This window comes from Marinifilum fragile JCM 15579 (assembly GCF_001310955.1).
GTDB classification, from domain to species: domain Bacteria; phylum Bacteroidota; class Bacteroidia; order Bacteroidales; family Marinifilaceae; genus Marinifilum; species Marinifilum fragile.
Window position 1 is genome coordinate 230,174 of record NZ_BAZX01000001.1, and the last position, 57,671, is coordinate 287,844.

Genomic DNA, 57,671 nt, shown 5'->3' on the forward strand with positions numbered 1-57,671 from the left:
CTGTAATTGAAGTTGGATTGGGAGGAAGATTGGACTCCACCAACATTATTTCACCTTTGGTTTCGGTAATTACAAACATTAGTAAAGATCATACCAACCTATTAGGGAATGATATATGTGATATTGCAAAAGAAAAGGCTGGTATTATTAAGCAAGGAGTTCCTGTAGTGATAGGAGAGAGACAAGAATTTGTTGAAGATGTTTTTAGAAATATTGCACGCGAGAGAGAATCAAATATTCTTTTTGCGGAGGATATGTATGAGTTTAGAAATGCTAATATAAATATTGGTAAGCAAGAATTAAGCTACTTTTCGACTCAACAGTTAGAGAATGTTTTAATTGAATGTGACTTGCTGGGGAAATATCAGCAGAAAAATATTAGAACTGCAATTTGTGCATTAGAACAACTAAAATCTCAAGGTCTCAACATTTCAGATGAGAACATCCACTCTGGACTTTCCCAAATTGTAAAGGAAACAGGACTATTAGGACGTTGGCAAGTTTTGCAGGAAAATCCAAAGATTATTTGTGATACAGGTCATAATTCAGCTGGAATTAGAGAAATAATTGAGCAAATAAGAATGACTGATTACAGAAAATTGAATATTGTTTTTGGCTTGGTTGATGATAAAAATACCGATGAAGTATTGAGCCTAATGCCCAAAGAAGCAAACTATTATTTTACCCGTGCTAGTATTCCTAGAGCACTAAATGAAATAAAACTACTGGAACTTGCAAGTGCCTATGATTTAATAGGAAAAGCCTACTCAACAGTGGAGGAAGCGTTGAATGCTGCAAAATCAGATGCGGAAAAAGAAGATATGATTTTTGTGGGAGGCAGTACATTTGTTGTTGCAGAAGTAGTATAAACAAAAGCAAAAAAATATTGCATCGTAAAAATTTCTGTTTATATTTGCACCTTCAGAGGGCGATTAGCTCAGTTGGTTCAGAGCACTTGGTTTACACCCAAGGGGTCATAGGTTCGAATCCTATATCGCCCACTTTTTATTTGTTAAGTTGTGAAAACTAGCAACTTATCCCTGGCGCCAAAAAATCATTTTTTTAGTAATACGTAAAAAAAGTAATAGAGAAATTTTTCTTTAATAAAAACTTCTTTATTTTTGTCTTGATTTTGGTATAAGAAATTTACTATGGTTCAATATTCTAAGAAAATTCAGGCGGTTCCAGAACCAACTATTAGACGTATGCCTTCATATTTAGCGTTTGCTGAAGGATTGATGCGTAAAGGTCAGCAATTTGTTTCATCAACTCAAATTGCAAATTATATGAATATAGACCCAACGCAGGTCACAAAGGATTTATCTTACACTAAAATAGTTGGAAAGACCAGAGTTGGATATGAAGTAAAAGCAATTGTAGAAGTTTTATCAGATTTCCTTGGTTTTTCAGTAATGGATAATGCATTCCTTGTTGGTGCCGGTTCTTTGGGATCAGCTTTATTGCATGACAGTGGATTAAATCATTTTGGATTAAAAATTGAGGCTGCATTTGATATAAACCCATCTACAATAGGCCGAAAAATTAATGATGTTGAGGTTTTTCACATCGATCAATTTAGAGACTTAGCTCAGGAATTGAATGTGATCATGGGGATTATAACTGTTCCTGCTGAAAATGCTCAAACTGTAGCTGATTTGATGGTGGCATGGGGAATTAAAGCAATCTGGAACTTTACTCCTGCAAGAATTAAGGTGCCGGATGATATTATAGTTCAGAATACAACTTTGTATTCAAACCTTGCAATTATTTTTAATAAGTTGCATCAGGAGAAGAGAGAAGAATAAGTATTTAATTATATACTAAAAAGGGTTTTGAAAATTTTCAAAACCCTTTTTTATTTATTTGATGTCAAACTCCTTTTTAGGCATCCTCCAAAATACGGAAAGCGTGATCTAAAATTGTAGTATCATCGAGTTCAACAATCCCTCCATCAGGGCCTTGTTCAACATGGATTCCAGTACTTTTACCTTCATCAAAATTTGTTCCACCAAAATAATTTCTAACTGTTTCTACGTTTAATTGTAAATCTTCCGCAATCCTTTGCATGCTGCCATCTGGCAAACGATCCTTAATTTGTCTTAGCTCATTAAATGTGATTGTCTTAGTCATATGCTGTATATTTTATTAAGGGTTAGAAATATATTTGCCCTTTAAATTTAATGAAAGAATTTCTTAAATTAAAATTATTAGAATGTTAATTCTTACAGCATTAATTAAAAAGTTAAGGTAAAACTGGTACGTTCATCAGGTACAGAATGAGCTGTAATTGTTCCTCCATGCAGGCGTAGAATTTGTTTTGAAAGACTCAATCCAATTCCTGAACCCTTTGGTTTTGTTGTAAAGAATGGGATAAATACTTTGTCCAAAACTTCTTTAATAATTCCTTGTCCATTGTCATTTACCTGAATTGAAATTCGGCCTCGTGTATTCATGTAGGCCTTTAATTCAATTTTAGGATTTTTGGTATGTTCCACAGCATGAATTGAGTTTTTGATCAAATTGATCAACACTTGTTCAATTAATTGCTCATCGGCCGAAAGTTCTATGGATTGTGGATTAATGCTTATTTCACACTCAATTCCATTTCTCTTGATTTCTTCCTCCATTAATCGATGAATGTTATCGAATAGCTTTTGAACCTGGAAAATGCTGAAATTAGGCTTAGGAATTTTTGTAAGATTACGATAGGTATCTACAAAGTGAAGAAGTCCTGCACTTCTTTTATGAATGGTCTCCAATGCCATTTTTACCTCGTTTAGAGTTTCCAAATCTTGCTCTTCGAAACGATTTGTGTTGTTTTCTCCAAAATCATCGAGTATAGTAGTTAGAGTAGTAGATAGAGATGAAATTGGAGTAATAGAATTCATGATTTCATGTGTCAGTACACGAATTAGTTTTTGCCAGGATTCTATCTCTTGCTCTTCCAATTCGTACTGAATATTCTTTATAGATACCAAAATAACTTGACGATTGTTGATTTTAAATTCGGTTGCGTAAACAGCCAATTGCAAAATGTCGTCGTTGTCATTAACCTTTATTAATGTGTTTTCACCATGTTTTAAGCTTAATAAGGATTCAACCAAATCAGGACTAAAGGATTTTAAATCCTGAATCATTTTAAGATTACTAATTTGAAACAGTTTTTTAGAAGCATTGTTAATCATTTCAACCTTTCCATCGCGATGAAAAGCTATTAAACTAATACCAATGTGCTGAATAACGGTTTGCAGATAAAAGTAATGTTCCTCTTTTTCGGCCCTTATTTTTTGAAAATCAGTTATTACAGCATTAAATGACTCCTGTAGTTTATCAAAAGAACTGCCTAATCCTTGTACTTGAAAATTTCTGGTAAAATCCGAATATCGAATAGATTCCAGAAAATTTTTAAGTAAACGGTTTGTTTTCTCAACATACCTAATTATCTCGTAAACCTGATAAATTATGGCAATAAAAGTCAGGCTCGCTGTAAAGTATAAACTTTTTTGGGCGACTAGGTAAAATAATAGGAATATCGTTGCTGATAGAACGATAATCCTGATAATAAAGTTAATTCGAAAGCTTTTATAGACCATATTTTTCTAATCTTCGGTATAGAGAGGTTCTTGTTAATCCAAGTTCGCCTGCTGCTTTAGATATGTTTCCTTTATTTGTTTTTAAAACCTTTTGGATGATATTTTTTTCTACTTCTTCGAGATTGTAGGAATCAAATTCAACATCATCTTGCTGGCTTCTGTCCATACTGATTTGAAAATCGGATGGCTCAAGGTTTTTGTCGTCAGCCATAATAACCGCTCTTTCCATTTGATGTTGCAGCTCACGAACGTTACCTGGCCAGCCATAATCATATAGTTTATTGATACATGCTTTAGATAAAGGACTTATTCTCTTCTTGTACTTCTTCGAATAAATTTCGAGGAAATGATTTGCCAACAAAGGAATGTCTTCATAACGCTCACGAAGTGGAGGCAGGTCAATTTCTACTGTATTTATTCTATATAATAAGTCTTGGCGATACTTCTCTTCGGATGCCATTTGTTTTAAAGGCATATTGGTAGCACAAATTAAGCGAATGTCGATTGGAATTGGTTTGTTCGATCCAACTCTAATTACCTCTCTTCTTTCTAAAACGGTAAGAAGTTTTGCCTGCATTGGCAAACTTAAATTCCCAATTTCATCAAGGAAAAGTGTACCTCCCGAAGCAATTTCGAATCTTCCAGGTCTGTCAGCTCTGGCATCAGTAAATGCACCTTTAACATGACCAAAAAGTTCGCTTTCGAATAAGTTTTCATTAATTGATCCTAAATCCACACTAACAAAAACTTCATCTTTTCTACTCGAGTTTCTGTGAAGAGCTCGGGCTACCAACTCCTTACCAGTTCCATTTTCACCAAGAATTAATACATTGGCATCAGTTTTAGAAACTTTGGTAATGGTTTGAAATACCTGCTGCATTTCAGGAGATGTACCAATAAAATCATTAAATGGTTGATCGAGAACTGCATTTAATTCCTTTTGTTTGGTTTTAAGTTCGCTAACTTCTTCTTTGGATTTGCGCAATTTAATGGCAGAAGATATTGTAGCTAGTAATTTTTCATTTTGCCAAGGTTTAAGGATAAAATCAGTAGCACCTGCCTTTATTGCTTTAACTGATTTTTCGATATCTCCATATGCTGTAATAAACAAAACTACAGCTCTCGGGTCGATTTCAATTATTTTGTTTAGCCAATGATATCCTTCCTGACCGCTAATCGCATCTTTTGTGAAGTTCATGTCCAAAAGAATAACATCGTATTCTTCTTGCTTCATAAGTTTAGGGATCATTTCAGGATCGGATTCAGTATGTATTAATTCTACATGCTGCTTCAAAAGTAGTTTAAGTGAAAACAATATATCCTCATTGTCATCAATGGCCAATATTTTTCCGCTTTTTTGTGATGTCATAATATCTATTAATTTGTAGGTTCAATTTATTTTGTTTAAATCTGGACTCAAGTTATTACTAAAATTTCAGAAATAAAAAAATGATGTACGTAATCGAACAGTTCGTGTATTGAATTCGTTCAAACTTTGGACAGGATTTTGGTGTTGATTTAGTTTAAGTAGTTGTAATTCAATTTTAAGTTGTGTTTGGCATGAAAGTGGTTATTATTTGGGCGTGTTTGAAAAAGGTATATAACAAGTCAAAAAAATATGGATAGAATTATTGAGAAGAAGCCATGGTATCTTCGAAAGAAAAATTGGTATCTGGCTATTGGTGTAATTGCCATAGTTATTCTCTACTCAGCATTTTTAGGAACATCAGGATTAAGTTTTAGAGTAGATGAAGAAACACTTTCGATTGCTGATGTAAAAAACGATTATTTTCAGGAGTACATTGCCAGAACCGGTACAGTAAATCCAATAACAACGGTTTATCTGGATGCCATTGAGGGAGGTCGGGTAGAAGAGATTTTACTGGAGGAAGGAAGTATGGTGAAAAAAGGTGATGTTATTCTTCGCCTTAGTAATTCGGAATTGAATTTGCAAATTTTGAATTCGGAAGCAGCTTTTACTGAGCAGGTTAATAGATTAAGAGATACTCGTTTGAGTATGGAACAAGATCGATTAAATATTAAGCGCAACTTGCTGGATATTGATTTAAATTTAGCGAAGAGCAAAAGACAATATACTCGAAACAAAACTTTTTACGAAAAAGATCTAATTGCACAAGAAGAATTTGAGGCATCAAGAGATGATTATTTTTATCACAAAAAAGTAAGAGATTTATTATTGGAGCGCCAAAAGACCGATTCGCTTTCCAGAACCATTCAAATTGAAAGACTGGAATCGAACTTGAGAAAGATGGAAGATAATCTGGATTTGGTACGAGAAAAATTGCAAAATTTGAACGTAAAAGCACCTGTTAGTGGTCAGTTGGGAGCATTAAATGCTGAACTTGGAGAGTCTAAATCAAAAGGGCAGAGACTTGGGCAGGTAAATGTGCTTGATAATTACAAGATCAATGCAATGGTTGATGAGCTTTATATTGCTAGATTGAATAAAGGCTTAAATGCAAGTTTTAAATTTAATGGGAAAGAATATCAATTGGTTGTATCAAAGGTGTATCCAGAGGTTAGAAATGGTCAATTCGAAATTGATTTGAAATTCGCCAGCGAATTACCTAACGGAATACGAACTGGTCAGACTTTCAGAACGAAAATAGAATTAGGAGAACCAAGAGAAGCATTGTTGATTCCAAGGGGAGGATTTTTTCAAAGCACTGGTGGACAATGGATATTTGTCGTGGATCCTTCGGGAGAATTTGCCGTAAGAAGAGAAATTAAGTTAGGAAATCAGAATCCAAAATATTATGAGGTTTTAGAAGCTTGGAGCCAGGTGAAAAGGTAATCACAAATAGTTATGAACTGTATGGCGAATCTGAGAAATTACTTTTAAAGTAAACTGATGATTAAAATTTTACTCAATACTGTTATTCGTAATTTGTACAAGCAAAAGGCGTATTCTATAATTAATATTTTAGGATTGGCTACAGGAGTAACTTGTACACTTTTGATACTGATTTGGGTAAATTATGAGCTTAGTTTTGACACCTATCATAAGAATGTAGATAGGATATATACGGTTTATGAAAATCAAAAATATGCTGATGGGGATATTTTTTCCGTGTATTCAACGCCAAGCCCTCTTGCAGCATCTTTAAAGGAAGAATATCCGGAGGTTGAATATTCTTCGAGATTGGTAAGTACATGGGGGCAATTGGTATTATCTTCCAATGGAAAAACAGTTGTTGAAACAGGAGGAAAAATTGTTGATCCAGATTTTTTTAAAATATTCTCCATTCCAGTTTTGTATGGTGATTATATAAGTCCTTTGGAGAATGAAAGTACAATTGTTTTAAGCCGAAGATTATCAGAAAAGCTTTTTGGAGATATTGATCCCATAGGATTAAGTATAGAGATTAATTCAAACTATCAATTTGTAGTAGGTGCAGTGATAGAAAATGCACCGGAAAACTCTTCAATACATTACGATTTTTTTCTTCCATTTAAATTTTTTAAAGAGTATTGGGAGTATGATTTAAACGATTGGGAAGCAAACTCCTTTCATACATTTGTAAAGTTGAAGGATGGAGCCAATAGTAAATATTTGGCTGAAAACATCCGAAAACATGTGCAGCAGCGAATTCCATATTCTAACGTAGAGTTGGATTTACAGGCATTTGAGAAGTATCACTTGTATTCGATTAGCAAAAACAAAGCTGGTCCAATATGGTATGTTCAGGTGTTTTTATTGGTTGCAGTACTAATACTTTTGATAGCTTGCTTTAATTATATGAATTTGGCTACTGCCCGTTCTGAACGAAGAGCCAGGGAAGTTGCAATTCGAAAGGTTGTGGGAGCCCAAAGACGAGGTTTGGTTGGACTGTTTTTAACTGAGTCAATAGTGTTTACAACCATTGCACTTGGGTTAGCTATTGTTTTTGTTGAGTTATTATTGCCTGTTTTTAGTGATCTTACCAATAGAACGTTGACATTAAATCCAGGAAATTTGAAGTTTTTAATCGCAGTAGTTTTAATTGTTTTAAGTACTGGAGTTTTATCTGGGAGTTATCCAGCACTTTTCCTTTCATCCTTTTTACCAATTCAAGTGATAAGAGGTGTGTTTAGGCAAGATTCAGCCATGTTACGAAAAATATTGGTAATTATTCAGTTTACCATGTCAATTACACTTTTTATTTGCACTTGCGTGGTATATAAACAACTGAACTTTCTACAAGATTCTGATGTTGGCTATAACAAGGATAATATAGTGTATGTTGAAATGCTGGATGATTTTTACGAGGAATATTCAGAGCTGAAAAGTGAATTGTTAAAGATTCCGGGAGTGCATTGGGTGACAGCAGCCAACCAAATGCCGGTTAATTTTCTGAACTCAACATGGGATGTGAATTGGCCTAATAAGGAAGAAGATTCAGAGGAAGTCCTGTTTCAATTATCATTTGTCGATTTTGATTTCCTGGAAACATTTGAAATGGATGTGATACAAGGGCGTGGTTTTTCGAAAGAGTTTGGAGAAGATACATTGAAATTCATAATTAATGAGTCTGCTGCAGAAAAAATGGGCATGGTTTATACCATAGGCGAAAAAATAAGTCTTTGGAATTATACAGGAGAAGTGATTGGAATAGTAAAGGACTTTAATTTTAATAGTTTACAAGTTGGCGTTGACCCTTTAATAATGATGAGAAACCCAAAATCTTTTAAGTATATAGGAATTAGGGTTGGTGAAGATAAAGATCCAATAATCAATAAAATAAGAAAGGTTTGGAACCGGAAGTTTACAAATATTCCATTCAATTATAGATTGTTAGAAGAAGATTTTGATTATTTCTATCAAGCAGAATCAAGAATGGGAAAATTGTTTGCCTCATTCACGGCAATTGCATTTATTATTTCTAGTCTTGGATTATTCGGTTTGGTTTCATTCATCACTGAAAATAAAGCAAGAGAAGTGGCATTACGAAAAGTATTTGGAGCTGATGTTGACAATGTATTCCAGTTGTTATATAAAGAAATTTTAAGGTGGATTGTTTTATCAATTGCCATTGCGTGGATCATATCATTTTTTGCTATGGAATGGTGGTTAAATGGATTTGCTTACAGAATTGAAATAGGGGTTGGGATATTTGTTCTGGCAGCGGTTCTATCGCTTTTAATTGCGTTTCTAACCATTTACAAGCAGATAGCACGTTTGGTTAAAATTGCTCCTGCACATATTTTGAAATACGAATAAATTATAAATAAAAAGGCTATGATTAAAACTAAAAATTTAATTAAAATTTTCCGAACAGATGAGGTGGAAACCACTGCTCTTAATAATGTGAATTTAGAGATCAGCGAAGGTGAATTTGTTGCCATTATGGGGCCTTCGGGATGTGGAAAGTCTACACTATTAAACATTATTGGTTTGCTGGATAATCCAAGTGAAGGAGAATTACATTTTAATGGATATCAGGTAGAAAATTATACAGAACGTCAAAGAACTAACCTACGAAAGGAAAACATTGGTTTTGTATTCCAAAGTTTTAATCTAATTGATGAGTTAACTGTTTTTGAAAATGTTGAGCTGCCTTTGCTTTATATGAAAGTATCTGGTTCTGAGAGAAGAAGACGAGTGACTGAAGCTTTGGAAAGGATGAAAATTGCACACAGAGCAAAACATTTTCCTCAGCAATTATCTGGTGGACAGCAGCAAAGAGTGGCTATCGCAAGAGCTGTTATCTCAAATCCTAAATTAATACTTGCCGATGAGCCTACTGGTAATCTCGATTCAGCTAACGGAGAAGAGGTTATGAACCTTTTGACACAGCTAAATGAAGAAGGGACTACCATTATAATGGTTACTCACTCTCCATCTGATGCAGATCGAAGCCATAGGATTATTCAACTGTTTGACGGTCATGTAGTGACGGAAAATATGAGACAAAAATTATAAGATCCCAAGCCCACATCTACTTGTTTCATTAATGGAATTGATATGTTTAAAAATTTCTTAATTACTATTATTCGAAATTTTAATCGAAATAAGTTTTATACAGTCCTAAATGTAGTTGGATTGTCTGTGGGATTGGTATGTGCAATTCTTATTGTGCTATTTATACAAGAGGAATTATCCTACGATAAGTACAATGTAAATCATAAGAGAATTGTAAGGCTGGCATCTGATTTTACGCTTAATGGCAAACGCGACAGAGTTGCTACATCATCTATGCCTTTTGGGCCAACTTTCAAGCAAGAATTTCCTGAAGTAGAAGAGTTTGTTAGAATTCATGGATCAGGGCGACAGCAGTTTCGATATAACGACATAGAATTTTATGAAGAAAGAATTGCGTACGTTGATTCAAGCGTCTTTAAGGTTTTTAGCTATAATTTAATTCAGGGTGATCCTGATAAGGCACTTAGTGAGCCATATACCATTGTTTTAAATGAAACTTTGGCCAAGAGGTATTTTGGTGATGAGGATCCGATAGGAAAAGTTTTAATTGTTGGTGAGAATAACTCTTTTACGGTTACTGGTGTAATGAAAGATATTCCGAGAAACAGTCACTTTAAATTTCGTGGATTTTATTCTATGAAAACTCTCGAATCTATTCGTGGAGTAGAGGAGTTTAATAGTACTGAACCAATAACATTTTGGAATTTTAGTAATTACACTTTCTTGTTGTTGAAGAAGAATACCAATATAGATGCACTACAATCTAAATTTCCTTTGTATTATAATAAGTATATGAAATCGGTGGGCGATAAGTTGGGGGTAGAATATCATCTGATCGTTCAAAAACTTGCCGATATTCACTTAAAGTCAGATCTGCAATGGGATGCACCTACAGGAAATGTTAAATACATATTTATATTATCAGCCATAGCCTTTTTTATTTTATCAATTGCTGGGATTAACTACATGAATATGGCTACAGCTCGTTCATCAAAGCGAGCTAGAGAAGTAGGTGTTAGAAAAGTTGTAGGAGCCCATCGCGATACTTTAATTCGTCAGTTTCTGATGGAGAGTTTATCGCTAACATTTCTGGCTTTGATGATTGCGATAATTGTTGTTGAGTTAATATTACCGCTTTTTAATTCTTTGGTGGATAAAGATTTATCGCTTTCGGTTAGCGAAACTCCGGAAATATTGGTGTTTAGTATAGTACTAGCATTGATATTGGGAATAGTTTCTGGTAGTTATCCTGCTTTTTACCTGTCATCCTTCCATCCAGCTACTATCTTAAAAGGTTCTACCATAAAAGGAAAAGCGGGAGGATTGCTTCGAAAGCTTTTGGTTATTTCACAATTTACTGTTTCAGCCATAATGATAAGTGGAACTATAATCGTTGGAGTGCAGCTAAATTACATGAATAACAAAGATATGGGTTTTAGCAAAGAGGATGTTTTGGTTAGTATTGTTAGAGATTCATTAATGCGAACCAAGATTGAACCATTAAAAGATGAATTGCGGAAAAATCCAAATATAAACTCGGTTGCAACTTCAAACTCTCTTATAGGATTTGATGGAGCGAAAACGGTGCATTTGTACGAGGGAGAAGAAGGAATGGAGCAATATGTACTTAATTTTAGTGTGATTGATTTTGATTATCTGGATATGATGCAGATGAAGATCATGCAAGGCAGAAAATTCGACAGGAAAATTGCTTCGGATACCTCTAGCGCATTCATAGTGAATCAGGCTGCAGCAAGAAAGTTCAACTGGAATGAAAATGCAGTAGGTAAAAAGTTGCAATTGGGTGTTGAATTGGAAGGAGAGGAAGATGATGACGATATCATGAAAGGAGAGGTGATTGGTGTTGTTGCTGACTTTCATTATCGACCATTGCGTGAAAATATAGAACCAATCAACTTTTTAGTAAGTGAAAATCCTAGTCATCGAAGAGTTCTGTATGTAAAGCTAAATCAGGAAAACAGAGAGGAAAGTATAAAGTATATTGAAAGTGTTTGGAATAAATTTAGTCCGAAAATGGCCTTCAATTATTTCTTTTTGGATGAAAGGCTGAGGAAGAATTATGATTCTGAAGTAAGATTAACCTGGATATTTTCGATCTTTTCTTTGTTGAGCATTTTAATTGCCTCTCTTGGTTTGTTTGGTCTGTCTTCATTTATGGCAGAGCAGAGAAACAAAGAGCTAGGTATCCGAAAAGTGCTGGGTGCTTCGGTAAATCAATTGGTAAATCTTTTAACCAAGGAGTTTGTTCGATTAATTCTTATAGCAAATATTCTTGCTATTCCAATTGCATATTGGGCGATGAATTCGTGGCTAAATGACTTTTCATATCGCATAGAAATTAGTTGGTGGATATTTTTCCTTACTCTAATTGTATCCTTGGTGATTGGCGTATTTACAGTTTCATGGCAATCTTACAGGGCGGCTTCTGCCGATCCGGTAAATGCAATTAAATATGAATAATTATACCTAACCTAATACCTAATAAATATGAGAGAAATTTGTGTGCCAATTCCGTTTACTGATGATGAACAGGTGGCAGAAGTGGAAGTGAAATTTGCTAATCGAAAAATAAGTGTTCAATATCGATTAGAGTCTTTTTTGTGGGATGTAAGTGATGATGCGAATTTTAATCCTGAGGATGGGATCGCAGAGGATTTGATGAAAATTTACAAGCTTAAAAAATTAATAGCCGATTATGATCAGCCTGGGAATTGATACAGATATTTACGCCTTCCGAAAATTCAAAATACATTCAAGTTTTGTTCCGAAAAAAATAAAATTACCTTGCAGCTGTAACTAATGCATAGGTTGTGCGTCATACAATCGATTCAGAACAATAAAAGCTGCGAATATGGAATATCTAAGTAAGATTGTATTATTTTTTTCTTTGTTTTTTACTATTCTATTGAGTGCTTTAGGTATTAAGGCACAAAATTATCCTTGCTATTTATATGGCTCTATAACTACGGTTGATGGAGATGTTTATGAAGGACCAATCAGATGGAATGATGAAGAAGTATTTTTAACGGATGTTTTTAATTCTGAAAAGATAGAAAATCCATATTTGAAATATATAAAGGAAGAAAAAAAGAGGGTAGTTGAATACAAAAGAAAAAGAAGAACATCTTGGTATAGAGTGGAATACAGTGATGAGCAATCCTACAGTGCTTTTAATCGAAAATTTGAATGCCGATTTGGTGATATTAAATCCATTTCTATCACAGGAAGGGAATCTGTTAATTTGGAGCTTAAAACAGGAAAATTCATAAACTTATCAGGTGGATCTAATGATGTTGGCAATCAGGTTTGGATCATGGATCATGAATTGGGTTTGCTTAAAATAGATTGGAACAGAATTGATGTTGTAAATTTTTATTCTCCAGAGAAGCAGCCTGTTGAAAATTTTGGAGAACCGATTTATGGTAAAATTACCACTACAATAGGCGAGTTTACAGGCTTCATTCAATGGGATCATGATGAAAGATTACTACAGGATAAATTGGATGGAGAAAGCCGTGATGGTGATATGGATATACCATTTACCAAAATCAGTAAAATTCAAAAAGAGGAGAATGGTTCAAGAATTACCTTGCTATCAGGTCGTAATTTGATGTTAAGATCTTCGAATGATGTATCACGAAATAACAGGGGCATAATTGTCACCATACCAAATGTTGGACGTATTGACTTTACATGGAAACACTTTTTATCCCTTGATTTATTGCCACTTCCCCAAAGTGCAATGACTTGTTTTTCTGAATTTAATGACTCGGAAAGGTTGTACGGTAAGATAACTAACAATGAGGGAGAAACTTTTGAAGGTGTAATTGTTTACGATTTAGATGAGGCAATGGATTCTGAAATTTTAAATGGTCTTAACGATGAACTGGAATTTTCGTTACCATTCAGAAATGTGAGAAAGATTATTCCGAAAGCATACAATTATTGTTTGGTAGAGTTAAAAAGTGGACAAAATTTATTTTTAGGCGACCAAACTGATGTTTCTGGGAAGAATGCAGGAATATTAATTTTTACAGGAAATGATAATTGCAAGATTTTTGATTGGGAAGATATACAAGAAATAGAGTTCTTTTAATTAAGTCGATAAAATGCATATAATCGCGTAAAACTATTGAAAAACCTGATTGTTCGAAAGAATGATCAGGTTTTTTAAGTTTTTGATTTAATATGAATTACAGATGTTCGATTTTTGTAGATCAAAAAATACTTTTTCAGCTTAGTGGAATAAAGTGAAAAAATGATCTGCAAATAATCTGGAGTAATAATTAATATGTTGAAATTTTTCCCCAAATTTGAAACTTATTTGTTTTTCTCTCGTCAAAACAAGAAGTTCTTTCATGAAAAGAATAATTGATTTTATCTAACCTATTGGTGAGTTTGACTGATTAGAATTCTGTTTGTTATGAAAAGGTATGGTATACGTTTTTTACTATTAATATTATTACATACTGTTTATATTACTGCGGAAGCACGTGATTTTTACTGGATTGGAGGCTCAGGAAACTTTAATGATATTCAGCATTGGAGTGATCAGCCAGGAGGGAAAGTAAATCCTGATGCTTTATTGCCAGACAAGGATGATAATGTTTACTTCGATGAATTTTCATTTCCTGATCCTGGTGCAGAGGTTGTAATTACAAGTGTTGCTCGATGTGCAAATATGCATTGGGGAAATGTAAAGAATATGCCAACACTTAAAACCGATGCCAATCCAGCTCACTATTTGGTAATATATGGTGGTGTTACTTTTAGCAATCAAATGGTAATCGACCTTGATCGACCATTATATTTTCGTGCAAATACATTAGGTAATACAATTGATTTTGGTGGGAACACATTCGATGGTGATTTAATTTTTGAAAATAATGGTGGATGGAGAATCACCAATTCATTAAATATTTTGGATAATGATATCCAATTTAATCAAGGAACTTTAAGTATTGAAGCAGAAGTGAATTGCGGACGAATTGTTTCGAATACAACCATTTCGAGAGAATTGTACTTGAATTCTGCTACCATTAACTTAAATAAACCTGGAGAGTCTGTATTTAGTTTTCAAACAGATAACCTAAATGTCGAGGCAGGTAATTCCACAATAAAAGTTTTATCAGATAACTCAAGTATTGAAACATCAGGTAGCGAAAAGATAGATTTTTACGATGTGATATTTTCTGGAAATTCAGGAGCTGTTGTTAATACGAGTTTACGTGCCAATTTTAACAAACTAAGGTTTGAGAAAGATGGTAGTTTAAGTGGTCCAAATGATTTTCAAGAATTGGAATTTACAGAGGGTTATTCCTATACTATAGATAAAGATATCCAAAATGTTCATGTCCTGTTTACTGCAATAGGGCAATGTCATGCATTTATAAATATTACAGGAGGTTCTGCAGGAGGATTTATTTCAGCAGATGGTGTAGCTTTAGATTACTTAAAGGTTAGAAATGTAACTGCAACAGGTACAGCAGCCCCTTTTAATGCACTTAATTCCTATGACTTGGGCGCAACTTCGGGTTGGACTTTTGGCGCTCCTTCTTCAGATGATTATACGTGGAACGGAAATGGAGGAGATAACAATTGGGGAAATCATGAGAACTGGGATAAAGATTGTGTCCCATCCAGAAATAATAATGCTATTATCCCTAACGGTGTTACTGTGAATGTTAATGTTCCAGCAGAATGTAAGGATCTTGAGATTCAAGGAACATCTACATTAGAGGGAAATAAAAACCTGGAAATATATGCATCATTAAAGGCTACAGATGCAATTTGGGATTTTGATGGTCAAACCACATTGAAAGGTGGAGGTACGATTTCTTTAAATGCTACAATGTCAGGAACCTTAATGGTAGATGCAAAAGCGAATACTTATACTTTAAGTACAGCACTGGATGTAGCAAACGAATTACATTTGATTTCGGGAACATTAAATGCAGCTAATTTTACAATTGATGTAAACCGATTTGTGTCAAATTCATCGGAGCCAAGGACATTAAATATTGCGAATGCAAAAATTGATATCAATGCAGGAGTTTTAAAAGCTTGGCATGTTCAGGGAACAGGCTTTGCCTTTTTAGGATCAGGATCAGAAATTACTCTTTACCAAAGCGGTGCTGAATTTTATAATAACAATACCGATGGAATTACTTATGAAAAAGTTCTATTCCATCCTCAAGATAATCAGGTGTTTTTAACCAATGAAAATGCATCAGATTATCCTGGTTTTAAAGAATTGATTTTTAATGGAAGTGCGAAGCTTTCTGGGAATCATCAATTTGATAATATCACCTTTGCGGCAGGAAAAGAGTATTTATTTCAGGCAGGAAGTACTCAGAAAATTTTGGAAATAGATGGCCTAAATGCTGTTGGTACTTGTTCTGAAAACATTTCGCTTAAAGGTGATGGCGGAGTAGCATTCATTGATAGTGATGTAAATTCAAAGAACATTGTTCGTGTCAGAGTTGAAGATGTGAATGTTGTTGGTGGAATGGCTAATGTTTTGGAAGCTAGAGAATCTATTGGTGTTTCGGGCTATGAAGGTTGGGTTTTTCCTGATGATTTATTGGGCGGAGACGTTTATTGGACAGGTAATGTTGATGATAATTGGTTCGAAGCTGGTAACTGGGATACAGGTTGTATTCCAACCAGAAAAGACAACGTATATTTTGAAGATGCTAAGGTTACAGGTAGTTTTGCTGTTAATATTTCACTAAGAGGACGGATTGCAGAGTGTAACAATATAACTTGGAGTGCTGCAACTAATATGACTTTTTCAGGCGATCAACCATTAAATGTATTTGGTAGTCTTGATATGTCAGGCATGGCAGCAGGAAAGAATTTATTTTCGGGAGAAATAAACTTTAAAGCTGAAAATGATCCTCAAACGATTAATATTGGTGTAGTTGAATTAATTAGCGATCTTAATTTCATCGGAAACGAACAGGAAGATGGCAGTTGGAAAGCTAGTTCCTGGAGTATCACTTCATATCTTATTACAACAGGTACGATTGACCTGAAACAAGGTGAGTTATCTACCAATGGAAATGAAATTGAAAGCAAGGAATTTTACTCTAATTATGGTATAGATAATGTACGTTCGTTGAATTTATCTTCCACAATTCTTAAAGTTGAAAAGTTTGAAGTTTCTGCAGAAGCATTTACACTTTCTTCTGGAACTTCGGAAGTTCGATTGACAAAGGCAGGAGAGTTTATTGTTTCTGCTGGCGATGAAGATTTAGCATTTAATAACCTGACTTTTGAAGAGCCAACAGGAAATGCATATGTTGATATTTTTGCAGATAATGTAAGTTTTAATGAAATGGTATTTAAAGGTAATACCTATTTCAGAAAACCAACTCCTTCCAAATTGAGTTTTACGGCCCAAAGTATTCAAATGGCAGTAGGAAAAACTTATGTGTTTGAAAGTAGACAAGAGTTTGAATTCGAGAATATTATTGCCAATGGAGCATGTGAAGGAACGATTGATATTTCTGGTTCAGGTTCTGACGCAGCCATATTCAGAGCTAAAGCAGGAGTTACCAATATAGAAGTTAGCTCTGTTAATTTATTAAATGTTCATGCGGACCCGGACAATGTATTTGTTGCAAAATCATCATTGGATTTGGGAAACACGACAGGTTGGAAATTTGAAGAGGAACCAACAGGAAGAGATTTATTTTGGATTAATGGAGAAGGAGATTGGGATGATCCAAACCATTGGGCAACATCTTCAGGTGCTGCTGCTTCAGGTGGAGTTGCGGATGGTTGTGTGCCAACAGCTAAGGATAATGTTTTTTTCGATGTAAATTCATTCACTGGATTTGATCAAAATGTTCGCACAGGATCTGGTGATATCCGTTGTAGAACAATGGATTGGACAGGATCTGAAACCGCACGACCTAATTTTGTAATGGGAGATACTGATATTTCAGGTGTTTACATTTACGGTTCGTTCATTTTAAATGATCAACTTGATATTGATTTATCACCAGTGGTTGACTTTTATTTCAGAGCAACTGAGGCACAAACTATCAATACATTTGATTATATATTTCCTAATGTTGTTGAGTTCGATGGAAAAGGTGGAGTTTGGATAATGAACTCTGATTTTCAGACAGAAGGAGATTTGTTTGTTCGTCATGGTAAGTTAATTGCGAATGGAAATTTAGTTGAATGTAAAAGTTTAACCTCAATTGAAACTCCTGCAGGAATAAACTCGAGAGGATTGGATATTACCAACTCAAACTTGATAATAAATGGAAGCGAAGATGTTTCGGGACGTTCAATTTATATCAATTTAGCGGATGAGAATTACGAGCAAGGTTTTGAATTCCAAACTGATAACAGTGTAATCAGATTAAAAGATAATGCGGATATTATTTTGTTAGGATCTGCTTTAAATAATGTGTCATTTAATGAGATAATATTTGAAAAAGGAGGAGAGTTCAATAGTGGATTCTCTGGCTTTGAAGTTTATGCATCGCATTTGTTATTCGAAGGTGATGGAATTATAAAAGGAAAGAAAAATTCATTTGGAACTCTTGAATTGGCAAGAGGTTTTGAATATAAATTAGAGAATGGCAGAACTATTACTACAGATAAATTACTTGTTGATGGTAGTTGTTTTGCACCAATATATCTGCACTCTACAAGAGATGGTGTTGGAAATGAAACGTTTCTTGTAGCAAAGAATGATGTAAATGGAAATTTCCTGGAGTTAAAAGATATTCATGCTGATATTTCTGGCGGTATAAAATACATCGCAACCAATTCCTTCGATCTAGGAAATACAAGTGGTTGGACTGTTGATGGAGTAATTGCTCCCATTGCATTGTACTGGACTGGTAATGGTGCGGATGATAATTGGAATAATCATGAAAACTGGAGTAGAGCGACTGATGGTAGCGAAGAAGGATGTGTACCTACAATTAATGATGATGTTTTCTTTACTGCTAACTCATTTTTTGGAAGTAAATTGGTAGAGTTAACTGCTGATGCCAAATGTCATAGCATGACATGGAATGATGATATTGATCCGGATGCAAGTTTTTCTGTAACTGCAAAACTCCAAATGGGAGGTTCTATGGATCTTGCCAATAGCATGACTTTGGACATGCAAGGAACTTTCGAATTTATTGGTGATGGATTAACTGATATCAAAAATGTTGATTTTGCCAATAAAAATCTGGATGGTGATGTTCGATTTGTAGGAAAAGATCAATCGTGGATTTGGCAAACTGGTTTTGTTACTTCTGGAAATTTGGAAATAGATGAAGGTTCCGTTTCTACTCAAGGCTTCGATTTTACTGTAAGTCAATTTAAATCATTGTCATTACACGATTCTGATGCAGTTCGTTCTTTTGATATGACAAACTCCATTGTTAAAGTAACTTCCAATAATATTACAAGTTGGAGTATGATAATGAATACTGCTGGAGGTTTAACTTTTACAAGTACAGATTCATACATTACTTTCGAAAATGGCGGAGGCATTTATTGTGAAACCGATGGTGAAGTTCGTTTCGGATTTGTAGATTTTGTGGATAATGGTATTATTAATATTACAAGCGGAGCAGATACAGAAAAAGGATATTTTGGTTCTGTAAGATTTATGGAAGAAGGAAAGATTTTTGGAAATACTGAATTCCTAAATCTTGAATTCACATTGGGTTACGAGAACAATACCATTGAGTCAGGAAAAACAGTTACTGTTGTGAATGATTTAAAAATGGAAGGTGTTCGTTGTTCTTACGTTTTTCTAAAAGCAAGTACACCTGGAGTTCGTGCAATACTTCACAAACCAGCAGATACTTTCAATAATATTTACAATGCATCGTTAACTGATATTCAGGGTACTACAGGTTCTGGTGCTATCGATCATCCAGTTAAATACCATTATGACAATGATAATTCTATTGGTTTTGCTGAATTAACTGATTCTAGTGGAGACGAAAATCCACCGTCGTTTGAAGAAAGTTTTGATAAACCAAGAGAAGAGTGGTGTAGCGATATTGCTGTGTTAGATCATGTTAAGGGATTTCCAATTAATAGCTCAACTACTTTCCAATGGTATTACAGTGTTGATGGAACTGCTGGTACTTATACCGAATTAGTTGGAGAAACCAACGCGGTAATCGAAGTCAATAAAAATGGATTCTACAAAGTTGAAGTTCGATATGGAAAAAATACGATAGCAGATGATGGAACAGATTGTAAAATTGAATCGACAATCGAAGTTGCACTGGGAGAAGTTTCGACTGTTTCATTAGAAATTACTGCCAACAATGTAAAATGTTTCGGACAGAGTAATGGACAAGTAATTGCAACAGTTAAAAAAAATGCAACCGGAAATTATCCTGATTATACATTTTTCTGGAAAGCGGAATCTGGTAAAGATGTAGATTCTGCTGATGATAGTGACAATTGGACAAGTACAGCTTTTGGTCTTGAACCAGGAAAATATTACGTAACCGTTGCAGATGGTAAAAAATGTGAGTTTGATACTATTGTTAATGTTTTTGATGCTTACGAATTATTAATAGATAATATTGATACGAAAGATCTTACTTGTTATACAGTTCATGAAGGAGAAATTTCGATTGATGCTTCGGGAGGAACAGGAAGCTTATCCTATTATTTGAATAACAATTTGCAAGCAAGTAAAAATATTACCGGATTGGCATCAGGTGATTATAAAGTTTTCGTCCAAGATGGAAATAATTGTAAAACAACAGAAGAAGATGTGACTATAAATTCAAATCCAGAATTAATTGTTGATTTGAATGGATTGGATCTCAAATGTTTCGGAGATAAAAATGGTGAATTTACTCCAACTGTAACTGGTGGAGTTACAGATTATTCCTATGCATGGACCGGACCTGATGGATATTCTTCTACAGATACTAATATTTCTGGATTAGCTGGAGGATTGTATAAATTAACAGTTACCGATAAGGTTGGATGTACTGCATCAAAGGATCAGGAACTGAATGAGCCAACGGAACTTATTGCAGAAGAGTTGGTTGTGGATGATGCCAATTGCCATGGAGAGAATTCAGGTGAAATATTTGTAGTGGGAGGGCAGGGGACTCCTGACTACCGCTATTTCCTTGATGGAGTGGAAGAAAGCACCGGAATATTCAAAAGTTTAGCCCCTGAGAATTACGTATTACGTATCGTTGATGCCCATGGGTGTATATTCGAGAAAGAAATCACTGTAAGGGAACCAAACAAAATTGGATTTGTAATTGCCGATATCGTTTTACCTTCTTGTGAAAAATCTGAAGATGGAATTATTCATGTTACACCGTATGGTGGAAATGATGGTTACACCTATACATGGACTGGTCCGAATGACTACAAATCATATGAGCAAAATATTGAAAACCTAGTTTCGGGAAAATATGCATTGCAAATTTCTGACAAGAAAAATTGTTCACAAATTGACACAGTAAAATTAGATCTAGGTTTGAGTCTTCAGCTTGGTGTTGTGGTAGAACAACATGTTGAAATAGCCGGAACAAATCAGGGAATTTTGGCATTGGAATTATTTGAAGGAACAATGCCTTACACTTTTACAGTAACAGGACCAAGTGGAACTTTTAGTAGCCCTGATAATTTTGATGAAAATTATTACTTGATTGAGAATTTGGCAGCAGGAGTTTACAATGTTGTTGCTACTGATGCATCATCTTGTACGACAGTTGAAAAGTCTGTGATTATTGAAAGTCCCGGACAAGTGTTTGCCTATATTGATCAGGTAAAACCAATGGGGTGTGTTGGTTCGTCGGATGGTGAATTGGAAGCGGTTGCTCGTGGAGGATCAGGGACTTATACGTATTCGTGGTCTGGACCATCTGGTTATTCAGGAAGTGGAAAAAATATATCCGGTTTAGAACCAGGAACTTATTCGCTTTCTGTGAGTGATGGAGGAAGTACTGCAAATGCAACATTTGAGCTTTTACCAGCTGATCCTATTATTGTTAGTGTTAAAAATTTTAAAAATGTAAGTTGTTACCAGGCAGCTGATGGACAAATAGAATTATTGGTAGATACTGGTGGTGCAGACTATACCGTGGAATGGACCAATGATCTTGGAAAAGGATTTTTATCTTCAGCAAAGAAAATTATGAATCTGGAACCAGGTATCTATACCTATACCATTACAACTTCAAAAGGATGTTCGGTTTCTGGTAATCAGCAAATTACGGAGCCCATAGTTTTGAATGTTAAGGCTAATTATACAGATATTAGTATTGAAGGGGAGCGTGATGGAACTGTTTCAGCAGATTTTGGAGGAGGAACTGCACCATATACGGTATTGATTTCTGGGCCGAAAGGTTATTCTTATGCAGAAGTTGACAATACCTCAGGAACAATATCGGTGAATGGGCTTGAAATGGGTGTGTACGAAGTTGCCGTAATAGATGCCAATGGTTGTAGAATTGAGGATGTTACGAAAGTGCATGAACCTTCAAAATTATTGCTTTATACTTCATCGGTAACACACATCACTTGTCCGGGAGGTACGGAAGGAGCTATTAATCTGGAAGTTGAAGGAGCTAGTGATCCCGAAAATTTAACTTTTAGTTGGTCGGGTGATAATCATTTTAGGAGTGCCAGCCAGAATATAAACAATTTAAGTGCAGGAACTTATCATGTTAAAGTGTATGATTCTGGTGGTGATCCGGGATATGAAGAGCAAACACTATCTGTAATTGTGGAAGAGCCAGATTTACTGGATATTGAGGTGAATACGAAAAACATTTCATGTCCGGGAATGAATGATGGATACATTAATATTCAACCAAAAGGCGGAACACCTGGTTATGAGTATGCTTGGACTGGAACTGGTGTTGATGTTAATATGGAGGATCAGGAAAATTTAGCTCCAGGTCTATATACTGTAAATATCACAGACATAAATGGTTGTAAATCTGAAGATGTTGAAATAGAGATTACTGAGCCGGAGCGACTTTTGGTTGCGGTTGAGGATAGTAAAGATCCTACATGCTATGGTTTGGAAAACGGTTGGATTCAATTAAATATTAGTAATGGAACAGCGCCTTATATTATCGATTGGGACAACTATGGTAGTGTTACCCAGCGAATTGAGGAATTAACAAGAGGCGTTTATGACTATACTGTTGTTGATGATAACGGGTGTAGCGAAAGTGGTTCGTTTACTTTAAATCAGCCAGACACATTAATAGCTCAAATTAATGATGTGGATAATGTTGATTGTCACGGTGATGGAACGGGAAGAGCATTAGTAGAAATAACTGGTGGTACACCTGACTATACAATCCTTTGGTCTGATGGGCAAGATACAGCAGAGGCAACGGATCTTAAACTTGGAAAATATGAAGTGTCAGTTATTGATGCTCAGGGATGTACAGATGTTTCGGAGGTTGATATATTTGAACCTGAATCATTGGCAATAGAAGTAGAGGTAATTAGGCCAACTACTTACGATGCAATGGATGGGGCTATTGGTGTAAATGTATCTGGTGGAGTAAAAGATTATTCATACACTTGGCTCAAGGAAGATATATCCCTAGGATTTACGTCTCAAACTATTGAAGATATTGACAGAGGTGTATACAAGCTGGAATTGAAAGATGCTAATAATTGTCCGTTGGATACGACAATTGTAGTTGAATATTTATTTGAACGCAGGATACGCATACCAAAAGCATTTACACCAAATTCAGATGGTTACAACGATTATTGGGATATAGAAAGAATTGAGTTTATCCAAGATCTGAAGATCGTGATTTATGATCGTTGGGGTAAGGCTGTGTATAAATTTGCAGGTACTGGAAACGAGTATAAAGGTGAACCATGGAGAGGTAATGATGGCAGTGTAAAACTGCCAATTGGATCGTATTATTACGCAGTGGAGGTTGAGGATGAAAAACCAATCATTGGAACAGTAACCATTCTGAGATAGTAAACTAGAACTTTAAAACCTGACCATTATAATCTAATGAGAAGAGCATTAATTTTATTAGGTATTCTCTTGCTTGGAATCTTTCAAGTCAAAGCGCAACAACTACCTCTTTACAGTCAGTACGTAGAGAATGGATTCTTGTTAAATCCTGCTATGGCAGGGAGTAGAATGTATTCGCCACTAAGATTAAGTTTAAGGCAACAATGGGCTGGGGTTGAAGGAGCTCCTGAAACGCAGGCATTAAGTTTTAACAAAAATTTAGGGGGTAAATGTACTACGTGTAACGTGATGGGAAATCCGCTGGCACGTCGAAACAAGCAGCGTGGTGTAGGTGTTGGAGGATATTTTTTCAATGATAAATATGGAGCCATATCGCGCACAGGAATTGAGCTTTCCTATGCCTATCACCTACAATTAAACAGACGTCGCTATGGAAAAGCTGGAACCAAGCTTTCATTTGGATTGGGAGGCGTTTTCTATCAGTATAAATTTGATGGACGCGATATACCAGTAAATGATCCTCTTTACACAGGAGGTGATATGGTAACCTATGTTCCAGATGCGAATTTTGGAGTATATCTATACAATGATGATTATTTCATAGGATTTTCTGCAGCCCACCTGTTCGAATCTTCGGTAAAGCTTGGTGATAACATTTACACCGATAATATCATGATGCGTCATTTTTACGGCACTGCTGGTTATACATTTCATTTAATGGATTTGGTAGATTTGGAGCCATCGGTAATTGTGAGAAAAACCTTGAACTCAGATGTGTATTATGATGCAACATTGAAATTGTATATCAACCATTTTTGGATGGCAGCATCTTACCGTGCAAATGATCAAATTGTGGGAATGATTGGGGTAAGCTACAATCAATATTACATTGGATATTCATACGATCATTATACCAATAACCTGATTGCTGATAGTAGTGATGGTACTCATGAAATCACTTTGGGAATCAACTTTGATATTCCGAATAAGATGAAGCGCGAAAACAGAATGCGTGAAAGAAGGGCGGCCGACCGCAACTTTAGTAAAACCCAAACGCAACGTCATAAACGAAAAAGTAAAAACTATATTTTCTTTTAAGTCAAAAGAAATTTAGATCCGGTAGAATACAGAACTACCGGATTTTTTTTATCTTCAAATTCCTAAACAATAATTCTATGCGCAATATATTATATCTGCTATGCTGCTTAAGCTTTGTGTTGGCAATTTTCTCTTGCGATAATGAAGACGGATTAAATACTGATCCTGATTTTAGTGTAAGTTTTTCGGTGGATACACTAAAATTTGATACTCTTTTTACTGGATTTGGATCTACTACCAAGCTGTTTAAGGTGTATAACAAATCTTCAAAAAAAATAAATCTGCAAGAAATTTATTTACAAGGTGAGAATTCGCCATATCGACTTAATGTAAATGGAACAGCTGAAGAAAGATTTGCCAATGTTGAAATAGGAGCGAATGACAGTCTTTTCGTATTTGTAGAGGTTGATTTAAGGCCAAAAGATACTGATGAGGCAGTTTTGCTCGAAGATGTTTTGGTGTTTAATGTAAATAATAATCTTCAAGGGGTAATTTTAAGCACTTGGAGCCAAGATGTAGTATTAATTGAGGAAGATATAGTCAATTCGCAAAATTGGACAGGAAAACGGCCTTATTTGCTTAATAAGCAAATTTCAATAATGGAGAATACTGAACTTATATTGGAGGAAGGAACTACAGTATATTTTGGGAAGAATGCAGGTTTAGATATACAAGGAACACTAAAAGCGGAAGGAAGCTTCGAAAAGCCTGTTTATTTTGGTAGTTCGCGATTAGAGGAACTGTATGAAAATGTACCTGGCCAATGGAATGGAATTCGCATTAATGAAAGTAGTAAATCAAATCAATTGAGTCATTTTATTCTGGAAGATGGTATTAATGGAATTCAATATGTAGGGAACAGTGGGGAGTTACAGTTGGAATATGGAATAGTCAGAAATTTTACAGAAAACGGAATTGCAATTACAAACGCGAACCTGCAAGCTCACGATTTGTTGTTGGTAAATTGTGGAAACGAATGTTTAAAAATTGAGAATGGTGAGCTTAATTTATTTCAATCTACACTATACAATGCTTGGAGTTTTGATATAAGAACTGAGCCAGTTGTTAAGCTTGTAAATTCTTCGGCATATATGTCCAATATTGGTAATTGCATTGTATGGGGAACTTTTAGCGACGAATTTGTTGTTGGTAATACAATTGGACTGAAAGTAGAAAATACACTCTTAAAACTAAGTAAATCGCTTCAGGATGAATATACCTCAATATTTTCTGACTGCATTTTTAATGAGGATCCTGAATTCTTATCGATTGAAGAAAGAAATTATATGCTTAGTGAAACCTCTCCTTGTATAAATACAGGAAAGCTTGAGATTGGCACGGAGTATCCAAATGATCTACTCAATAACTCAAGAACTGCTGATTCAAGCCCGGATATGGGGACTTTTGAGTTTAATAATAGTCAGGAATGAAACGAACTTGTCTTGCTTTTTTTGTGTTCCTTTTGAGTTTTTATGGCTCGGCACAATCTATCTTGGAAGGTAGGGAAGAGAACAAGCGCGGTGATTTTAGAGCCATGTTTTACAATGTTGAAAATTGTTTCGATTGTTTTGATGATAGCTTAAAGCTGGACAATGAGTTTTTATCAACTGGAGTAAGGCATTGGAATTGGGAAAAGTATCAACAGAAAGTCAATAAAATATCAAAAGTAATAATGGCCGCTGGGGGATGGGAATTTCCAGATATTATAGGCCTGTGTGAAATCGAAAATCGTTTTGTACTTGATGGGATTTTTGAATATGGTCATTTGGCTAAAATAGCTTATCAAATCATTCATAGAGAATCGCCTGATAGAAGAGGGATCGATGTTGCTTTGATGTATCAACCTGAAGTATTTCAACCAATAGATACTTCCTTTATCCAATTGGTTTACAATGGAGAAAAAGTATCTACTACCCGCGAGATTTTATATGTGAAAGCAAAGTTACACTCCAGTGACACATTACATGTGTTTGTAAATCATTGGCCTTCGCGTTGGGGAGGACAGCTTGAATCGGAGCAAAAGCGTATTTCCGCTGCAAAATTGGTAAGGCAAAAAGTAGATTCAATTTATTTGCAATCGCCAAACGCAAATGTTCTCATTATGGGTGATTTTAATGATTATCCGGAGAATGAATCCATATGTAAAACTTTAGCAGCGACTGAAATTGCTGACGAAATTAAAGATCAGCAATTGTATAATTTAGCCAGTGTTTTTGTAAAGAATGGAAGTATTGGCAGTCACAAGTACCAAGGGAAGTGGGGAATGCTCGATCAGTTTATTGTATCAGGATCATTGATGAATAAATCTGCCGTTTTGTATTGCAATAAAGATGGAATGAGTGTGTTTGCACCCGATTTTTTATTGGAAAAAGATGAAACTCATTTTGGGCTAAAACCTTACCGAACGTTTGTGGGATACAAGTACCATGGAGGTTTTAGCGATCACTTACCCATTATTCTTGACCTTTGGAGAAAATAATATAGCTTGTTTCTCATTAATAGTTGTTTATAGTTTCTGGACGAACTTCTATTCAAACCTAAATGAGTATTAAAAAATCTCTTGTGAGCTAATATTTAGTTTCTAGTGCGGTAATTGATCATTACCGCACTAGAAATATTTTTATCGATATTAATCTTCTAAACTTTCAATTAAAGCTGCAAGATTTTTTTCGTAAAGTTTGCTTCCTGTTTTCGGATCGAAATTGGAACTTGGTCCAGCAATACAGCCACCTTCGCAAGCCATTACTTCAACAAAGTTTCCACTTGTTTTACCTGTTTTGCCAAAAGCTTTTAGCATTTTAATCTTTTTCTTATCCAAACCATTTACAATTACAGGTTTGATATTCACGTAAGGTTTAACTTCAAGAACCGATTGAGCAACACCTCCGCTGGCTGCATAAGCTCTACCGTGATTCAAAATACTTTTATCTAAAAGTAAAGGTTCCTCTTTGCTAATTTCAATATTCCAACCATGAAATAGAGCTGAAAGTTCTTCGAATGTCATTACGTAATCAACATTTGGATCTTTCATTCCTTCGCGACGCTTGGCAATACAAGGACCTATAAATACAATCTTTGCATTAGGATATTTTTCTCTTGCAATTTCAGCTGCATAGTACATCGGACTCTTGGTTTCCGAAACATATTTCTGAATTTCAGGAATGTGCTTTTCGGTTGCCGAAACATATGCAGGACAACAAGAAGTAGTCATAAATGGAGCTTTGTTTTCCAAACGTTCCAATAACTCATCAGCTTCTCTTTCTGTTGTTACATTTGCGCCTTTTGCAACTTCAAGTACATCACAAAAGCCTAATTGTTTTATAGCACCCAATACGGTATCTGTACTCGATTTGAATTGACCAATAACTGCAGGAGCAACAATTGCAATGGTTTCTGTCTCTTCATCTTTTATGGATTTCATTACATCCACAATTTGTGAATTTTCCATAATCGATCCGAAAGGACAAGCAGTGATACATTTACCACAATCAATACATTTATCCTCATCGATTTGCTCGATACCATACTCATCTTTGGAAATTGCACCAACAGGACATGAATTTTCGCATGGAACAGGCATAAATATGATTGAGTGATATGGACACACGTTCATACAAATGCCACAGTTGATACATGTTATAGGATCGATTTGTGCCTGGCCATTTCCATTCCAGCTAATTGCATTTTTCGGACAGTTCATCATACAAGGATGAGCAACACAACCTTTACAAAGATTGGTAACTATGTATGAGTTTTTTACACATGAAGTACAAGCTTCATCAACAACGGTAAGGATTTTGTTGATTGGATTCTTTCTCTCCAGAGCTTCTTCTGCGTATTCTGCCAGGGTTTTTAATTCATCGCGATCATCTTCCAAATCAAATCCCAAAAGAGGAATTAATTTTTCTTTAATGATAACACGCTCTTTGAAAACACAGCATCTATCAAGATCTTTTTTTCTTCGAGGTGCCATTTCTAAAGGAATTCGATCCAATCCTTCTTTAAATTTTCCTTCATTAAAAAGTTCTGCCATTTTCGATAACAGATCTCTTCTGATAATCATTGTATTATCAACGTAGGCCATTTGGTGTACAATTATAAATAGTGAGATTGCTTAATTGCCGCAAAAGTAGATATTATGTCGAGTCTATCAAGTGCTGTTTAACAAATTGAAATAGGTTATATAACAGAAAAAAAAGTTCGGAAATATTTCCGAACTAATTATTCTTTTTTTTGCCAACAGGTTCAAGTCCTAGCTCTTTTCCTTTTTCAATCATGAAATTATAGGCTGCTTCCCTTTCGTTTGGAATAATTCCATCCAGAATTGCATCTTTTATGCTACTTTTATATCGCCAATGGTTTTACATGGTGACAAATTAAATGTGTCAATAATTTCTTGCCCGTCAATTGGAGGTTGGAAATTTCGAACCGCATCTTTTTCTTCAACCTCTTTTAGTTTTTGACGAACCAATTGAAAGTTATCCAGGAATCGCTTAACCTTCTCTTCGTTTTTAGAGGTAATGTCGGCTTCGCACAATTTCATGAGTTCATCAATGTCGTCACCCGCGTCAAAAAGTAATCTTCTAACAGCAGAATCGGTTACTACTTCTTGTGCCAAAACGATAGGGCGCATATGCAGCAGTACCATTTTCTGAACAAACTTCATTTTCTCGTTCAAAGGCAATTTCATATTCTTAAAAATGCGAGGAACCATTTTTTCCCCAACAAAATTGTGAGCATGGAAAGTCCAACCAATTCCATTTACAAATTTTTTGGTATTAGGTTTGGCTATATCGTGCAGCAGAGCCGACCATCGAAGCCATAAATTGTCGGAATGAGGTACCAACTGATCTAAAACCTCAAGGGTATGATAGAAATTGTCTTTATGGCTAATTCCATTTCTGGTTTCTCTGCCTTTTAATCTTTGAAACTCTGGAAATATAATTTTCAACAAGCCACATTCTTCAAGCAATTTAAAACCGATTGATGGTTTAGCTGACATTACAATTTTATTTAGCTCCTCAATAATACGCTCTTTAGAGATGATGTGAATGCGATCCCTGTTCTCTTTGATAGCTTCGAAAGTAACATCGGAAATTTTAAAGTTTAGCTGTGTAGCAAAACGAATTGCACGCATCATTCTTAATGGATCATCTGAGAAAGTAATCATAGGATCCATTGGTGTTTTTATGATTTTGCTATTTAAATCATCAATGCCTCCAAATGGATCTAAGAGTTCACCGAAATTGTCTTTGTGTAAGCTTAATGCCAGCGCATTAATGGTGAAATCTCTTCTTTTCTGGTCATCCTCTAAACTGCCATTTTCAACAATTGGTTTTCTAGAGTCTCTGTTATACGATTCTTTTCTGGCACCTACGAATTCTATTTCAAGATCTTTGAATTTTAGCATTGCAGTACCAAAGTTTTTAAATACAGATACCTTAGGATTACCAGCTCTGCTTGCAACTTTTTGAGCCAATTCAATACCACTGCCAATTACAACAACATCAATATCTTTTGAATTGCGCTTTAAAAATATATCTCTAACATAGCCTCCAATTACATAGCTTTCAAGATTTTCTTCAGTTACAATTTCTGATATGATTGAAAATATAGGATGTTTTAAATGTTCTCTCACTTATTTGTTAGTCATATGGCCTGTAATCAGGCTGTTACTACTGTGTTGTCGATACATGACATACCGACTGTTTAATTTCCTGACAAAATTACAATTAATTAAGGGGATTATGAAAATTCAGAGAAAAATAGGCTTTGGTATGTTAATTGTTTGATAAAAATATATAGATTTGTAGATATATAAAGTAATAAATTAATTTAGGTGTTAGTTATGGTAGAACATTTAACGAAAGAATCTTTCAAAGAAAAAGTATTTGATTTCGAAAAAAATAAAGATTGGAAATTTGAAGGCAACAAACCATGTTTGGTAGATTTTTATGCAGATTGGTGTGGACCTTGTAAAATGGTGGCTCCAATTTTAGATGAGTTGAAGGCAGAATATGGTGAAGCTTTGGATATTTATAAAATAGATACTGAGAAAGAACAGGAATTATCAGCAATGTTCGGAATTCAAAGTATTCCATCATTGTTATTCATTCCTAAGGATGGGCAACCACAAATGGCACAGGGAGCTTTATCAAAAGAGAATTTTAAACAAGCCTTTGCAGAAGTTTTAAAGGTTGAGGCAAAATAATTGCGATCACAGTAAATGAATAACCTTTTTAAAATCAATCGTGAATTGATATATGCGTTGATTACTGAAAGGTTAAAGAGTTATTAACGGTCGTTGAGCAGACACAATTTAAAGCAAATCATTATTAGCTTTAGAGCGATAATGAATTAAAACTGAAACGGAGTTTGCACTAGAAAAGAAAGAGAAAATGAAGAGATTTTTAATAATAATGTTGGTTGCTTTTATGGGAACCAATAGTTACGCACAATCGAATTCTGATGCTAAAATTATTCATTTAGATGATGATAGTTTTAAAGAAATGGTATTTGATTACGAAAAAGGTGGCGATTGGAAATTTGAAGGGAATAAGCCCGTAATTGTTGATTTCTACGCCGATTGGTGTGGACCTTGTAAAAGAATTGCTCCTGTACTAAAGGAATTGCAAAAGGAATATGGCGATGCCATTCAGATTTATAAAGTAGACACCGATAAGGCTCAAAAAGTATCAGCTGCATTTGGAATCAGAAGTATACCATCTTTGCTGTTTGTACCGATGGAAGGTAAACCAACAATGGCTCAAGGTGCTTTGCCTAAGGCCACATTTGTAAAAGCAATTAATGACGTTTTGGGAGTGAAAGCCCCAAATTGATTATAGGTTAGAGTAATTATAATAGTTTAGGTTTTGAAAGTCGGCTTTTTGCCGACTTTTTTGTTTTTGCTAGTTTTCAGACTATCTTTGCGCCAAATCACAGTGGGGTGCCTAATTATAAATGGCTGAGATCATACCCTTACACCTGATCCGGATAATGCCGGCGTAGGAAAATTGCGAGCTAACTTTTCGCCAACCTGATCTTATATATACCTCATTGCAATATTTTATTAACGTTTTAATTTATTACACAATGTTTAAGCAAATGAACTCTGTCTTGCGCAGAGCAACTCTGTTAATTGTATTGCAATTTGTATGCTTTATCGGTTTTTCACAATTAAATTTAAAAGGGAAAGTTACCGATAAAAGCGGAAATGCTCTACCTGGGGCAGCAATTGCAGTGAAAGGAACTTATTTGGGAACTGTTGCCAATTCATATGGTGAATATCAGTTTACAAACTTAAAAGCTGGAGAATACCAATTTGTGATCTCTTTTTTGGGGTATGAAACACAGGAAAATTCTGTAAAGCTTACTGAATCAAAGAATTTAGATTTTAAATTAAATCCAACTGCCATAATGGCCGACGAGGTGATTGTAGCAGCAACAAGAGCAGGAAATAAAGCTCCAGTAGCAGTAACTAATCTGGGAGGAGAAGAAGTTAGAAAGCAAAATACAGGTCAGGATATTCCATACCAGTTAAGCTTGACTCCTTCATTGGTTGAATCATCAGAAGCAGGTAATGGTGTTGGTTATTCAGCTTTACGTATTCGTGGTACTGATGCTTCTCGTATTAACGTTACAATTAATGGTGTACCATTGAATGATTCAGAATCGCAAGGTGTATTTTGGGTAAACATGCCAGATTTTGCTTCATCAGTTGATAACATTCAAATTCAGCGTGGAGTTGGAACATCTACCAATGGTGCTGCAGCTTTTGGAGCTACCATTAACTTTCAAACAGAAACGGTAAATGCAGAACCTTATGCCGAAGTTCAAAGTGTAGCTGGTTCATTCAATACTTTCCGTAATACTTTTAAAGCTGGAACAGGCTTAATCAATGGAAAATTTAGTTTTGATGCTCGTTATTCAAAGTTAAAGTCTGACGGATTTGTTGATCGTGCATTTTCTGATCATGAATCATTTTTTGCAAGTGGTACTTATTACACAGAAAGAAGTATGTTGAAATTCAATGTCATTTCGGGTGATCAGAAAACAGGAATCAGCTGGTGGGGAAATCCAAATATCAACACCGATGATCCTAATGATTATGAAGACAGAAGATACAATCCTGCAGGAGAATATACCGACGAAAATGGTGTTACCAGATATTACGACAATCAAACTGATAATTACAAGCAAACACATTACCAGTTATTTTACTCTCAAGAATTAACTTCGAATTTGAATTTGAATGCTGCATTGCATTATACAAAAGGGAAAGGTTTCTACGAGCAGTATAAAGAAGATGAGAAATATTCAGAATATGGATTGGATAATCTTGTGATTGGAAATGAAACCATTGAAGAAACAGATCTAACACGCCAAAAATGGCTGAAGAATGATTTTTATGGATTTACATATTCTTTAAATTACAAAAAGAACAGAATCGATGCATCTTTCGGTGGTGCTTGGAATCGTTATGATGGTGATCACTTCGGTAATATTCTTTGGGCTCAAAACGGTGGAGTTCCTAATGGCCATCAATGGTATTTAAATACTGGCGAGAAGACGGATTACAATGTTTTTGCAAGATGAATGTTGAATTAAGCGATAAATTAAATGCTTATGGAGATGTTCAATATCGTCATATTTCTTACGATATGGATGGTACGGATGATGATCTTCTGCCATTGGTTCAGGAGCATAAATTTGATTTCTTCAACCTAAAGTGGGATTGTATTATACCCTTAACGATAGAAACTCAGCTTATGCATCATTTGGTGTAGCACATCGTGAGCCAACTCGTGCAAACTTTAAAGATGCCAAAGGCGATCCAAATTCATATCCTGTTGATGAGTCATTATTCGATTATGAACTAGGGTACAACTATAAATCTAAAAATGCTACTTTCGGAGTTAACCTTTACTACATGTACTATCGAGACCAGTTGGTACCAACAGGCGAAAAGAATAGTGTTGGTTACGATATCATGACAAATGTAGACAAGAGTTACAGAGCAGGTGTTGAGTTGATTTGGGGCGTTCAGATTTTACCAACTTTAAAATGGGATGCCAACCTTACTTTGAGTCGTAATAGAATTAAAGATTTTGTAGAATATTCAACTTACTACGATGAAAATTGGAACGAAGAGTACAAAGGGAAAGAACTAGGAGATACTGACATTAGTTACTCACCAGAAACAGTTGGAAGTAGTATTTTAACATGGACTCCAGCAAAAGGTTTTGATGTAAGTTTTGTAAGTAAGTATGTAGGGGAACAGTACTTTGACAATACTGCGAGTGCAGATCGAAAATTGGATGCTTACCATGTCCACAACTTAAGATTGAACTACAGTATCAAGCCAAGTTGGATGAAAGAAATTGCTTTCCAGTTAAGCATTAACAATGTACTTGATGCCAAATATGAAAATAATGCATATGGTGGAAACTGGTATGAGCAAGGTGTTGAAAAAACATGGAGATACTATTATCCACAGGCAGGAACAAATGTTCTGGCAGGTGTGACATTGCGATTTTAAGATAATATTTGTAGAGACGTACAGCTCTGTACGTCTCTACCTAAATTAAAAATATGACCTGGATAATTGATAATATCGTAGAAATCATAGGAACCATATCAGGATTATTATTCCTGTACCTTGAAATCAAACAGAATAAATGGTTGTGGCCTGTAGGTTTACTTACATCTGTAATGTATATCTATGTGTTTTTTGTGGCCAAGCTGTATGCTGATATGTCACTACAGTTCTACTATGTTTTTATAAGTATTTATGGATGGATACTATGGTCAAGGGGAGCCAATAAAAGTGATGATCAGCTTCCTGTGGTCAGACTAAGTCGCGCTTTGTTCCTAACACTATTTGGCGCAAGCATGTTGATTTATGTTTTTATTGCTTACATACTGGTAAACTTTACCGATGCATCAATTCCATATTGGGATGCTTTTACAACTGCCTTAAGCATTGTTGCAACATGGATGCTGGCCAGAAAAATTTTAGAGCAGTGGCTGGTTTGGGTTGTCGTAAATGCTGTTTCTATGGGTTTATACATTTATAAAGGTCTTTATCCAACAACCGTTTTGTTTTTCTTCTATACAGTATTGGCCTTGGTAGGCTATCTGCAATGGAAAAAAGACATGCTTCGTTCTCAGGCTATTTCAGGTAATTAATTAAATTTACAGGCTCAAATTTTATCATCACCAATCGAGAATGCAAAAGAAAGCTGTAATATTGGCAAACGGAGCCTTTCCAACTCACGAAATCCCATTAAAGGAACTAAAAGAATCAAAACATATCATTTGTTGCGACGGCGCAATTAACAATCTGGAAAAAGCAGGATTAGAACCTTTCGCAATTATTGGTGATTTGGATTCTTTAGATTCAGAATTGAAATGGAAGTATAGGGATATCATTCATCACTTTTCAAATCAGGATACCAATGATTTGACCAAGGCAGTTGAATGGTGCATGGCCAATAAGTACAACGAAATAGCTATTGTTGGAGCAACGGGTAAGCGCGATGATCATATGATTGGTAATGTGTTTCTTTTACCGCAATATGCAAAAAAAGTAAGGGTTAAAATGCTAACCAGTTATGGTGTGTTTACTCCAATAGTTCGCTCAAAGAATTTTGATAGCTTTAATAGACAACAAGTATCCATTTTCTCACCAAACAGAGATACACTAATTACCACAGCAAATTTGCGATATGCCTTAACCAATCAGAGATTGGAAATGATGTGGCAAGGCACATTAAATGAATCGATGGGTGATAGTTTCCGAATTGAATTTGAAGGAGGGCCATTGATTGTATTTCAGGAATACCGACAATAGTTTATAATATATTCATTCTCTTTGAGTATCGAGGATAAAAAGTTGTTCCAAATTGTGCCTCCCCCAAGAGTGAGGCTAATAATTCCTGCGAATTGTCAGCCTCCCCAGCCAGTGAGGTTAAAGTTTTGTCGCAATTTTGTGTTTTACTACGCAGAAAGACTAAAATAGTATCGCATTTTCTCCCTCCCTGAGTATCGAGGATAAAAAGTTGTTGCAAATTGTGCCTCCCCCACGAGTGAGGCAAATAATTCCTGTGAATTATCAGCCTCCCCAGCCAGTGAGGTTAAAGTTTTCATTCAATTTTTCAGCGAATCTGAGGTAATATGTTTTAATTCTAACTAGCAGATGTTTAAATCATTTTTATATTTGCAGCCGAATTAAAACCTAACTAAAGTCGATGAAAAAATTAAAAACTCTGTTATTGCTTTTTGTTTCATTAATAAGCATATCAGGTCTTAACGCACAAAAAAAGGAATTACCACTTTCTGTTAAATTTGGTGGATATGTACACACTTTATTTACTTACGATACTCGTCAAATGGTAGCTGCACGTGAAGGACATATCCTTCTGTATCCTAAAAATGAGATTTTAGATGCTGCAGGCAAGGATATTAATGAAGGTGGAGTATACAATATGGCAGTAATCCAATCAAGAGTAAATGCCAAGATTACTGGTCCTGAAATTTTGGGTGCAAAAACCAACGGAATGATTGAAGCTGAATTTATTGGAAACGGTGAATCAGATACCAATGGTTTACGTTTGCGTCATGCTTTTGTAAATTTGGATTGGGGCAATACTTCAATTTTAATCGGACAGACATGGTCTCCATTGTTTGTTGCTGAAGTTTTTCCATTTACTGTAGGTGCCAATGCAGGTTTGCCATTCAAGCCATTTGCTCGTAATCCTCAGGTGAGATTAACTCATAAAACCGGCAATTGGAAACTGTTGGCAGCAATTGCAACAGAAAGAGATTATACAAGTACTGGTCCTGATGGATCAAGTAACAAATATTTAAGAAATGCCGGAATGCCAATTGTTCAAGGGCAGGCACACTATTATTTAGGGAAGAAGAAACACTTGTTTGGCGTAAGTGGTGAATTCAAAAACTTAAAGCTTCTCTACAAAGTACAAGTGTTGACAATGAGGGAAATATCCAGAATTGGAAAAATGATGAAACCATTTCATCATGGGCTGTGATGGGATATTTCAAGTTGAATTTCAATCCGGTTACTTTTAAGGCTCAAACCACTTACGGTACCAACCTTACCGATGTGTTAATGTTGGGCGGATATGCTGTTAAGGATATGAATCCTGTAACCAACGAAGCATCATACACAGGGATTAAAGTAATGGGTTCGTGGGCTGAACTTTCTTACAAGAAAAACGACTGGGAATATGCTTTTCTTGCCGGATATTCTAAAAATTACGGTGCAGAGGATGATATTGCTTCAACGGATTTGGTTTACGCAAGAAGTAAAGACATTGGAGAATTATATCGTTTGGCTCCACGTGTTTGTAAAAAATACAAGAACTTAAAGTTCGAATTTGAAGCGGAGTATACTGCAGCTGCATATGGTAAACTTGCGGAAAAAGCTAAGGTTGAAGATACCAAATGGATAGGTGGTACGAGATATTCATTAGGAGTATATTATTTCTTTTAGTAACGATATTTACATGATTAGATAAAGACGTAGCATGCTACGTCTTTACTTGTTTATAGAGGAATCGTAAAATAAAATGTGGTTCCTTCTTGTGGTTTCGATTTCATCCATATTTCACCTCCTAGCATTTCAATTAAGCTTTTGCTAATTGCCAAGCCTAAACCTGTGCCTCCATATTGTCTTGTGTTCGCATCTAATTCGGCCTGTCGGAATCTGTCGAAAATAATGGCTTGTTTTTCTTCTGGAATGCCAATCCCAGTATCTCTTACAAAGAATTCAATAAACTTTCCTTTAACTGTATAGCCAACTTCAATTTCACCTCCCTGGGTAAATTTAATTGAATTTTCAATTAGGTTGGTAAACACTTGTTGTAATCGAACCGAATCGGTTGTAATCTCATAAATTGGATTAGCATCTGGGGTACTTACAATAAAGTTGAGATCGTGATTCGCCTTATGTTCTTTAAGTGTTTCATAATCATATTTAATCGAATCGAAAAGTTTGGAGATATTACATCGGTCCAAAACAAGCTTTAACTGATTGGTTTCAATTTTTGAGATATCAAGAATATCGCTAATCAATCGTAATAATCCATTGGTGTTTTTTTGGATGATGGAAATGAACTTTTTTCTTTTGGCATCTGATACATTCTCACCTGAAAGCAGTTCTGTAAATCCCAATATAGCATTCATAGGTGTTCGGATTTCATGCGACATATTGGCCAGGAAAGCAGATTTTAACCGGTTTGATTCTTCTGCAACCTCTATCGCTTTTTCTAGTTTTACATTTGTCGCAGTGATTTCCAGCATATGAGCTTTTTCTTTTTGTTCTTTTAATTTTTTAAGGTGAATATTAATCATCATTACGATGATAATAATGGTTAAAAGTATCAATATCGTTAAAGTAAGTATAACTATTTCCTTGTTTTCCTTAATCAGGCTGTAGGGCTCATTTATTAGCTTGGAATTTTTAGGCAAATCCTTAATCTTGATATTAAAATTTACCAATTCATTATAATCGAACATGTACTCATATTCAGATTTCATTGGAGGAATAGCATCGATAGGAGTACCGGATAATACTTTTTTAGCTATTAGAGCAGCTTGCTTACCGTGAGTTCTTCCTGTTATTAAAGATCCACCTATGGCACCATGATTAAGATAAAAATCCCAAACACAGTAAATTGGAACTTTGCAATAGGGTTTACATTCAGAAAAACCCTTTTCGTAAGTGTAATAATTGCCTTCAATATCCCGATTGTATAGCAAGTAAAGAACAACATCATTAGAATGTAATTCTGAAAGGTGAATTTTTAAATCTTGTAAACTTTTGGCTTTCAAAATTTCAAACCTAACTGGTTTACCCATTTCCTGGATTTGTTCATCCAGCATGGTAACCAAGTTTTTTCCTGTGGTACTATAATCTGTTACAACTACGATCTTAGAATAATCTGGGTGGTGATTTTCAATTAAATCAATTGTGGCACACACATTAAAATTTTCAAATACACCTGTATATCCTTTAGGAGTATCGATAAAGGAGTTTAAACCTGAAAAAACAACAGGTACTTTACCGAAAACTTCATCACGATTTTTGATTAAAAAGTCGTAGGCATTGTTGTCGGTAGAAATAATTAAATCAAATTTTTGGTTCTTATACTTGTATTGGTAATATTGTTTCAGGTGTTCCAGATACTCTTCAGAGAAATATCTTTTTGAATCCATATATTCGATGTGGATGGCCGTATTTGGATTTGGCAGAAGCTCACTTTTGATACTTTTTAAGGTTGAATCTGTCCAACTGAGACCATTGTGGTATGAGTTTAGAATTAATACGTGTTTGCTTACTGAAGAATAGGCACTCAAACTACATATTACAAGCAGTGAAAGTATTATAGAATTAATACTAATTCTCATAAGAAAATAGAATTGATTTGTATTGTTAATCAATTCAATTTAGTAATTATAAATATGAATTAAAAGGTTTAGCAATTTATTATTGAGTTCCTTAGATGAGCAATGGTGATTGTTAATTAAAATACATACAATGTAAGGTTTGCCTTTTGAGTTTTTTAAGTAACCACAATAAGTTCTTACACCTGTCATTGATCCGGTTTTAGCCATCCAATTGTTTGCAATATCACTGTCTTTTCCAAAATATTTTAAAGTGCCTGATTTACCAGCAACAGGAAGAGATGATAAGAAAGCATTGTGATTGTTGCTATGATACATGAAAGTCAGGATTTGGCTGAAAAACTCAGCAGAAATCGCATTGAAGTGCGATAAGCCACTGCCATCAAGTAAATTTTGATATTTGGTTTTAATACCTTTTGTGCTCCAAAACTCATTTATGCTTCTTACTCCAGTTTCCCAATCGGCTTTTTTGTTTTGTTTTTGTCCGATTTCAAATAACAACTGATCGGCAAAAAGATTTACGCTTTTCTGATTGGTCCAGTACACGATATCTTTCACTTTTGGAGATAGAATTTCGAATAACTCTTTACGATTGGTTTTATGCTTACTTTTTTGATTCAGGACTCTAATGTTACTATTCTTTAATTCTGCTTTGAGATCTTCAATTAAGGCCATTTCTGGGTGAAGAAAAGCTCCCTTTACCTTGAAATCATCTCTATTCTGAGGGATGCTGCCTTCTATTCTGCGCAATTTACTTGTGTTGCCACCAAAAATGTAAGCTAAATCGCGATTGATTTCAGAGCTTACAACCTGATTGTCGAAATCCAATCCCGTATTACGTGGAGCCGTTTTCCAAATTTTAGTCTTACTGCCAGCTTGTCCTGATTTAAAAAACAAGGTGTACATGTTATCACGGTAGTTGATGGCATTGGGAACAGCACCATAATAATTGCCAATATCTTCCCATATCCAGGTTCTCGGGATTGAAGGTACGAAGTAAGAGTTGTCTACCAAGATACGGCCATCAATCGTGTTGATATTTAATGTTTTTAGTTTTGATACAATTCTGTTGGCAATGTTTTGCTGAGATTCAAAATATTTCGATTCCAATGCAGGATCACCACCACCTTTTATAATTAAGTTTCCTTTTAGCGTTCCATTTTCAATATTCCCATCAGTTTCGATCAGTGTTTTAAATTGATAATCTTCACCTAATATTTCCAATGCGCTTGCAGTGGTAATCAATTTTTGACATGAAGCCGGCGTTAAAGCCATTTTCGAGTTGTGTTGAGCCAATACATTTCCCTTTTCAACATCTTTAATAATAATGCCCATTCCAGCCGAATAAAAGCAGGAATCAGCTGTAAATTCATCTACAAATTGTTGAATTTTATTATCTGTAGTTTTTTGGGAAGTGCACGAAAATCCCCAAACTACAAATGCAAAAAGGAGTAAAATTTTATTCATCGATTTCTTTTAAGATTTTTTCTACTTCTTTTTCAGTGCTATTTAATTTTGCCTTACAAATCACCAATAATTCTGAAACTCGTTTTACCTTTTCGGATAAATCATCAACATCTAGTTCTTCATTTTCAATCAACATGATTGTTTCTTCAATTTCGGCAATTGCTTCGCTGTAACTAATCTTTTTCTTGGCCATTTATTTGTGTTTTTTAGGATTTACTTTTTGAATTTCACTCTCAACCAGACCATCTTTAAATCTGGTTTCAATTATATCGTTCTTTGAAAGAGATGAAATGTCTTTCACGATTTTTCCATCCTTTAAAGTTAGTGTATATCCTTTTTGCAGGATATTTTCAGGATTTAGATATTTTACACTTTGCTCGTGTAGTGATAATTTATGCTTTTGATTTTCGAGCAATCGACCAACTCGAATGCCAATTTTACTTTGCAGATGTGTAGCATGATTTTTTTCATTACTTAGTCTATGTTCTAAGCCTAATTTCAATTTGGTTTTAAAATTCTGCAAATTAAAAGAGTGCGATTTTGTCAATTGTTTTGCTGAATGAATTAGCTTTTCATTTGCAAGCAAAAGCTGATTGGATTTTCGTTCCAATATGTTTTTAACCAAGGGCGAAAACTTGTTCGACAGATAATGCAAATTCTCGGTAGCCTCAAGCAGAATTTCGTTTATTCCGTTATAAAATTCCTCTTGCAAACTTTCATGATAAGCTTGTTTTTCATCAAAGCAGTCAATCAGGTATTCGGCAGCTGCAGTTGGTGTTTTAACACGCACATTGGCTACAATATCAACAATGGTTTCATCTCTTTCATGTCCAATTCCTGAAACTACAGGAAGCGGAAACTGGGCAATATTAAAAGCCAGCCAATAGCTATCGAAACAATTTAAATCGGCAGTTGAACCACCACCTCGAATTATTACAACAACATCAAATACATCTTCATATTCATTGATTCGATCTAGTGCAGCAATAATTGATTCTTCAGCCTGATTTCCTTGCATAATGGCCGGAAACAATTTATAATGGAATTTGTACCCGGAAGAATTATTTTCCAATTGATTTGTGAAATCTTCGTAACCAGCTGCCGTAGGAGAGGAGATAAGGGCAATACATTTAGGAATTTCCGGGAAATCAATTTCTTTATTCATTTCCAAAACCCCTTCTTCTTCCAGCCTATTCAGAATCTCTTTTCTTCTTTTGGCAATATCTCCCAGCGTATAACTAGGATCGATATCTTTAATATTTAAGGTGTAACCATAAATTTCCTGAAATTCTATGCTGACACTGATTAATACCTTAATTCCAGCAGAAAATCTTTGACCCGTGCTGGTTTCAAAATAAGGTTTTAACATTCTAAAGGTATAGGCCCAAATGGTTGCCCTGGCTTTGGCAATAATTTGATCTGTATCATTATCCTTTTCAACCAACTCCAAATAACAGTGACCATTCTGATTAAAGCGGACTTCACTAATTTCAGCTACAATCCACAAATCAGAATCAAAAGAATTCTTTAAAACTCCTTTAATTTGATTGTTTAATTGAAATAAACTTATTCCTTTGTTTGCCATAGTTTCCTTTGTGGAGTTTATCTTTTTATTTGGGAACGCAAGAATGAATCAGGATCGTTTATGTAATTTTCAGGATCACTATGGATTAATTTCTCTTTCTGAACTTCCATTTGCTCTAGTTTTTTCATTTGCTGTTTATCAAGCTCATTCTGATTCAAAGCCACACCATTTTTGTATTCAATGGTAAAAAGCAAATCTCCTTTATCAGAGTAATGATCCCAATTGCCGGTTTTTTTATTGTTGTGATAAGTCCCACCAAACTCAATAATGCCATTGGGATAAAAAGCTTGAAAACCACCATCTAATTTACCTTCTTTATATGCAGCTTCGATATAAGCTTTACCATCCTGGAAAAAGCGTTTCCATATGCCATGTTTTTTTCCATTAATGAAATGAATAGATTCTGAAACTTTACCATTCTTGAAACGGTACTCACTAAGTCCATTTTTAATGCCATTTTGGAATGATTCACTTGCTCGAATATTTCCTTTTTTATCAAAATAGTTCCAAATGCTATCCTTCTGTGATTTTATAAAATTTCCCTTTGCAATTAACTGGGACGATTCATTGTAAAGTTCAGCTTTTGCTTTTATGCCTTTTTCAGAAAAAATTAATACAGCCTTTATGTTGCCATTGGTATGAAAGCGTTCCATTCGCCCATTGGGTTTGTTGTCAAGAAAACAGCCTTTGTATTTGATTTTTCCATTTGGGTATTTTTTAATCCAAACTCCTTGTTTTAAACCATTTTTATCTGTTTTGTTGATTTCTTGAGCAGGAGAAAACATTGGTGCTATAAGTAAGAGTAGAATAAATAAGTTTTTTATCATTTTGTTCGTTTTTGTCTTCTTGGCAATTTTATTATTACTGTATAATCAAGCTAACACAAAACTAATAAAACTATAACAGCCATAAAAAAAACTTGAGCTTTTCCCATAAAAACCAATAAGTTCGAATCATTAATAATAAAAATATGTTGTACATCATTTCTAATATTTTTTGGATGGTGTTGATATTTTGTATTTTATGAATCGAATTAAATGTGATTTTCTCTAATTATGTATTGTTTGAGATGGTGATGAGGCAATTGAGTTGAAGTGAGAAAATGCATTTTTAGATTTGATTTCATCAAGCTTAAATGAATAATGGAATCAAAAAAAGTAGAAACAATAACAAAAGCATAACTAACAAAATTGGTGGTATGGAGACAATGGATTTTCCTTTTAATTTCGATGAAATGCCTATCGCGGCAAAATTCATCTCCGACAGTTTCTCTAGAGATATTGAGGACTTTCAAAGAGTTTATCCTGTATTTGATGAGGTGTTTAAGGCGCGCTTTTCTGAGCAGATCAGAAAAGCAAAAGAAATTGTTTGCTGTGGGCCTGAAGGGGTGAAAATTCAGAATATCAGGATTGGTGTATTTCGAAAAATAGAAAGTTTGAATACTTTAATTTTGGAGGTACAGGATTATTTTCCGATATCAAGAATTAAACAATTCGATTATATTGTCGAAATTATTGAGAAGAAGAATTTGAGCTCAATTTTGTCGATTGTACCAAATCTTTTGCAACAACTTGAGGCAAATATTCCAACTCAAAACGAAGATGTAGCTCAATCCATAATAGATGGAATTCGATCAATTTATCAGGTACTGAAGCTAGATCGTATCGAATTAAATCGTCTACTTAATTCACGTGGACTGTTGAAGGAGGAAGTTTTCCGTTGTTTAAATCATCTTTGGGCAACCATGCAGGATGTAATGGAAATTGGACAAAGTTTGTATAGAAAGGATGATCCAATGAAGTGTGTTGAGTATGAACTGAACTATATTAAAATGAAAGTGAAGACTTTCTGGATGCACTCAGTGCCGGATAAAGTTGCTTAGTATAACAGTTAGTTTATAAACTTATTATAGCAAGCAAAAAAATGGCGATCGAATTTCGATCGCCATTTTTAATATATCTGAAGTTCAATTATTTTACTTCTTCAAAGTCAACATCAGTTACTTCATCGTCTGATTTTGCTTTTCCTCCAGCTTGTGCACCAGCATCAGGACCTGGTTGACCATCTTGCTGTTGTTGTGCGTTGTACATCTCTTGAGATGCAGCTTGGAATACGTTGTTCAACTCATCGATAGCAGCGTTACAAGCATCAACATCCTGAGCTTTGTGTGCTTCTTTCAATTTGTTCAAAGCATCTTCGATTGGCTGCTTTTTGTCAGCTGGTAACTTATCACCAATTTCTTTCAATTGCTTTTCGGTCTGGAAAATCATACCGTCAGCTTTATTCAAAGTATCGATTCTTTCTTTTGCTTTGTTGTCAGCTTCTGCGTTAGCCTTGGCTTCTTCTCGCATTCTTTCGATTTCAGCGTCAGATAATCCTGAAGAAGCTTCAATTCTGATGTTTTGTTCTTTACCTGTTCCTTTATCTTTAGCAGATACATTCAAGATACCATTCGCATCAATGTCGAAAGTAACTTCGATTTGTGGAATACCACGTGGTGCTGGTGGAATGCTATCTAAGTGGAAACGACCAATTGTTTTGTTTCCTTGTGCCATTGGTCTCTCACCTTGAAGAATGTGAATCTCTACAGATGGCTGGTTGTCAGCTGCAGTAGTAAAGGTTTCAGTCTTCTTGGTTGGTATTGTAGTATTCGCTTCAATCAATTTAGTCATTACACCACCCATAGTTTCAATACCCAATGAAAGAGGAGTAACATCCAAAAGAAGAACGTCTTTTACTTCACCAGTTAATACACCACCTTGAATTGCAGCACCTACAGCTACTACTTCATCAGGGTTAACTCCTTTTGATGGAGCTTTACCAAAGAATTCCTGTACTTTATTCTGAATAGCAGGGATACGAGTTGAACCACCTACCAAAATTACTTCGTCGATTTCTGAAGCTGATACGCCAGCATCTTTCAATGCAGCTCTACATGGCTCAATTACAGCTTGAATTAAGCTATCAGCCAATTGCTCGAATTGTGCACGAGTAAGAGTTTTAACCAAGTGTTTTGGAATACCATTTACTGGCATAATGTATGGCAAGTTGATCTCAGTGCTAGTTGAGCTAGACAATTCAACTTTAGCTTTTTCTGCAGCTTCTTTCAAACGCTGAAGAGCCATAGGATCCTTACGCAAATCGATTCCTTCTTCTTTGTTGAATTCATCAGCCAACCAGTCGATAATTACCTGGTCAAAATCATCACCACCAAGGTGAGTATCACCATTGGTTGATTTTACTTCGAATACACCATCACCCAATTCAAGAACTGAAATGTCGAAAGTACCACCACCAAGGTCGAATACCGCAATTTTCATATCTTGATCTTTCTTATCAAGACCATATGCCAAAGAAGCAGCTGTTGGTTCATTGATGATACGCTTAACAATTAAACCAGCAATTTCACCAGCTTCTTTAGTTGCTTGACGCTGTGCATCGTTAAAGTAAGCAGGAACTGTGATTACAGCTTCAGTTACTTCTTGTCCAAGATAATCCTCAGCAGTTTTCTTCATTTTCTGAAGAGTCATAGCCGAAATTTCCTGTGGAGAATATTTTCTATCGTCGATTTCAACACGTGGAGTGTTGTTGTCACCTTTTATTACTTTGTATGGAACACGTCCTATTTCTTTACCTACTTTATCGTAAGTTTCACCCATGAATCTCTTGATAGAGAAAATTGTTTTAGATGGGTTTGTGATTGCCTGACGTTTTGCAGGATCACCTACTTTTCTTTCACCACCTTCAACAAAAGCTACAATAGATGGAGTTGTTCTTTTTCCTTCACTGTTAGGAATTACTACAGGCTCGTTACCTTCCATTACGGATACACAAGAGTTGGTAGTTCCTAAGTCGATTCCAATAATTTTACCCATTTTAAGTATTTATTTAATGTTCTTATTTTTTTCTAATACACTCACGGATCATTTTTAAATCCGATAGGGAACAATCAAAGCGTGTGCCATTCCAAAAATTATAGTTTCGAATGTAAAACTGGCACAGATTGTAAATTTATCAGCTAAAATCATGACAGTTTTACTGACAGAAAGACAGAAGAACACAATTATTAATTATAAATGATTACCATTAATGATTCGTTACTCAATCTCTCATTCACTTTTTTCTTTTACCTTTGCAGTCTTATACCATTTAAAAAATATCAATGGTATGAATTAAAACTGAATTGGGATAATTGCACCTTACTTATCTATTATTCAAAAAAATAAGATCATGTCAATTCATAAAAAATCGGTAAAGAGAGTGACAACACATGTGCTCTCAGAAATGAAATTGAAGGGAGAAAAAATCTCCATGCTAACTTCTTACGACTATTCAATGGCTACTATTGTTGATAGAGCAGGAATAGATGTAATATTGGTTGGCGATTCGGCATCTAATGTTATGGCAGGACATGAAACTACATTGCCTATTACTTTAGATCAGATGATTTATCATGGAGCGTCGGTTGTTCGTGCTGTACAAAGAGCTTTGGTTGTTGTTGATTTGCCTTTTGGTACTTATCAAGGAAATTCAAAAGAAGCGTTGAATTCTTCCATTCGCATCATGAAAGAAGCAAGTGCTGATGCTGTGAAATTGGAAGGTGGGAGTGAGGTATTAGAATCAGTTAACCGAATTCTATCAGCTGGGATTCCTGTAATGGGGCATTTGGGATTAACTCCACAATCTATTCATAAGTTTGGTACCTATGCCGTTCGTGCCAAAGAGGAAGAAGAAGCAAAAAAATTGCTTGAAGATGCCAAACTATTGGAGGAAGCAGGATGTTTTGCAATTGTTTTGGAGAAGGTGCCTGCAAAATTGGCAAAACAAGTTGCCGAAAGTGTATCTATTCCTATTATTGGAATTGGTGCTGGTAATGGTGTTGACGGACAAGTATTGGTTATTCATGACATGCTGGGAATTACTCAAGAGTTTTCTCCACGTTTCTTAAGAAGATATCATAACTTGTTTGCTGAAATTAAGGGAGCGGTTGAAACTTATATTGGAGACGTGAAATCGAAAGATTTCCCTAACGAGAGAGAACAGTATTAATTTGTAATTATTAATCAATAATTATTAATTAAAAATAGATGGCAAGAGAAAGATTAGAGATATTATATGAGGACAATCATATCATTGCGATAAACAAGCGATGTGGTGATATTGTACAAGGCGATCAAACAGGAGATGAGCCTTTAAGTGAAAAAGTAAAGGCTTACATCAAAAGAAAATACAATAAACCAGGAGATGTTTACCTTGGAGTACCTCATAGAATTGACAGACCTGTAAGCGGTGTTGTTATTTTTGCTAAAACCAGCAAAGCATTGACACGTTTGAATAAAATGTTTCAGCAAAAGGCTGATCAAATCGATAAGATTTACTGGGCAATTGTTCAAAATTGTCCGAGAGTGGAAGAGGAAACATTAAAGCACTATTTGTTAAGAAATCAGGAAAAAAATCGTACCAATGTATTCGATAAAGAGAAGAAAGGTGCGAAAGAGGCAATACTTGATTACAAATTGTTGACTCGCTCTCAGAAGTATTTCTTATTGGAGGTGAAGCTTCATACAGGTCGCCATCATCAAATTAGAGCTCAGCTTTCAAAAGTTGGAATGCCAATTCGCGGCGATTTGAAATATGGTGCTCCTCGTTCTAAAAATGGTGGAGGTATTGGTCTTCATGCCAGAGAAATTGGTTTTATCCATCCGGTAAAACAAGAGCCAATTAGAATTAAAGCTCCAGTTCCACAAGATGATAATTTGTGGAGAGAACTTGAAAAATTAGCAGATTAAATACTAAAAACGGAAGCCATTGGCTTCCGTTTTTTATTCGTTTAGCATTTCTTTATCAAAGAAAAGCGGTAACAATTGCTTAATGCTTTCTACAATTCTGATTTTATTTTCACCACAAAGAATTACTCTAATTGGCTGATTGTATCTGTCTTCGGTTTCTAACAAAACTTGACGACACGAACCACATGGAGGAACCGGAGTTTCCAGAAAGCTACCATTCGTTCTTGAGGTAATGGCAATGGCTTTAACTGGTACATCTGGATATTTGGCATTGGCATAAAAAACCGCTACACGTTCTGCACATAAGCCCGATGGATAAGCAGAGTTTTCCTGATTGTTACCTTGTACAATTTCACCATTATCCAACAATAAAGCTGCACCAACATTAAACTTTGAATAAGGAGCATAGGAGCGATGAGCCGCATCTTTAGCTTGATTAACCAATGCTTGATCTTCTTTTGAAAGTTCGTCTATCGAATCGTATTCGTAAACTGTTGTTATAATTTGTGTTTTCTTCATTTTATAGCCATTAGTAAGCAGTATTAAGTAATTGGTTATATACTAACTACTCGTACTCATAAATATACAATAGTTTCGATAATATTTACTAAAACATCATCGTTAGCTTATCAACGGAATATCTTGTGAATAAAAATTGATACAGAAATATCAATGGATAACAGGATTGTTATATTTTTATGGTTGTTTTTGAAATCGGAACGAAGATATACATAAATTTTGATTTCTCATTTATTATCGCTTTCACTTTAAATTTGATGAAGAAAATTATCCTATACACACTGCTTGTACTTGCCACATGTTCAAGCGTATTCGCAAAAAATTATACCAGAAAAGAATACATTCAAAAATATAAGGATTTGGCCATCCGAGAGATGGAACGCACAGGTATTCCTGCTAGTATCACAATGGCTCAAGGAATATTAGAGTCGCAAAATGGAAATTCTGATTTGGCTCGCAAGGCCAATAATCACTTTGGAATTAAGTGTCATGATTGGGTTGGACCGAGTATGAAATTCGATGATGATAAAAAAAATGAGTGCTTTAGAAAATATACCAACCCATACGATTCTTACAAAGACCATTCAAAGTTTTTGACAACTCGTTCTCGTTATGCCTTTTTGTTTAAATACCGATCGGATGACTACAAACGTTGGGCTCACGGATTAAAAAAAGCAGGTTATGCTACCGATCCTAAATATGCACACAAGTTGATAAATATTATCGAAGCTGAATACCTGTTTAAATTGGATAGAAAAGGTGCGGGCAAAGATTTTATTGTAACCAAACCTGATGACACTGAATTGGCAGATATTGATGGTGATTTAAGCATTGATCCGTTTGGAGCACGATTGGAAGTTGCCAACGGTATTCATTATATCGTAACTAAAAAAGGCGATACTTTCTACAGTATTGAAAAGAATTTGGGAGTAGAACGTAAAAAGCTACTTCGTTATAACGACCTTCCTAGAAATTACATTTTACAGGTTGATCAAAGATTATATCTTCATAATAAGAGAAATAAAGCTGCCCGAGGCTATAATTTCCATCGCGTTAACGAAGGTGAATCATTGTATGATATTTCGCAGCAGTATGGTGTGAAATTAAAGAGACTTTGCAAGTACAATGGAGTGAAGAAAAATTATGAAGTACAGACAGGTGAGCGTATTTGGTTGCGCAAAAAGAAAAGATAGTCAATAACAAAAAGTAATAGGTGTAAAATCCGGTTCTTAAGAACCGGATTTTTTTGTAGAGCTATTTTTTCGAATAGATCAGACTCCCACCTATTGTGAGTGCAGCCGATATAATCATGATGTTTTTGATGACATATTGGCCTTCGAGAGTAGGAAGTAAAATATTTCCTCCTTGAAATGTGACTTCAGGAAGCATAAATAAGGGCATAAAGGTTCCTGTCATCTGAAGGAATAATAATCCTATGGCTATGCGTGTACTTCTTTTAAACAAGAAGAAAACTCCTATCAATACTTCCCACCATCCAATAATATCAACCCAAGTTTCAGCATCAAACAATGGCATCCAGCTAACTGTTGATTTTACCAATGGTATGGCAGCTGATAGTCCTATTGGCTTTAATATTCCAAACCAGACAAATATTACAGCAAAAGATATTCTAATTGCCGGTATCGATAATTTTTGCATGTGCCTGGCAATTTTAAGATCCAGTTCTTTAAATTCTATATTCATGATCATCTTAATTTAGTTAACGAAAAAGTCAGATATTACTATTACTGGCAATAAAAGACTTGTAAGTCTTAAATGTATATTTTTTTCTATTTCTTATCTATGTTGGAGAACAGGTGAAGGGAAGGATGCTATTGCTTAAGTGAAAGAAACAATTGTTGGGTTAGATAAGCATGTTTTGGTTAGGAAATTAACTGAGAATCACATAAATTCAGGATTCATAATAAAACATACATGTTGTAGTGACTACCTTCAACCAAATAGCACTTCAACTCATCCTAAAACCAATCATATGAATACTTTCAAATGTGGCCTAAAGCGGATGTTTGTAGTTTTGGCATTAATAGGCTTAATTCTACCAACTCAATCTGTTTTGGCAAAGAAAAAGACAAACGAACCAACAAAAGATTCCTTAATCAATTCAAGTTTAGTTAGCGGATTAAAATTTAGGGGAATTGGTCCTGCGACTACTTCGGGGCGAATTTCGGATTTTGCAGTTAATCCGAATAAGCATAGTGAATACTATGTGGCAGTTTCGAGTGGAAATATTTTCAAAACCATTAACAACGGTACCACTTGGGAACCTGTTTTCGATAAGTATGGATCTTACTCGATTGGAGTAGTAACAATGGACCCGAATAACAGCAATGTGGTATGGGCTGGTACAGGTGAGAACAACCACCAGCGAGCTTTGGGTTATGGCGATGGCGTATATAAAACCATGGATGGCGGAAAGAGTTGGAAAAATATGGGTTTGAAAGATTCGCGTCATATTGGAGGAATTGTAATCGATCCTCGTAACTCAGATATTGTATTTGTAGCAGCGGAAGGTTCGGCTTGGGGACCTGGAGGTGATCGTGGCTTGTACAAAACTACCGATGGTGGTAAGAACTGGAAAAAAGTTCTTAATATCAGTGAGAACACGGGGGTAAACAATGTAATCATCGATCCTGTAGATCCTGATGTGATGTACGCAACATCAGAACAGAGACGTCGTCATGTTTATGCAAAAATTAATGGAGGACCAGAATCAGCCATATACAAATCAACAGATGGAGGGGAAAATTGGCGCAAACTAAAGTCGGGATTGCCTACGGGACATATTGGAGGAATGGGCATTGCTGTGTCTCCGGTAAATCACAACTATGTTTATGCAATTATTGAGGCTGCTACAGGAAGTGGTTTCTATCGCTCTACAGATAGAGGTGAATCATGGTCTAAAATGAGTGATCATGCAAGTAGTGGACAATATTACAATGAAATTTACTGCGATCCGGTAGATGTTGATAAAGTATACTCGGTTGAAACTTTTAGTCATTATACTGAAGATGGTGGTAAGACCTGGAAACGACTTGGTTTGAAAAATCGCCATGTTGATGATCATGCACTTTGGATTGATCCTTGCGATACCAAACATTTCATGATCGGTGGCGATGGAGGTATCTACGAAAGTTATGATGCGGGTGAAACTTATGTATTTAAGTCGAATTTATCGGTAACCCAGTTTTATAGAGTTCAAGTAGATAATGCGCTACCTTTTTACAATGTATACGGTGGAACTCAAGACAATAATACACTTGGAGGACCGTCTCAAAATATTAGCCGAAAAGGAGTAACCAACGACGAATGGGAACCAATTCTTGGAGGAGATGGTTTCTGGGCCCAAATCGATTCAAAGGATCCGAATATTGTTTATTGTGAATACCAGTATGGTAACTCGTTTCGATACGATAAACAAAGTGGAGAAAGAATTAGCATTAAACCTCGCGAAAGAAAAGGCGAGAAGGCATACAAATGGAATTGGAATGCCCCTATGATTTTATCGGCACACAAACATACTCGATTGTACGTTGCTGCCAATAAGGTATTCCGCAGCGATGATCGTGGAAATTCATGGGAAGTGATCAGTGATGATTTAACAACAGGTAAAGATCGAGATTCGTTTAAAGTAATGGGAAAATATTGGAGTGCCGATGCCGTAAAAAAACATGTTTCTACCTCGCAGTTTGGAACCATTGTTTCTATAGCAGAATCTCCAAAGAATGAGAATCTATTATACGTAGGAACCGACGATGGATTAATTCAGGTAAGTGAACAAGGTGGAAATGCATGGATGAAACATGCTACATTCCCTGGAATTCCTCAATACACTTACGTGAGTGATATACTGCCTTCGAAACACGATGAGAATGTTGTTTATGCATCTTTTGATAACAGAAAAAGAGATGATTTTAAACCATACATTTTAAAAAGTACTGATAAGGGGAAAACTTGGGCCAATATTGCTGGTAATTTGCCAGAAAATGGGACGGTGCATACCATCGAGCAAGATTTTAAAGATCCGAATTTACTGTTTGTGGGAACTGAGTTTGGAATCTTTTTTACTAAAAATGATGGTAAGAATTGGATACAATTAAAAGCTGGCATTCCAACCATTGCAGTGCGCGATTTAACCATTCAGGAACGTGAATGCGATTTGGTGGCGGCAAGCTTTGGTCGTGGCTTCTTTATTTTAGATGATTATTCTCCATTGAGATCAGTAGATTTAGAATTGATTGAAAAGGAAGCTGAATTATTCCCTATAAAAGATGCTTTAATGTACATTCAGAAAGGCGGAAAAGGAAGTATGGGGCATACTTATTTTACAGCTCCTAACCCGGCCTTTGGTGCTACATTTACTTACTACCTAAAGGAAGTGCCAACAACAGCAAAGCAAGCTCGTCAGAAGAAAGAAAAAGAGTTGTTTGAGAAAGGTGAATTTATTCCTCAGCCAAGTTGGAAAGAGTTGGAAGATGAGAAGAAAGAAATTGCACCTTACCTATTGTTCACCATTAAGGATATGGATGGTGAAGAAATAAGTAAGATTAGTACAAGTGCAAAAAAAGGAATTAATCGCGTGAATTGGGACTTAAAATTTCCTTCGGTTTCACCAGTTAAAGACAAAGAGTTTAAGCCTACTAATAAAGCCAGATCGGGCATGTTTGTAATGCCAGGCAACTATCAGCTTGAAATGGGAATGGTAACCAATGGGAAATACGAAATGTTGGCAGAAGGCATGAAATTTAAAGCAGTTACTTTAAACAATAGAACATTGCCAGCCGAGAACCGAGAAGAATTGGTGCAATTTCAGCAAAAAGTGGCACGTATGTTAAAGGCGATTCAGGGCAGTATGCAATTGGTAGAATCTTATAAAGCCAAAATAGCTGCCATAAAAACTGCGCTGGTACAAACTCCAGGCATTGATGCGAATGTATCCGTAAAAGTTGAGGAATTATCAGCCGAGTTAAATGAAATTGAATTCTTGTTCGAAGGTGTTCCGGCAAGAGCAAGCTGGGAGGAAATACCTCCGGCACAGATTCCAATTTCAAATAGAATCAACAATATTGTTGGCACCCATTGGGCAAGTACTTCAGGAGTTACGCAAACTCAGAAAGATCAGTTCGAGATATTGAAAGAGGAGTTCCCTGCAGCATTGAAGAGCTTGCAGAAATTGGCTGATGATATGAAGTGGGTGGAAGCTGAATTGGAAAAACAAGGTGCTCCTTGGACACCAGGACGAATTCCAACTTACACAGTAGAGTGAAACTTAACAAGAGATTATAGAAATTGAAATACAGTTGTTTTTAATGTAGAGACAAGGCAACGCCTTGTCTCTTTTTATTGAATATTCATTTGTACAAAATCAATTAAAATTGTGTAATTTTTGGCATTATTTTAGTGACAAAATTAACCATGAATAATTTAACGATAAACTAATCTGTAATCAATATAATTGAATCATGAAAAAAGTAATCTTCTATTGTTTGGGAGTGGTATTGATGGCATCCTGTCAGATGACACAAACCATTGTTTCTCCACCTGCCAATGTAAATGTTCCGAAAAATGCACTTTTTATTTCTCAATCGGGAACCGAACATGCAATAATGCAAACCATTATCGATTTGGATAATAATGAAATGGTAGTACTTACCTACAATTATGCAAATATTGCAAATGTAACGCGAACTGGAATATATTTAAATCCGAATGATTATCGAAATATGAAAATTGTGGGAACCGATGCACCATACTCCAAGGAGGAAGAGGAAAAGAAACCTGACCACCCAAATGATACTAAAGAGAAATAGAAGTTAAAGCCATAGAAAAAGGGATAAGTCAATTGCGGCTTATCCCTTTTGTATTTTGGGTAGAGACAAGGCACTGCCTTGTCTCTACTTTTATTAATACTTGATATTAAATCATTCTCCAAGCTGATCTTTGGTTCTGCTTAAAAGGAAGGAATCGGCCAGTTGAATTGCAGTAATAATAAACAATACAAAGGCAATTGGATATTTAAATTGAATGACGAAATCAAGAAGAATGCTTGCCTCTTTCAGTTCAAAGTAGAACAAGAAAGCAACGGTAAAGGCCATAATCACAAATAAGCCTAGCGACATCATCAGGTGGCGCAATAAGGCCTCTTTAATTGATTTTCGCTTCTCCACTTTTTCCACCACATTATCAGCAAAATCAACTGGAATATTTAGCTCGAAATCATCCTCCAAAATTTCCTTTAGCAATTGATCCACATTTTGGAACTCTTCCTCAGTATGTTTTCCCCTGTAGCTATGCATATCAATTAGTATTTAATTTGTACCAACTCACTTTTCTCTATCAATTCTTTCAACATTTTCCTTGCTCTGAAAATGTAATTTTTTACCGTTCCAACGGGTAAGCCCGTAATTTCAACAATTTCCTTATAGCCCATCTCTTCCAGGTGATACAAACTTAAAACAGTTTTGTACTGCGTGGGCAATTTATCAATCATTTTTCGAAGGTGAAATTTTAATTCATTCGATTCTGCAATTTTTTGCGGATGTTCCTCCGTTATCATATCCGAATGTAAAAAATCTTGTTCATTGTCATCAATATTGGTATTGGGCTTTCGTTTTTTCAAATGATTAATGGTAACCCGGTAAGCAATGGTTGCAATCCATGTTGAAAGCTTCGAATCACCTCGAAATTCTGGCAGTTTCTGATGCACTTTAATAAATACCTCCTGGCAGATGTCCTCCAAATCCTCCTGCTGGTTAAGCAAACGTGCCGCAACATGAAATACAAGGCGCTCGTATTGCTTTACCAAAAACCGAAAGGCCTGTGGACTGCCGTTATTTATCTGATTTATCAGCTCTGTTTCCTTCATCTTCTGTTGCAGTAGACAGGCAAGGTAAGAAATAGGTTGCAGAAAATTTTAATGTTTTTTGAAGAGCTCTTTCTGGAGCTAATTTTAGACGTATTAATTTGCATGATTTTAATGGGACAAAGAATTAACTATACAATCGTTTAATTTTTAAAATCTCCCTTAAAAAGGGAAACGTCTATAAAGAAATGTAAGGATTTTAATTGATGATAGAGTGCACTTATATTTGTGTATATGGTTTAGCCATCAGGAGAAGGGGCTAGGGGATGAGGTAAAAAAAATCAAAAAAATTATTCAAGCTGCAACCTTTTTAAAACCATCATGGTCTACTAGGCAAAACAGATTGAAAAACTTAAAATTTGAAATATGAATATTGGTGAATTATTAATGGCTGCAGTGGTGTTTTTCGCGATCATCACATTTGTAAAAATATTGTCTTCACATTTTCTAAAAAGAAAAATTATTAAAACTGGTCATTTCGACCGAGCAGAGATTTTAGATCAAAACACTGAGATAGAAGTGAAAAAACAAGTGCAATACGATCAGTATCCAGCCTTAAAGTGGGGATTGGTAGCATTTTTTGGCGGACTTGGATTCATCGTATTAGAGTTGCTGGGAGCTTATAATCCTGAGTTTAAAAGTTACAGAAGTGCAATGCCTTTCGGAATTTTCTTTGTATTTACTTCCATTGGTTTCTTGTTGTACTATGTGATCATGAGCAAAAAAGCGAAATAGTAAAATAGAAATATCCCAATAAAACGAGGCTGTTCAATTCATTTTGAGCAGCCTCGTTTTGTTTGTAATATTTAGTAAAATAAAAACCGCTACAATCCAGTATTTGCCGATCGGAGTAAGATGTTAAGGCGTCGGAGTAGGTATTTACCCCTTCGGAGTAAGCCAAATTGGCATCGGAGTAAGTCTTTACTCCTTCGGAGTAGGCCAAAATGGCATCGGAGTAAGCGATTTACCCATCGGATTTAAGAATATTGGTATCTGAGTTAACTCACCTTCAATTCGATTTAACCAAAGCCCTAAAAATATTGACTCGGAATGCAAAATATTCATTATGTCTGTAAATTATGAAAGTGATATTGCTAAATTTGCGCCTCAAACAAATAAAATGAACATGCGAAATAAAATTTTATTATTAACTATTTTGATAATAGGGATCTGTCAGTCTGTGATGGCTGCTAACGAAAATGTTTTAATAGAAAGGTGGAAAAAATATATAGAGACTACATCAATGGATGAAGCCAGAAGTTTTATTGATCCTATTGATTTTTCAAGCATATATAACTTTGTTAAACCTGGTTCAAACATTGTTAAGGAAATGAGTGCGGTTTCGCAGGAAATTTATGGGAATTCGGGGCGTATATTTTTTAAAATATATGGTTTTAAGATCTGGATCGCATTTAAAAAAATTAACAATAACTGGGTGATGACAATGGATGAAAATGAGCTGCTTGAAGTATTAACATCTAGCTGGATTAAAACAAAAATTAAAAATGTTACCTATGTGAGCAGTTCACCATTAAAAGAGGAAACACTTAAAGAGGCTGAAAAATTTGCTTTAGAGAATGAAAGACTGAGCAAAGAATTTGGGATAGATTTGGATAATTTTAAATATTACTATGCATTAGTTGGGGACGAAGCTGAAAATATTGTTAGCGAATTTGAAAAAGGAGCTGGTAAGGCTCGTTATAGAGCAATTAAAGCGGTTGAAACCGTTAATCATGTTCACGAGTTGGTTCATATTTATGCCTTTGAATTTGGGAATGGAAATACGTTTATTGATGAAGGTGTTGCCACTGCTTTGGGAAATGGTAATTTGATTAAAAAATCGGTAACCGCCCAAAATGTTTTAGAGATGATAAAAAATGATGGTTTCGAAAAATATTTGGATCCTCCTGTTTTTGTTGAAGCAAATATGAAACGAAAAGATGTGTATGCGCTAGCTCAGTTGACTATGATTTATTGGAAAGAAAAATTTGGGATGGAGCAAATCAAACAATTGCTAAAAGTTCAGAAAAATACACAAATTAACCTCGTTGAATATATTGAGGAGAATTTTGAGAAATGCGAACATACAAATTTGGCTCTAAGAAAAATTCTTAATGAACGCATCGAAAGTCAAATGAAAAATTAATCGGTAAGATTAAAAATAACTAACAGAGGCCTTTCAAAAAGTAAAGTTTGCAGTATTTGATTTGTATTTCAGTTTCATCCTTACCTTAAAGGAAATTTAAGGGGAGGAATTCGTTGATTGTGCAGATATTACTTTTTGAAAGGCCTCTGTTAGAATATAGTTTACAAGTTGTTGTAAGTTAGAAACAATACTTATTTTCCTCGATTAATTTTTTGGCAATCAATCTGCGTTCTTCTTTGCTGTTTAGGCCA

The 57,671-nt window shown here is 35.2% G+C and carries 45 protein-coding genes, 1 tRNA gene and 1 riboswitch (2 of these 47 running past the window's edge); of the genes, 30 read left to right on the forward strand and 16 right to left on the reverse strand.

Annotated elements, in window-relative coordinates; genetic code table 11:
* The 3 genes from JCM15579_RS01095 to JCM15579_RS01105 all read left to right on the forward strand — a co-directional run.
* Positions 1-869 carry the 3' portion of a bifunctional folylpolyglutamate synthase/dihydrofolate synthase gene (locus tag JCM15579_RS01095; protein ID WP_054714496.1) on the forward strand. 418 nt of this gene lie to the left of the window's left edge, so only the last 869 of its 1,287 coding nucleotides appear in the window; the start codon falls outside the window, past its left edge; the stop codon is at positions 867-869.
* A gap of 57 nt (positions 870-926) precedes the next feature.
* A tRNA-Val gene (locus tag JCM15579_RS01100) sits at positions 927-1,001 on the forward strand.
* A 150-nt stretch (positions 1,002-1,151) separates the two neighbouring features.
* Positions 1,152-1,805, forward strand: a complete 654-nt coding sequence (locus JCM15579_RS01105) for a redox-sensing transcriptional repressor Rex (RefSeq protein WP_054714499.1) — start codon at positions 1,152-1,154, stop codon at positions 1,803-1,805.
* A gap of 76 nt (positions 1,806-1,881) precedes the next feature.
* Here the strand turns inward: JCM15579_RS01105 and JCM15579_RS01110 are convergent, their stop codons facing one another.
* The 3 genes from JCM15579_RS01110 to JCM15579_RS01120 form a co-directional block, all read right to left on the reverse strand.
* Positions 1,882-2,130 (reverse strand): hypothetical protein, encoded by a 249-nt coding sequence (locus JCM15579_RS01110; protein WP_054714501.1) that lies wholly within the window; start codon positions 2,128-2,130, stop codon positions 1,882-1,884.
* Between the two features lie 104 nt (positions 2,131-2,234).
* Positions 2,235-3,593 carry a sensor histidine kinase gene (locus tag JCM15579_RS01115; RefSeq protein WP_054714504.1) on the reverse strand — a complete coding sequence of 453 codons (1,359 nt, stop codon included), beginning with the start codon at positions 3,591-3,593 and terminating at the stop codon, positions 2,235-2,237.
* On the reverse strand, positions 3,583-4,962 hold the full coding sequence (locus JCM15579_RS01120; protein ID WP_054714507.1) for a sigma-54-dependent transcriptional regulator: 1,380 nt from the start codon (positions 4,960-4,962) through the stop codon (positions 3,583-3,585). The genes JCM15579_RS01115 and JCM15579_RS01120 overlap by 11 nt, the downstream gene beginning before the upstream one ends.
* Before the next feature lie 249 nt (positions 4,963-5,211).
* Between JCM15579_RS01120 and JCM15579_RS01125 the strand changes: the two genes are divergently transcribed.
* From JCM15579_RS01125 to JCM15579_RS01170, 10 genes are all read left to right on the forward strand, one after another.
* Positions 5,212-6,408 (forward strand): efflux RND transporter periplasmic adaptor subunit, encoded by a 1,197-nt coding sequence (locus JCM15579_RS01125; RefSeq protein ID WP_054714509.1) that lies wholly within the window; start codon positions 5,212-5,214, stop codon positions 6,406-6,408.
* Positions 6,409-6,465: 57 nt separating this feature from the next.
* Positions 6,466-8,814: an ABC transporter permease gene (locus tag JCM15579_RS01130; protein WP_054714512.1), complete on the forward strand. Its 2,349-nt coding sequence runs from the start codon at positions 6,466-6,468 to the stop codon at positions 8,812-8,814.
* Between the two features lie 18 nt (positions 8,815-8,832).
* Complete coding sequence (locus JCM15579_RS01135; RefSeq protein WP_054714515.1) at positions 8,833-9,516, forward strand: ABC transporter ATP-binding protein; 684 nt, start codon at positions 8,833-8,835, stop codon at positions 9,514-9,516.
* Positions 9,517-9,558: 42 nt separating this feature from the next.
* Positions 9,559-11,997: an FtsX-like permease family protein gene (locus JCM15579_RS01140; RefSeq protein ID WP_083464484.1), complete on the forward strand. Its 2,439-nt coding sequence runs from the start codon at positions 9,559-9,561 to the stop codon at positions 11,995-11,997.
* 27 nt (positions 11,998-12,024) lie between these two features.
* Positions 12,025-12,252 (forward strand): hypothetical protein, encoded by a 228-nt coding sequence (locus JCM15579_RS01145; RefSeq protein WP_054714521.1) that lies wholly within the window; start codon positions 12,025-12,027, stop codon positions 12,250-12,252.
* A 136-nt stretch (positions 12,253-12,388) separates the two neighbouring features.
* On the forward strand, positions 12,389-13,633 hold the full coding sequence (locus JCM15579_RS01150) for a hypothetical protein (protein WP_054714524.1): 1,245 nt from the start codon (positions 12,389-12,391) through the stop codon (positions 13,631-13,633).
* 327 nt (positions 13,634-13,960) lie between these two features.
* Complete coding sequence (locus JCM15579_RS01155; protein WP_054714526.1) at positions 13,961-23,509, forward strand: T9SS type B sorting domain-containing protein; 9,549 nt, start codon at positions 13,961-13,963, stop codon at positions 23,507-23,509.
* A 36-nt stretch (positions 23,510-23,545) separates the two neighbouring features.
* Positions 23,546-24,607, forward strand: a complete 1,062-nt coding sequence (locus JCM15579_RS01160) for a PorP/SprF family type IX secretion system membrane protein (protein ID WP_054714529.1) — start codon at positions 23,546-23,548, stop codon at positions 24,605-24,607.
* A gap of 77 nt (positions 24,608-24,684) precedes the next feature.
* Entirely contained in the window at positions 24,685-26,037 is a 1,353-nt protein-coding gene (locus JCM15579_RS01165; protein ID WP_054714532.1) for a hypothetical protein, read from the forward strand.
* The gene (locus JCM15579_RS01170) at positions 26,034-27,086 is read left to right on the forward strand and encodes an endonuclease/exonuclease/phosphatase family protein (protein ID WP_054714535.1); all 1,053 of its coding nucleotides are present in this window, start codon (positions 26,034-26,036) and stop codon (positions 27,084-27,086) included. The genes JCM15579_RS01165 and JCM15579_RS01170 overlap by 4 nt, the downstream gene beginning before the upstream one ends.
* Before the next feature lie 150 nt (positions 27,087-27,236).
* Here JCM15579_RS01170 and JCM15579_RS01175 read toward each other — a convergent pair whose 3' ends face one another.
* Together JCM15579_RS01175 and JCM15579_RS01180 are read right to left on the reverse strand one after the other, a co-directional pair.
* Positions 27,237-28,691 (reverse strand): monomeric [FeFe] hydrogenase, encoded by a 1,455-nt coding sequence (locus tag JCM15579_RS01175; RefSeq protein WP_054714538.1) that lies wholly within the window; start codon positions 28,689-28,691, stop codon positions 27,237-27,239.
* A gap of 249 nt (positions 28,692-28,940) precedes the next feature.
* Positions 28,941-30,245 (reverse strand): CCA tRNA nucleotidyltransferase, encoded by a 1,305-nt coding sequence (locus JCM15579_RS01180; RefSeq protein ID WP_245625778.1) that lies wholly within the window; start codon positions 30,243-30,245, stop codon positions 28,941-28,943.
* A 210-nt stretch (positions 30,246-30,455) separates the two neighbouring features.
* Here JCM15579_RS01180 and trxA (JCM15579_RS01185) point away from each other — a divergent pair, with 210 nt between their 5' ends.
* The 9 genes from trxA (JCM15579_RS01185) to JCM15579_RS01215 all read left to right on the forward strand — a co-directional run bounded on the left by trxA (JCM15579_RS01185) (position 30,456) and on the right by JCM15579_RS01215 (position 37,121).
* Entirely contained in the window at positions 30,456-30,818 is a 363-nt protein-coding gene (gene trxA, locus JCM15579_RS01185; RefSeq protein WP_054714541.1) for a thioredoxin, read from the forward strand.
* A gap of 187 nt (positions 30,819-31,005) precedes the next feature.
* Positions 31,006-31,446: a thioredoxin gene (gene trxA, locus JCM15579_RS01190; protein ID WP_083464485.1), complete on the forward strand. Its 441-nt coding sequence runs from the start codon at positions 31,006-31,008 to the stop codon at positions 31,444-31,446.
* Positions 31,447-31,539: 93 nt separating this feature from the next.
* Positions 31,540-31,635, forward strand: a riboswitch (TPP riboswitch).
* 64 nt (positions 31,636-31,699) lie between these two features.
* Positions 31,700-33,202: a carboxypeptidase-like regulatory domain-containing protein gene (locus JCM15579_RS21150; RefSeq protein ID WP_245625779.1), complete on the forward strand. Its 1,503-nt coding sequence runs from the start codon at positions 31,700-31,702 to the stop codon at positions 33,200-33,202.
* Positions 33,199-33,393, forward strand: a complete 195-nt coding sequence (locus JCM15579_RS21155; protein WP_245625780.1) for a hypothetical protein — start codon at positions 33,199-33,201, stop codon at positions 33,391-33,393. The genes JCM15579_RS21150 and JCM15579_RS21155 overlap by 4 nt, the downstream gene beginning before the upstream one ends.
* Positions 33,342-34,145: a TonB-dependent receptor domain-containing protein gene (locus tag JCM15579_RS21160; RefSeq protein ID WP_245625781.1), complete on the forward strand. Its 804-nt coding sequence runs from the start codon at positions 33,342-33,344 to the stop codon at positions 34,143-34,145. Before JCM15579_RS21155 ends, JCM15579_RS21160 begins: the two co-directional genes overlap by 52 nt.
* A gap of 53 nt (positions 34,146-34,198) precedes the next feature.
* Positions 34,199-34,795 (forward strand): nicotinamide riboside transporter PnuC, encoded by a 597-nt coding sequence (gene pnuC, locus JCM15579_RS01200; protein WP_054714544.1) that lies wholly within the window; start codon positions 34,199-34,201, stop codon positions 34,793-34,795.
* Between the two features lie 40 nt (positions 34,796-34,835).
* Positions 34,836-35,459: a thiamine diphosphokinase gene (locus JCM15579_RS01205; protein WP_054714547.1), complete on the forward strand. Its 624-nt coding sequence runs from the start codon at positions 34,836-34,838 to the stop codon at positions 35,457-35,459.
* 397 nt (positions 35,460-35,856) lie between these two features.
* A complete protein-coding gene (locus JCM15579_RS01210) occupies positions 35,857-36,657 on the forward strand; it encodes a DcaP family trimeric outer membrane transporter (protein ID WP_054714550.1) in 801 nt (266 codons plus the stop codon).
* Positions 36,657-37,121: a hypothetical protein gene (locus JCM15579_RS01215; RefSeq protein ID WP_054714553.1), complete on the forward strand. Its 465-nt coding sequence runs from the start codon at positions 36,657-36,659 to the stop codon at positions 37,119-37,121. Before JCM15579_RS01210 ends, JCM15579_RS01215 begins: the two co-directional genes overlap by 1 nt.
* A gap of 53 nt (positions 37,122-37,174) precedes the next feature.
* Here JCM15579_RS01215 and JCM15579_RS01220 read toward each other — a convergent pair whose 3' ends face one another.
* The 5 genes from JCM15579_RS01220 to JCM15579_RS01240 are packed head-to-tail and all read right to left on the reverse strand — an operon-like array spanning position 37,175 to position 42,913.
* Entirely contained in the window at positions 37,175-39,037 is a 1,863-nt protein-coding gene (locus JCM15579_RS01220) for a sensor histidine kinase (protein ID WP_083464486.1), read from the reverse strand.
* 39 nt (positions 39,038-39,076) lie between these two features.
* The gene (dacB, locus tag JCM15579_RS01225; protein WP_054714559.1) at positions 39,077-40,501 is read right to left on the reverse strand and encodes a D-alanyl-D-alanine carboxypeptidase/D-alanyl-D-alanine endopeptidase; all 1,425 of its coding nucleotides are present in this window, start codon (positions 40,499-40,501) and stop codon (positions 39,077-39,079) included.
* Positions 40,494-40,694, reverse strand: coding sequence for an exodeoxyribonuclease VII small subunit (xseB, locus tag JCM15579_RS01230; RefSeq protein WP_054714562.1), 201 nt, complete (start codon positions 40,692-40,694; stop codon positions 40,494-40,496). The genes dacB and xseB overlap by 8 nt, the downstream gene beginning before the upstream one ends.
* Positions 40,695-42,086, reverse strand: a complete 1,392-nt coding sequence (xseA, locus tag JCM15579_RS01235; RefSeq protein ID WP_054714565.1) for an exodeoxyribonuclease VII large subunit — start codon at positions 42,084-42,086, stop codon at positions 40,695-40,697. It lies immediately after the preceding gene.
* 17 nt (positions 42,087-42,103) lie between these two features.
* The gene (locus tag JCM15579_RS01240; RefSeq protein WP_157471254.1) at positions 42,104-42,913 is read right to left on the reverse strand and encodes a toxin-antitoxin system YwqK family antitoxin; all 810 of its coding nucleotides are present in this window, start codon (positions 42,911-42,913) and stop codon (positions 42,104-42,106) included.
* A gap of 308 nt (positions 42,914-43,221) precedes the next feature.
* Between JCM15579_RS01240 and JCM15579_RS01245 the strand changes: the two genes are divergently transcribed.
* A complete protein-coding gene (locus JCM15579_RS01245) occupies positions 43,222-43,968 on the forward strand; it encodes a hypothetical protein (protein ID WP_054714572.1) in 747 nt (248 codons plus the stop codon).
* Between the two features lie 88 nt (positions 43,969-44,056).
* On the opposite strand, the gene dnaK is transcribed toward JCM15579_RS01245, so the two are convergent.
* On the reverse strand, positions 44,057-45,961 hold the full coding sequence (gene dnaK, locus JCM15579_RS01250) for a molecular chaperone DnaK (RefSeq protein ID WP_054714575.1): 1,905 nt from the start codon (positions 45,959-45,961) through the stop codon (positions 44,057-44,059).
* Between the two features lie 355 nt (positions 45,962-46,316).
* Here dnaK and panB point away from each other — a divergent pair, with 355 nt between their 5' ends.
* Entirely contained in the window at positions 46,317-47,135 is an 819-nt protein-coding gene (panB, locus tag JCM15579_RS01255; RefSeq protein WP_054714577.1) for a 3-methyl-2-oxobutanoate hydroxymethyltransferase, read from the forward strand.
* Between the two features lie 38 nt (positions 47,136-47,173).
* On the forward strand, positions 47,174-47,875 hold the full coding sequence (locus tag JCM15579_RS01260) for an RluA family pseudouridine synthase (RefSeq protein ID WP_054714580.1): 702 nt from the start codon (positions 47,174-47,176) through the stop codon (positions 47,873-47,875).
* A 33-nt stretch (positions 47,876-47,908) separates the two neighbouring features.
* Here the strand turns inward: JCM15579_RS01260 and JCM15579_RS01265 are convergent, their stop codons facing one another.
* A complete protein-coding gene (locus JCM15579_RS01265; RefSeq protein ID WP_054714583.1) occupies positions 47,909-48,394 on the reverse strand; it encodes a cytidine deaminase in 486 nt (161 codons plus the stop codon).
* A 257-nt stretch (positions 48,395-48,651) separates the two neighbouring features.
* Here JCM15579_RS01265 and JCM15579_RS01270 point away from each other — a divergent pair, with 257 nt between their 5' ends.
* Positions 48,652-49,587 (forward strand): glucosaminidase domain-containing protein, encoded by a 936-nt coding sequence (locus tag JCM15579_RS01270; protein ID WP_054714935.1) that lies wholly within the window; start codon positions 48,652-48,654, stop codon positions 49,585-49,587.
* Positions 49,588-49,648: 61 nt separating this feature from the next.
* Here JCM15579_RS01270 and JCM15579_RS01275 read toward each other — a convergent pair whose 3' ends face one another.
* Positions 49,649-50,098, reverse strand: coding sequence for a hypothetical protein (locus tag JCM15579_RS01275; protein ID WP_054714586.1), 450 nt, complete (start codon positions 50,096-50,098; stop codon positions 49,649-49,651).
* Between the two features lie 289 nt (positions 50,099-50,387).
* Here JCM15579_RS01275 and JCM15579_RS01280 point away from each other — a divergent pair, with 289 nt between their 5' ends.
* Together JCM15579_RS01280 and JCM15579_RS01285 are read left to right on the forward strand one after the other, a co-directional pair.
* Positions 50,388-53,678: a WD40/YVTN/BNR-like repeat-containing protein gene (locus JCM15579_RS01280; protein WP_054714589.1), complete on the forward strand. Its 3,291-nt coding sequence runs from the start codon at positions 50,388-50,390 to the stop codon at positions 53,676-53,678.
* A gap of 196 nt (positions 53,679-53,874) precedes the next feature.
* On the forward strand, positions 53,875-54,222 hold the full coding sequence (locus JCM15579_RS01285) for a hypothetical protein (protein ID WP_054714592.1): 348 nt from the start codon (positions 53,875-53,877) through the stop codon (positions 54,220-54,222).
* A 111-nt stretch (positions 54,223-54,333) separates the two neighbouring features.
* Here the strand turns inward: JCM15579_RS01285 and JCM15579_RS01290 are convergent, their stop codons facing one another.
* Together JCM15579_RS01290 and JCM15579_RS01295 are read right to left on the reverse strand one after the other, a co-directional pair.
* Positions 54,334-54,708 (reverse strand): hypothetical protein, encoded by a 375-nt coding sequence (locus JCM15579_RS01290; RefSeq protein WP_054714595.1) that lies wholly within the window; start codon positions 54,706-54,708, stop codon positions 54,334-54,336.
* A gap of 5 nt (positions 54,709-54,713) precedes the next feature.
* Positions 54,714-55,277: an RNA polymerase sigma factor gene (locus JCM15579_RS01295; protein ID WP_054714598.1), complete on the reverse strand. Its 564-nt coding sequence runs from the start codon at positions 55,275-55,277 to the stop codon at positions 54,714-54,716.
* Between the two features lie 363 nt (positions 55,278-55,640).
* Here JCM15579_RS01295 and JCM15579_RS01300 point away from each other — a divergent pair, with 363 nt between their 5' ends.
* Positions 55,641-56,009: a DUF6249 domain-containing protein gene (locus JCM15579_RS01300; RefSeq protein ID WP_054714601.1), complete on the forward strand. Its 369-nt coding sequence runs from the start codon at positions 55,641-55,643 to the stop codon at positions 56,007-56,009.
* A gap of 391 nt (positions 56,010-56,400) precedes the next feature.
* Complete coding sequence (locus JCM15579_RS01305; RefSeq protein WP_157471256.1) at positions 56,401-57,420, forward strand: hypothetical protein; 1,020 nt, start codon at positions 56,401-56,403, stop codon at positions 57,418-57,420.
* A 178-nt stretch (positions 57,421-57,598) separates the two neighbouring features.
* On the opposite strand, the gene JCM15579_RS01310 is transcribed toward JCM15579_RS01305, so the two are convergent.
* Positions 57,599-57,671, reverse strand: the final stretch of a protein-coding gene (locus tag JCM15579_RS01310; protein ID WP_054714607.1) for an acyl-CoA dehydrogenase FadE. Its footprint extends 1,712 nt past the window's final position; the window shows 73 of its 1,785 coding nt (coding positions 1,713-1,785); its start codon lies off the right edge, out of view — the gene reads right to left on this strand; the stop codon is at positions 57,599-57,601.

Excerpts from the sequence above, each read along its gene's own strand:
- JCM15579_RS01105 (WP_054714499.1), top strand. The coding sequence starts at position 1,152 with ATGGTTCAATATTCTAAGAAAATTCAGGCGGTTCCAGAACCAACTATT.
- JCM15579_RS01110 (WP_054714501.1), bottom strand. The coding sequence starts at position 2,130 with ATGACTAAGACAATCACATTTAATGAGCTAAGACAAATTAAGGATCGT.
- JCM15579_RS01115 (WP_054714504.1), bottom strand. The coding sequence starts at position 3,593 with ATGGTCTATAAAAGCTTTCGAATTAACTTTATTATCAGGATTATCGTT.
- JCM15579_RS01120 (WP_054714507.1), bottom strand. The coding sequence starts at position 4,962 with ATGACATCACAAAAAAGCGGAAAAATATTGGCCATTGATGACAATGAG.
- JCM15579_RS01125 (WP_054714509.1), top strand. The coding sequence starts at position 5,212 with ATGGATAGAATTATTGAGAAGAAGCCATGGTATCTTCGAAAGAAAAAT.
- JCM15579_RS01130 (WP_054714512.1), top strand. The coding sequence starts at position 6,466 with ATGATTAAAATTTTACTCAATACTGTTATTCGTAATTTGTACAAGCAA.
- JCM15579_RS01135 (WP_054714515.1), top strand. The coding sequence starts at position 8,833 with ATGATTAAAACTAAAAATTTAATTAAAATTTTCCGAACAGATGAGGTG.
- JCM15579_RS01140 (WP_083464484.1), top strand. The coding sequence starts at position 9,559 with ATGTTTAAAAATTTCTTAATTACTATTATTCGAAATTTTAATCGAAAT.
- JCM15579_RS01145 (WP_054714521.1), top strand. The coding sequence starts at position 12,025 with ATGAGAGAAATTTGTGTGCCAATTCCGTTTACTGATGATGAACAGGTG.
- JCM15579_RS01150 (WP_054714524.1), top strand. The coding sequence starts at position 12,389 with ATGGAATATCTAAGTAAGATTGTATTATTTTTTTCTTTGTTTTTTACT.
- JCM15579_RS01155 (WP_054714526.1), top strand. The coding sequence starts at position 13,961 with ATGAAAAGGTATGGTATACGTTTTTTACTATTAATATTATTACATACT.
- JCM15579_RS01160 (WP_054714529.1), top strand. The coding sequence starts at position 23,546 with ATGAGAAGAGCATTAATTTTATTAGGTATTCTCTTGCTTGGAATCTTT.
- JCM15579_RS01165 (WP_054714532.1), top strand. The coding sequence starts at position 24,685 with ATGCGCAATATATTATATCTGCTATGCTGCTTAAGCTTTGTGTTGGCA.
- JCM15579_RS01170 (WP_054714535.1), top strand. The coding sequence starts at position 26,034 with ATGAAACGAACTTGTCTTGCTTTTTTTGTGTTCCTTTTGAGTTTTTAT.
- JCM15579_RS01175 (WP_054714538.1), bottom strand. The coding sequence starts at position 28,691 with ATGGCCTACGTTGATAATACAATGATTATCAGAAGAGATCTGTTATCG.
- trxA (WP_054714541.1), top strand. The coding sequence starts at position 30,456 with ATGGTAGAACATTTAACGAAAGAATCTTTCAAAGAAAAAGTATTTGAT.
- trxA (WP_083464485.1), top strand. The coding sequence starts at position 31,006 with ATGAAGAGATTTTTAATAATAATGTTGGTTGCTTTTATGGGAACCAAT.
- JCM15579_RS21150 (WP_245625779.1), top strand. The coding sequence starts at position 31,700 with ATGTTTAAGCAAATGAACTCTGTCTTGCGCAGAGCAACTCTGTTAATT.
- JCM15579_RS21155 (WP_245625780.1), top strand. The coding sequence starts at position 33,199 with ATGAATGTTGAATTAAGCGATAAATTAAATGCTTATGGAGATGTTCAA.
- pnuC (WP_054714544.1), top strand. The coding sequence starts at position 34,199 with ATGACCTGGATAATTGATAATATCGTAGAAATCATAGGAACCATATCA.
- JCM15579_RS01205 (WP_054714547.1), top strand. The coding sequence starts at position 34,836 with ATGCAAAAGAAAGCTGTAATATTGGCAAACGGAGCCTTTCCAACTCAC.
- JCM15579_RS01210 (WP_054714550.1), top strand. The coding sequence starts at position 35,857 with ATGAAAAAATTAAAAACTCTGTTATTGCTTTTTGTTTCATTAATAAGC.
- JCM15579_RS01215 (WP_054714553.1), top strand. The coding sequence starts at position 36,657 with ATGGGATATTTCAAGTTGAATTTCAATCCGGTTACTTTTAAGGCTCAA.
- JCM15579_RS01220 (WP_083464486.1), bottom strand. The coding sequence starts at position 39,037 with ATGAGAATTAGTATTAATTCTATAATACTTTCACTGCTTGTAATATGT.
- dacB (WP_054714559.1), bottom strand. The coding sequence starts at position 40,501 with ATGAATAAAATTTTACTCCTTTTTGCATTTGTAGTTTGGGGATTTTCG.
- xseB (WP_054714562.1), bottom strand. The coding sequence starts at position 40,694 with ATGGCCAAGAAAAAGATTAGTTACAGCGAAGCAATTGCCGAAATTGAA.
- xseA (WP_054714565.1), bottom strand. The coding sequence starts at position 42,086 with ATGGCAAACAAAGGAATAAGTTTATTTCAATTAAACAATCAAATTAAA.
- JCM15579_RS01240 (WP_157471254.1), bottom strand. The coding sequence starts at position 42,913 with ATGATAAAAAACTTATTTATTCTACTCTTACTTATAGCACCAATGTTT.
- JCM15579_RS01245 (WP_054714572.1), top strand. The coding sequence starts at position 43,222 with ATGAATAATGGAATCAAAAAAAGTAGAAACAATAACAAAAGCATAACT.
- dnaK (WP_054714575.1), bottom strand. The coding sequence starts at position 45,961 with ATGGGTAAAATTATTGGAATCGACTTAGGAACTACCAACTCTTGTGTA.
- panB (WP_054714577.1), top strand. The coding sequence starts at position 46,317 with ATGTCAATTCATAAAAAATCGGTAAAGAGAGTGACAACACATGTGCTC.
- JCM15579_RS01260 (WP_054714580.1), top strand. The coding sequence starts at position 47,174 with ATGGCAAGAGAAAGATTAGAGATATTATATGAGGACAATCATATCATT.
- JCM15579_RS01265 (WP_054714583.1), bottom strand. The coding sequence starts at position 48,394 with ATGAAGAAAACACAAATTATAACAACAGTTTACGAATACGATTCGATA.
- JCM15579_RS01270 (WP_054714935.1), top strand. The coding sequence starts at position 48,652 with ATGAAGAAAATTATCCTATACACACTGCTTGTACTTGCCACATGTTCA.
- JCM15579_RS01275 (WP_054714586.1), bottom strand. The coding sequence starts at position 50,098 with ATGAATATAGAATTTAAAGAACTGGATCTTAAAATTGCCAGGCACATG.
- JCM15579_RS01280 (WP_054714589.1), top strand. The coding sequence starts at position 50,388 with ATGAATACTTTCAAATGTGGCCTAAAGCGGATGTTTGTAGTTTTGGCA.
- JCM15579_RS01285 (WP_054714592.1), top strand. The coding sequence starts at position 53,875 with ATGAAAAAAGTAATCTTCTATTGTTTGGGAGTGGTATTGATGGCATCC.
- JCM15579_RS01290 (WP_054714595.1), bottom strand. The coding sequence starts at position 54,708 with ATGCATAGCTACAGGGGAAAACATACTGAGGAAGAGTTCCAAAATGTG.
- JCM15579_RS01295 (WP_054714598.1), bottom strand. The coding sequence starts at position 55,277 with ATGAAGGAAACAGAGCTGATAAATCAGATAAATAACGGCAGTCCACAG.
- JCM15579_RS01300 (WP_054714601.1), top strand. The coding sequence starts at position 55,641 with ATGAATATTGGTGAATTATTAATGGCTGCAGTGGTGTTTTTCGCGATC.
- JCM15579_RS01305 (WP_157471256.1), top strand. The coding sequence starts at position 56,401 with ATGCGAAATAAAATTTTATTATTAACTATTTTGATAATAGGGATCTGT.